Here is a 55,123-nt window from a genome sequence, read left to right as displayed (position 1 = left end):
GGCAAGGCGCTTGAGCGATTCCTGAAAGACTTCGTCCGCGCCTACAACGAGAACTGCGGTCCGTTCACCTGGACCAAAGGCCCGAAGAAGCTCAGCCGGATCATCCAACTAACCAAGCTCGCCCAAGACGCTGGCATCACCTGATATGCCTGCTACTTTTCGGACGATGCACTAGTGCCGCAGCAATCATGCCGAAACCAACCACGGCGGGATAGATGAATCGCGAGGGTAACTGGCGCGGTGCGGCTGCTGGCTGATATTCCTCTCCCTTAGCTTTCGCCTTCGCCGCATCGATAATCCGTGAGGCAAGATCGACCGCTACCTCCTCGACAGGCGGTTTCGGTGGATCGATTGCCTCAGCGATCTGGGGCGACAAGAATGCTGCAGCCAATGCAACAAGGCCGACGATCATGCCGATCCCGGCAATGAGACGATTCTTGGTTCGTTCCGGTTTAGATTCGCCGCTCATTTCTTTGGCACAACGATCAGAGATTTCACAAAGTGAGGCTTCGACGCCTGCTCGCCAGGAGAACCAAGCCCGTCATCGGAAGCAGGGAAATACTTGGCTCAGGAACGACCCTGGTGATGACAGATCCAAAAACGGGATCCGTTTCAACATAGCTTCCTGGTTGGAAGCTCTCGAATCCAAGAGTCTCCAACACACCCGAACCCTCAATAAGCTCGAATTGATAGGTCCCCCCTGGACTCAGCGAAAAAAAACGTCTCCAAGGTCAGTCGAGCAACGAATTGGTTCTCCAGGGGATCATGATCGACCACCAAGCCCGTGATGGGGATGATGGGTCCGCCGCCACTCTCGGAAACTGAGCCTGCAGACACAGCAAAGGTTCCGGCTAGATCCGCTGCGGCTGGTGTCTGGTAAAGAGCCAGTGGCGAGAGCCGAAGCCCGGTCACAAATCCTCCCGTGACTTGATCAAGAGAGATCGAGGGATTCTCCGAATCCTGCGTGACTGTGAATCGAGAACCAGCCCCATCCGGTTCCACCAGGATAGTGATGGCTGCATCCAGCGATCGACTCGTCAAAAGTAAAGCTGCCACGATTACCGAGAAATTCATATCGGATTTCAATCGTTTGAAGGGCACCGATTCAAGATGACAAATCGTCAACTCCCCTCCCGGATAATAACTCGCGGGATGGATCGATCTCGCCTTTCACGATGGTCGCTCGTTGGTCGCCTGATCCCCGTATCGACCTTTGGGGGAGACGCTCTCCATCGGCCCATCAGCCAGGTGTTCCAAATCGAAAACCAAAGGTCGACGATCCCAGGGCGAAGCCCCCCTCTCCCCTGCAGCTCGCTGTTCCCTTCTCAGACCGGGCATTACGCCATCGCGTAGGGTTCCCATCCACGAAAGCTGTTAGAGTGACGACTTCTCATCAGGCCGGCAACGGCATGAGAGGAGGCCGCCAGGGTCTCTGGGATCACCATGCACTTGGGGGAGTGCGGTCCCAGCAAGTCGACTGGTGTGTCGAGGGGCGCGGTGTGATCCAGGGGGAACCGCCGCGTCCCTCCACCCGCGAGGGGATCTTCCTAAGTTTCCTAGGGAGGTTACGAAGCTTGGCAAAGCCTCCTTGTCCGCAGGATCTAACAGGATAGGATTCTGCCGTCCTCCCCCGGTTCATTGAGTCATCCTCTCAATCATAACTCATTGATTCCCCCATATGTCCCGCTATTCGTTATTGGAAGGCCTCCTTCGTTCTTTCCGTTCCCTCTTCAAGCCGCGATGGCGGCGACAATATGAGCGCATGCAACGCCAAAAGCGTCGCTAGCATGCACTCTCCTCATCCCGTCTCCAATCGATCGATTCCCTCCCTCAAGGAAGCGCATGGGCGGCGATCACCGAGATCTCTTCTGCTCCATGCGAGCCGTCCGCCGATCGTGAGAGGGCCACAGAGCAAACACCCGTGGGTGGGTTCATGGCCGACGCCCTGCACCCTTCTCCTCTTCGTGTTATTTCGGTAGCTCCGAGTTTTCATCGAGCGGAACCGCAAATTCCGTTGCCGGGACGGAGTTCCTCGCATTTAACCCTCAGCGAGGACGATGAGACGTTCTCGTTTCCGCTGTGAAAAACTTTGAAGACGCTTTTTCGGATCAGCAGATGGCCCTCGACCGCACCGTCGAGGCCGGTCTTGCGCTTCAGCAATTCCGCTCGCGCCACGGCGACCAGCCATGGACTGCCGAGTTGGGGCAGGGTCTCCAAGTCCTTCTCGACGAGATGACCCAGGCCACCCGGGCTCTGGACGAGATCAATCAGGTGGTTTCGATGAGGCACCGAGAAAAGCTCGCCCTTGGCGGTTCTCCTCCCGGCATTTGAACTTTCAGATTCCCCGCCCCCGGTCATCGACACACACGGCGAATGACCGGGGACCGGGTCCCGATCCGACGCACGGGGGGTCAACGCGAATCGAGTCGATCCGAAACGGGGGAATTTCTGGATCTTCGGCTCAAGGCCGACAGCCCCAGCATCCTCACAGGAATTCTGCCTCCGACCACTACGCCTTCAGGGATCCCGTCATGACGGAAGCTCAGAGAGTTTCATCGCCCAAATCCGGTCAACTCCGCGGCCACATAAGGAGCAGGTAGGCCGCGTAAATGACCAGACATCCTGCGCCTTCCCCGCGACCTACCGTTCGCCCAGTCCAGGCAGCCCACCACAACCAAGCCGCCGTGAGCACAAAGAAAACGCTGTCCACTCCCCTTACGGCAACCCCTGTGATGGGGTGAATGCAGGCAGCAAGGCCCATCACGAAAAGGAGGTTGAAGATGTTGGAACCGATCACATTTCCCATCGCGATGTCCGATTGCCCCCGCCAGGCCCCCACCGCCGAAGTGGCCAACTCCGGCATCGAAGTCCCGGCGGCAATGATCGTAAGACCGATGATCGCCTCTGAAACCCCAAGTCCCCGGGCCACCACGACCGCATTCTCGACCAGCACCCGGGAACCCAGCGCCAACACGATCAGCCCCAAAACGATCCATCCCAAAGCCTTGGGCACGGGAAGGGATTGCAGCGCCTCACCGCCTGAGTCCCCGGCACGCCGTGCGGCCCGGACGATCCACACGGTGTAGAGCAAGCTGGCCGTCACCAACATTCCCCCCCTCCATCCGAGTCACCGCGCCGTCCCATAGCACGGCCACGGCGGCCAAGGTCACCCCCATCATCACCGGGGCATCCCGCCGCAGGATATTCGATTCCACCCCCACGGGCCGAATCATCGCCGCGACTCCGAGAATCACCGCGATGTTGAAAATATTGGAGCCCACGACATTTCCCACCGCGATCCCCGACTGCCCTTGCAACGCCGCTTTGAGCGAAACCCATAGCTCCGGAGAGGACGTGCCGTAGGCAACCACGGTGAGGCCCACCACCAGTGCCGTCACTCCCCATCGCGTCGCCAATCCGACTCCTCCTTTGACCAACCAATCCGCCCCTAAAAAGAGCAGCCCGAAGCTCACCAAGGTCCACAACAACGGAAGAATCATCGCCACAGCATAGGGCCTCGGCGGTCGCCGACGATTGGGAACTCTCCTGGCGTTTCCACGCTCATCGGAAGGAAACTCAAACTGACCGACTTCTTCTGTGACGCCTCCCCTTCCCCATGCTATCGAATCCTCGCCCATGACTCCTCCCGATTGCCCTGATTGCCCCCAGCCTCAAGCCGAACACTCGATCGCTCCTGACGACATCAAAAAGGAGCAGCGTTTCCAGCTGGAACATCCCGACCGCACCTTGCTCGGAGGACCTCAGTCTCGGTGGCGTGAGCTCAGAACTCTCGCCCGCGTTTCCTGGGACTTCATCAAGGCTTTCCGCACGCTCCACTTCGCTGGCCCCTGTGTGACGATCTTTGGATCTGCCCGGACGCGTCCCGGCACCGCCTATTACGAAATGGCCCGTACCATGGGCGCCAAGTGCGCCGAACTTGGATTTACAGTGCTGACAGGAGGCGGTCCAGGCATCATGGAAGCGGGCAACCGAGGGGCATTTGAAGCCGGAGGCCGCTCCATCGGCGTCAATATCGAACTCCCCTTCGAACAAGCGGGGAACCCCTACGTCACGCGCTCGGTGGACATGCACTATTTCTTCACCCGGAAGACCATCTTGGTGAAATACTCCTATGCCTTCATCGTCCTTCCGGGTGGTGCTGGAACCATGGACGAGATGTTCGAAACCATGACTCTCATCCAAACCAAGAAGATCCGGAATTTTCCGATTGTTCTCATGGGAAAAGATTACTGGCAGCCGCTCATGGATTTCGTCTACCGCATGGCCGAAGCGGGCACGATCAGCCCGGACGACCCGGAGTTGATCTTCTTCACCGACGACCCCGAAGAGGCCATCGCCCACATTCATCGCCATGCCGTTCGTCAGTTTGGCTTGCGCCAGGACAAACTGCCGAAACCCAAGCCCATTCTCGGCGAAAAAGGGGTACCCAAAAGCGCGGCCTCCTGAAGCTTGCTTCCTCGGCTTCCGATGGGGGAGTGCATCCCCTTTTCGCCAATTCGAATTGACGGACGACTCCCCCTGGCCGACCACAGGCGCGACGTGAAGCGCCTCGGCCAGCTCCTCATTGCCCTCCTCGGCTGCCTGCACCTGTGTGGCGGCCACTGGGGAGTGCTGCAATGCGTGGCGTGGTCGAAGATGCTCGTCGACTACTCTGCCCAGGATGGCTTCTTTGAAGGTGCTCGGAAAACTTTCGACGGAGCCCACCCCTGCGCCATGTGCCAATCCATCGCCAAGGGCCGCCAATCGGAGCAAGGAACCGAGCTCCCCTCCAGTGCCAAGCGCGATCTCGCCCTGAAGGAGGTAACACTCCCCCAGCGCATCCTTCTCCACCGCCCGATGGTAAGAACTCCTGAAACACGAGAGTTCACCGTCCCTTCGCTCGCAGGCGACCTTTGGTCAGCCTCGCCCCCCTCGCCTCCTCCACGGCTTCTCGGCTGGTCTTGATTTCCTGACCGCCCACCACCGGTGCACTGATGTGCCCGGATCCAACCCTGGCACTCTCATCCTCGGCTTCTACAGCCGAAGGTTTCGGGAAATCAAAGACGCCACGCCGATGCCTCCTTTGAGAGCCCGGCACCGGGTGAATCCCCATGCACGTCCGCGCTTCGCGGGTGCGCCGCCATGAGGACACCTACCACCCTGCATGGCTGCGGCGGACCGCCGCGCCACCCTAACCTGTACTTTGATCAAAATTGGATGAAAACTTTCTTTCCCATACTTCTCTCGACCCTGTCCCTGAGCTCCGCAGCCACCATCGACACCAGTTACGTCAATCCTGGTACCGATGGCACCGCCTTTCCCTACGAACTTCTCGTCACTCTCGACGTCAATGACTCCTGGTCCAGCGTGACCAGCGTGGGAGGATGGAGCTATGTCAATCTCGACCCCTCCAAGGATCCCAGCCGGGGCTGGGGCCACGCTTCGACCTGGTATCTCATCGAAATCACCGAGGCCACACGACTGGAGGTCACCATCTCCCTGGACGTGGTACAAACCATGACCAGCACTGGATTTGACGAGACCACGGCCCTGTCTTCTGCCCATCCCGGATTCGTCATTTATGCAGGAGAGTCGGTCGAGGACGCCCCGAGTTCCCTCCACTCCTATTCGAATGACGGGGGCAACTTGATCGCCCTCAATGACGCCTGGGACAACAATGGCACGGATGGTAGCCCCGGCTTGATCTATGTATTCCACGCCTTCTCGGCAGAAGACAACACCGTCACGGGCTGGGTCGATCTCGAACCCGGTCGTTACACCATCGCCGTCGGCAACGGTGCTGATGCCAACTTGGCACCCTCCGACAAGGTGTACCAGATCGCATTCGCCACCGTTCCCGAGCCATCGGCCTTGCTCCTAGGCGCATTGACCGGCTTGGCGCTGCTGCGTCGCCAACGCTGAATCCCCAACACCCCTGGTTCAGCGCCCCATGGAAGCAATCCGCTTCCGTGGGGCCTCGCCCTCCAAGGCCATGCTCCTCCGTCAGATTCTCTTTTGCCTCGTCCTCTCCCTTGCCGCACGGGGGTTCACCCAGTTTGAAGCCCGGCAACAGCACCCCGTCGAACTCACTCCTAATGGTCGGCGACTGCTCGCCTTGAACTCCACCACTCACACTCTCTCCGTCTTCGACGTCGGGTCTCCTCCTCGCGCGACCCCCCTTTTGATCGCGGAAATTCCGGTCTCGACCGCGCCAGTCACCGTCCGCGCCCGCACCGATGATGAAGCATGGGTGATCCATGAACTCTCCGACTCGATTTCCGTCATCTCTCTAAGCCAAGGCATCATCATCGACACCTTGCGCGTGCCGGACGAACCCGCAGACCTCGTCTTCGCCGGGGGGAAAGCTTTCGTCTCCTGCTCTCGCAACGCCCGTGTGGTGGCTTTCGACGCCACCACACGGGTCCCCATCGGTGAGTTGCCCGTGGATGGATTGCTTCCCCGAGCCCTCGCCGTGAGCGCTGATGGCAGCCAGCTCTACGTCGCGTCTCTGCTTTCAGGAAACCGCACCACCATCCTTGCCCCATCGCTTGCGCCTGCGCCACCCGCGCCGACCGATCCCGAACTTCCAGCCGCACCTCAGACCGGCTTGATTGTTTCCGCTGACGACTCGCGCGTCTCGTGGACCGTGCTCGATCACGACATCGCCGTCGTCGACACCAGCACTCTGACTCTCCAACGCTGGATCTCTGGAGTGGGCACCCACCTGTTCAGTCTTGCAGTTCATCCCGATGGATCCCTGTGGTGCGCCAACACCGAAGCCCTCAACCTGACCCGCTTTGAACCCGAGCTGAATGGAGAGTTTGCCCGACACCGGCTCAGTCGAATCGACCTCACGAACGACATCGTCACTTCCTACGATCTCAACCCCGGTCTCGTCCGGCGCACCTCCCCGGATCCCACCAGCATTGCCCTAGCCCTCGCCCAACCGACCGATCTCGTCTTCAATTCCGATGGGTCTCGTTGTTGGCTCGCCGCCTTCAACTCTGACCGGGTTGCGGAGTTCGAAACCGCAACCGGCAGCATCCTTCGACGCATCGATGTGCGCCCAGCCGGCCTCGGCGCGGAAGGGATGCGAGGGCCGCGAGGCCTCGCCCTCGGAGAAGGACGCCTGTACGTGCTGAACAAAATCTCCGACACTCTCGTCACCGTCGATACCCTCAGCGGGGATCTCCTATCGGAAACCGGGATCGGCACCTACGACCCGATGCCCCCAGACCTGCGGAGAGGCCGAGGAGTTCTCTACGATGCCCGCCTTTCCGGCAATGGCACCATTTCCTGCGCCACCTGCCATCTCGATGCGGACCGCGATGGCCTCGCTTGGGACCTTGGAGACCCCGGAGGCAGCATGGTTGAAGTGATCGGAGGCGACCTCTCTGCCCACGATTTCACCCTCGTGAATCGTCAACTCCATCCCATGAAAGGCCCCCTCCTCACTCAAACCCTTCGCGGCCTTTCCCTCAATGACGCCAAATCTACGGATCCTACCGATGGCTCCACCCGGCCTGCAGCAGCGATCACCACCAAATTCCATTGGCGTGGAGACAAGCCCTCCATCCAATCCTTCAATCCCACGTTTCCTCATCTCATGGGAGGAGTGCTCCAGTCGGACGAAACGATGGACGATCTGGCCTCCTACCTGATGTCAATTCTCCTCCATCCTAATCCTCATCGCAATCTGGATAGGAGCCTGCGCAGCGATCTCCCCGCAGGGGACGCCACCAAAGGCCTCACGGTCTTCAATGACCATCTGCTCAGCCACTGCATTGTCTGCCACGACTACAACGCTGGCACCGATCAGAATCTCGATTTTGCACCCAGCGTCGGGCGCCTGCAGCCGATCAAGAATCCTCCTCTGCGCTTGGTTCACCAGCGAGCGGGCCAATTCGATCCCACAGCGGGAGCCCAATCCCTTGCCGGATTTGGCCTAGGTCCCGACGGCTCGGGATCGGTCCTCCCTATTGTGCACCCCTACTCACTTGATCAACTCGACAAGCCCCCGATGACGGCTGCCAAGCGCGCCAACCTTGCCAACCTCAAGGCTTTTATTTTGTCCTACGATACAGGTACGGCTCCCGTCGTTGGATACGACCTTACCCTTAACTCCCAGCGAAGAAGCAGTGCGGATCTTTTGACCCAGCTCGCCCTTCTTGAAACGCAAGCAGGCTACGAATGGAATGGACTCGTCGCCTGGGGCCGCGTCGGCGGAATCAAACAGAGCTTCCGCTGGGATCCAGACAGCTCCACTTACGTCAGTCCGGGCCATCCCCTCGACCGCGCGGCTCTCCTTGATCTTCTTCAACCTGGAGATGCCCTCACATTTTCAGGGATTCCCCTCGAAGAACTCCATCGCCGCAGCGACGACCGCAACGGAAATGGCGTGGTCGATTCCGACGAAAAAGCACCCGTACCCTTCCTCCTCCGCGATGCGGGAAATCTGTCTCTGAAATGGACCGGAATCGATTGGTTTCCGGAGAGTTCGGGATCCCTCGACGGGCCGTGGTTGCCGGCTCCCGGAGAAGCCACTCAGCAAAACTTAGAGTCCATCCTTCCCATTGATCGAACCGGAAGCCGACGGCATTTCTACCGCCTCCGTCGTACTTGGTAAGACGCCATGAAATTCATTCCTCTATTTCTATCCCTCCCTGCCGTCGCGCTTGCCCACCACGGGCAGGATTTCTTTCTGAATCTGGATGCCCGCGTCCCCAGCTCTGGAGGAGCTACCGTCTACGCGACCAGTTCGATCGCCGAGCAGGACTTCTCCCTCGAATCAGGATTCCTTGCAGGATTAGGAAGTGGCTTCGCCGCTGGATGCGGCATCGATTGGACGGATCAGGGTTCTTTTCACACCCAGGGACTCACCCCAATGCTTCAATGGTCGGCTCCGTTGGCTCACCGCTCCTGGCGGCTGGGAGCATCGGTCTCCTACCACTTCGATGATGGCTCGCGCCAACCTTCATCGTCTTTCACGAGCAACTCTCAGCATGGGGGCCACCACCACTCCCACCGCTCAATGAAAACTTTCAATCCTGACGCCCCACCCGATCCCGTCGTCACCCCCACGCAAATCTCGTGGCCCTCCGCCTCCTCATCGACCATCCACCTTCATGACGAGGACTATTTCCAATCGCGCATCATCTTGGAATGGTCCGTCTCGGAATCCACCCGAGCGGTCGCCAACTTTGTGGTAGCCGGCACTTCATCGAGTGAAATGGGCTTGGGATATGCCGTGGGACTTCGCCACGAATTTCATCATCATTGGGGCGTCGGCCTCGAATGCATGGGCGACTTCAATGTTCATGGAGATCACCAGGTCGTTGCCAGTTGGATCTATATGCCCCGCCACGATCTTGGCTTGCGCCTTGGATATGGCCATGGCCTAGGATCGGCCGGCGAGGGCGGCAGCCTCCATGCCGGCATCACCTGGCGATTCGAATAATGCTGAAAGCCATCCGGATCACGCCAACTCCTCCACCACAGCTTCCACGGGCTTTCCATCGATGACCATCCGCATGGCTTTTCTCGATCCGGAGGCCGCCACCGGAATCGTCGCCACTGGGGACGGGACGGGACGCGGTGCGCGCACCGGTGCGGACGCCGCCGGCGCATTCTTGCGTTGGTAGTACTTTTTCAACTCCTGCGGAAACATGGCGTGAATCACGCAATGCTCATCGTCATCAGGAAGACCGGCTGCCTTGAGTTCTTCCCGGAGACGTTCCATGCGCGGTTCCTGAAGGTCTGCAGGGCGCACATCGATCGGGTCTTTTCCTGATTTTTCCGCAGCCAGCTTTTGAACCTCTGGATCCACTTCTGCGGGAGGGGTTCCATAATAGCCCAGGGCAATATCCATGGCCTGTGGTGTGAAGTTTTTCCAACGCCCAAACTTCACATTAAGCATCGCCTGCACACCGACGATCTGAGACGTTGGCGTGACCAAAGGAATCCATCCAAGGGCTTCCCTCACCACGGGAATCTCTGCGAAAACCTCCTCGAATCGATCCTCCATTTTTTGCTCCCGAAGCTGATTCCGGAAGTTTGAAAGCATCCCACCTGGCACCTGGAAGGTCAATGCATCGCTATCCACCACCTCGTTGCGGTGTTGCGTGTACTCGCCCAGTTCCGCGTAAATCTTTTCGAAGTGGCCGCGCAATCGAACGAGGCGCTCGAGATCGTAATCCGGCTTCCTCGGATGACTGTCCAGAACACTGAGCATTCGCACGGTGTCCGGCTGGGAGGTTCCATTGGCAAAAGGAACAATCGAGCAGTCCACGGCATCCGCCCCAGCTTCGATCCCTGCGAAGTAGGCTGCCGCACCAAGTCCCGCCGTCTCGTGGGTATGCAGCCAGATCGGAAGCTTCACCTTCTGTTTGAGACCCTCCACGATCTGCCGCACCCGATGAGGCGGAATCAATCCTGCCATATCCTTCACACAAATTGAGTCGCATCCTATGCGCTCCAATTCTTCGCCCAACTTCACAAAGTTCTCAACCGTGTGAACCGGGCTGGTCGTGTAACAAATGGTCCCCTGGGCGTGCTTCCCGACCTTTTTGACGGCCCTGACCGCTGCTCGCAGATTTCGGACATCGTTCAAAGCATCGAAGATTCGAAACACATCCATGCCATGGGCTGCGGAACGCGCCACAAAGGCTTCGACCACATCATCCGGAAAATGGGCATACTGAACGATGTTCTGCCCCCGCAGCAACATCATGTGGGGCGTCTTGGGCGTTCCCTCCTTGAGCCGGTCCAGACGGTCAAAGGGGAACTCGTCGAGAAAACGCAATCCGGCATCAATCGTAGCACCTCCCCACGTTTCGAGGGCCCCGAATCCGACCGCATCGAGGTCGTCCAGGGCAGGCAGCATTTGCTCCGTCCGCATCCGCGTAGCCGCGAGACTTTGGTGACCGTCACGCAGGACGGTATTGTTGAAAACGACGCTCCCTTGCATGGCGTTCCCACACTAAAACCTTCGGAGTCCTCCTCAATCCGATTTGCTTCACCGGACTTGCCCGATGCTGCGCATTTCCCATCACCGGTCTCGATCCTGAGTCACGCCCCCTGCCACAAGGCTTCGCTAAACTCCGCAAGGCGTTCGGCAAGAGCAATTCCCGCATCCGTCGGCGGAATCGCATCCAGCGACTCCAGATACCACCGGAAGATCACCTTGTAGCCATCCCACTCAGCTTCAGCCCCCGTATCCCTCATCCAACGGATGGCCGACACATTCTCAGGCATCGTATAGCCAATGAACCGGCGAATGCCTACCTTTCTCGCCTCCAGCCAAAGGACCGCCAGAAGCAAGGTGCCGACACCCCGCCGCTGATCAGCATCGAGCACCGTACAGGAAAACTCGGCCTCTTCGGGATCTTCGGACGATCTCCAAAAGCTCGCAGCGCCGACCCCCGGATATTCCCTCGCCCCATCCATCACCGCCCACAACGCATGATTTCCAGGATCTTGCATCAATAGGCGATTCAACATTCGATCGCCAATGATTTCCCCGGTCCGCACCCAAAACCGCTGATATCGAGACTCGGGCGAAAGCCTTCGATATCCCTCTGCCAAGGCGCCACGGTCCGCCAAACCCAGCGGGCGGACCACTACCGCTTCTCCGTCAGCCAGCACCGTCTCAATCATGCCCAACCCTACGCGAGACCTCCACCCTCGCGCAACGGCGGCTTGGCGGGTCGAATCCCACCCGTCATGCTCTCGCCGAATTCCCGGGGCGTTCATCATTCCTTCACCCACCTCCGGCCTGCTTTTGTCGATTCACTCCCTGCCGCCATGCCCCGAATCCTCCTTGTTGAAGACGAACCCTCCATCGCCGACACCCTTGTCTATGCCTTGCGAACCGAATGTCTCGAAGTTGCCCATTCCCTCACGGGGAAAGGAGCTCTCGACCTTCACGCGGAAAAGCCATTCGACTTCATCATCCTCGATATTGGCCTCCCCGACATGACCGGCCTCGAAGTGTGCAAGAAGCTCCGCGAGGACTCCTCAGTGCCGATCCTCTTCCTTACTGCCCGCGATGGCGAAATTGACCGCATCCTCGGCCTTGAACTCGGTGGCGATGACTACGTCACCAAACCCTTTTCGCCGCGGGAAGTCGTCGCAAGGGTCCGCGCCATCCTCCGCCGTACTGAAAGCCATGGCCGCGAGGAGCGACCCACTGCGCTCAAACTTGAGCCACTCCATTCTCCGACCACACCACTGGCTCACGATGAAGCGACCATGCGAGTCCTCCTTCATGGTGATGCCCTCGACCTCACGGCCCACGAATACAAGTTACTGCTCGTGTTTCTGAAACGCCCTCATCGCGTCTTTACCCGCGATCAGCTTCTTGATCTGGCCTGGGATGATCCGGGAGCCGTCACCGATCGGACCATCGATGCCCATATCAAAACCATCCGGGCGAAGCTCCGCGATGCGTCCCCCGGAGCCGAATCTCTCATCGAGACCCGCCGCGGTCTCGGCTATGCCTACCAGCCCTGACTCGGGTGCCTTGAATTCCTCTCCCAACCTCCGATGCGCCTGACCCGCCTCATTCTTGTCGCCATCATTCTGGTCATCATTTCCGGGTTCCATTTTCTCCTGCGAACTCAACTCGACGAAGTCGCACCCCGCACCTTTCAGGCCACGGAGGAGAGCATGATCGACACCGCTCAGATCCTTGCCGCGATGATTGGCCAGGATCTCGACCCCGGCCCGCTCCCTGACGCCTTCGACGCCGCCCACCAACGGCAATTCCGGGCTAAGATCTACGAACATCTCAAGACCGAAGTCGGCCTTGGATGCCTCATCACCGATGCCGAAGGCATCGTCGTCTTCGACTCCCACGACGGCCGTGATGTTGGCAAAGATTACTCCACCTTCAACGATGTCGCTCGCACCCTCAAAGGCGAATACGGGGCACGCAGTAGCCGCATCGACGAAGAAGATTCCAGTTCCTCCGTGCTCTTTGTCGCAGCCCCCATTGGAGATCCTCTCCATCCCAGTGGCGTTCTCAGCCTCAGCAAACCTCAGGCCGACGTTCTTCCTATCGTCAACCGTCGCCGCATCGAGATTTTCTGGGGGACGGGACTCATTGGCATTGGCATTCTCTGCTTCGTCACCGCCGTCTTTGTTTGGCAGTACCGGCCGGTCGGGCTGCTCACCGACTACGCTCGGGCCATCGAAGAAGGGAAGCGTCCTGCCCTTCCTCAACTCGGCGCGGGCCGAGAAGTGAACACCCTCGCCCGCGCACTCGAATCGATGCGCGAAGCCCTTGAAGGTCGCCAATATGCCGAACGATACGTCCAGACCCTCACCCACGAGATGAAGAGCCCGCTGGCGGCGATCCGTGGTGCCGCCGAGCTCCTCGACGAAGACATGCCCGCCGTCGATCGGGAACGCTTTCTGGGGAACATCCGCGCTGAAGCTCTGCGCGCCGACCGACTCCTGAACCGCCTCCTTGAACTCTCCGCTTTGGAGGGGAGAAGCGGACTCGACGCCAGCACCGAAGTGGATCTTCGAGAAATCACCCTCCGGGCCATCGATCATGCTCGCCCTATCGCCGAGCTGGCAGGAGTGGAACTCGACCTCCAACTGCCCAAAATCCCCGTCCCCCTGCGAGGAGATGCCTTCATCCTGCGCTCTGCGATTACCAATCTCCTGGAAAACGCGATCGACTTCTCTCCTGAGGGCGAAACCGTTCGCGTTCGTCTTGAGCGAGCCGAGGCCCTAACCCTCATCATTGAAGACCGCGGCCCAGGTATCCCTGATTATGCCCGCGAGCGTATCTTCGAACGTTTCTTTTCGCTTCGACAGCTCAATCACGCGCGCAAGGGCACCGGCCTCGGTCTCACTCTGGTCAAAGAAGCCGCCGAACTTCACGGTGGCAGCATCACCCTCTCTCCTGCTACTCCTCACGGCACCCGTGCTGTGTTGATGCTCCCTGCCTGACGCCCCGAAAACGCTCGCCGAGGCTTTCGACTCCCATCTTCATCAGACTTTCTAACGGAGTTCCTCCCCGCTTCATCTGACTCTCACCGTCCTTCCCTTTCCTGCACGCATCCGATGCGTGCGCTGCTGAATCCTCCCACCACCACCCTGACCCGGGCGTCGACGAGCGACCTCGCCCGCAGCATTCAGGTCACGGTCGGAGGATTTGCCCTCTATGGATATTCCGTCGGCTTCTGGCGATCTCCGATGATGGGCGCCTATGTGGCGATCAAAATGCCCCTGCTCATCGCCTGCACCCTCGGCTGCAACGGCCTGCTCAATGGACTCCTTGGCAGCTTGCTTGGCAGCCAACTGAACTTTCGCCAGTCCCTCCACGCCTTGCTCAGTGCCTTCGCCATCTCTGCCCTCATTCTCGGGTCGATCGCTCCCATCACCTTCTTCCTGGCGCTCAATGCTCCCCCGCCTGACTCCGCCGTGGCCCTTTCCGCCCATGCGGGATACCTGCTTTTTCACACCATCATGATCGCCTTGGCTGGCCTCATTGGAGTGACCCGTCTCGGCAAACTCCTGGAAACATTCAGCCCCTCCCGAGCTGCTGCCCGTGCCACCCTCGGAGCATGGATCGCCGGCAATGCATTTCTCGGAGCGCAATTCTCATGGATCTTTCGTCCGTTCTTCGGCTCCCCCGACCTTAAGGTCGCCTTCCTTCGACCCGACCCGATGCACGGTAGCTTCTACGAATCGGTGTGGCGCTCGAGCGGCCGCATTCTTGCGACTTTCGATGCCTACGCGGTGCTTCCTTCGGCCCTGTTTCTCCTCCTCTTGGCTGGCCTCTTCGTCGGCATCCGAAAGCTCTTCCGAACTCCAAATCTGCAACCACCATGACACCCACCCCACCTCCACCCACTGAACCGGAATCACCGCCCATCGGAAACTCCTTCCGCGACCTCTTTGAAGCCCTGCTACGGCGTCCACGCGAATTGGCTCAAGACCCGATGATCGATCGACCCGCCACACTTCTGCGTCTCTTCCTGCTCGCCCTCGTGGCACTCCTCATCTTCGGTTTCGTGCTCGGCACATTTGCCTGGCACCAGCAAATCTGGGCCGCGCCCCTCAAACTCGGAGGAGGCATGCTTTTTGCCGCCATCATCTGCTATCCAAGCCTCTATATCTTCTCCTGCCTCGCGGGGTCCTCAGCCTCGGCAGGGCGGCTCGCTGGCATCCTCGGTGGAGTGCTTGGACTTTCGGGCCTGCTTCTTCTCGGATTTGCACCCGCCGTTTGGATCTTCACTCAGGGCACACGTTCTTTCGGCTTCATGGGCTGTTTGGCCGTGGGCTCGTGGCTGATCGGCTTCATTTTCGCCGGCCGCTTTCTTGACCAGGCATTGCATGCCCACGGTGCCAGCCAGAAAGGCCCCATGGCCATCTGGTCGATCATCTTCCTTCTCGTCACCCTGCAATTGACCACCTCACTGCGGCCCATTCTCGGCACCTCGGACCGCTTCATCACCCCGGAAAAGAAATTCTTCCTTCAGCATTGGTCCGAGACCTTCGATCTCAAGCTCCCGCCGGAAACCCCTTCAGAAGAGCGTTCATGAAAACTCAACTCGACCTTCCCCGGCCTTTGCTCCTCCAAGCCGCCTCTCTGGCGGCTCGCAGGAAGATCTCACTCTCCCGGTTCGTTGCGGAAACTCTGGCCCAACTCATCCGGGCCGATCCCCCTATCGAAATCGAGCCACCCCCGGATCTCCTTTTCGATGAGTTCCGCGACGAACTCGGGCTCTAAGATCAGGCGGGCCTCCATTGGGGCCCGCTTCCCTTATTTCCAGTCATTCAGCATTCCGCTTCGTCGACTTTCCATCGCACTTCGAAGCGGGTGCCCGATCCCGGTTTGCTCGATACCATGATCGAGCCCCCGTCAGCCTCCATGGCGGCTTTGCAGATCGCCAGGCCAAGCCCGAAGCGGCCTTCACTTCGCGAGCGAACCTTATCGGCTCGGTAGAAGCGTTCAAAAATATGTGGGAGATCCTCGGCGGCAATCCCTGATCCAGTATCTTCCACCACCAACACCACAAAGACATCGTCGCGCTCCATCGAGAGCACAACACGCCCACCGGGAGGGGTGTGATGCACGGCATTGCCTAGCAAGTTCGCCACCACTCGACCGGCACGGATCGCGTCTCCAAGGCACACGACCTCGAGCAAATCAGTGTCCACACGCACCCCTGAACTCTCAATGCGTGGCCCGAGAGCTTCGATTTCTGTGCGCACACAGGCCCTCAACTCAAAGGTCGATGCCTCTCCTAATTCTCCTTCAATCCGTGCGAGCTGGAGTAAGGACGCCGTGAGGTCACGCATCCGCACTGCCGCCTCCAGACATTGCTCCACCGCTTCTCGGTAGTCCGCTGCAGCGCGGTCTCGGGAAAGCACCGTTTGCGCCTCGGAGATCATCAAGGTCAATGGCGTGCGCAACTCATGGGAAGCATCTGCCGTGAATTGGCGTTGCCGGTCAAACGCCGACTCCAAACGGTCAAACGTCGTGTTCATGACCGTGGCGAGACGCCCCAACTCGCTGTCCGGGGATCCCACAGGCACCCGCTCCGAGAGCCGCCCCTCGGAAATCCTGCGTGCTGTCCTGCTCATTTCATCGATCGGCTGCAGCGATCGCGTCGCCAACCACCATCCTCCTCCGAGACCGATCGCCAAGACACCCACCCCGGCAAGACCCAGTCGAATCCCAGCTCGATGAAGCTCTGCAATCTCCTCAGATCCATCCCGCCCCACCAGCACGCACTCGCCAATCTCGGTAAAATGATAGGCCTCACGCCAATGTCCGCGGTGACGAAACCGCACCAAGGTATCGTGGCCAGCGCGGGATGGGTAGTTCGGCACCGGAATCAAATTGCTTCCCCTCAATGTTCCCCCTCGGCGCCACACGGCGAACCCCGCTTCCTGGCCATCGCCGAGTCGTTTCATCAACTCGCTCGAAATCTTCAATTCTCGATCATCCGGTGACCGATCCTCAAAATCCGGTGGCGGACCCGGCGGTCCGAATGGCTCGTCAAAACCTCCAAATCCATCCCGATCCGGCCCCTCTCGATCCCGAGGCATTCGCTCCCCGGGCCCCCCACCCCCAAATCCAGGCTCGCGACCTTCCCGCCCGCCACTCGGAGGGGTTCCACGTGCTTCCTGGCTCAATTGGGAAACCAATTCCGCCAATTCCTCATCCATCCCCGCAAAAAGCTGGGTCCGCTGCAACTGATAGGCCGCCATGCCGAACCCACTCAGCACCGCTGCCAACAACAGTCCCAGCCACAACAACAGGCGGCCGCGTATGGAATCCGTCCACTTCATTCGATGCAGTAACCTTGGCCTCGCCGCGTCACGATCAAATCAGGGCGCAGCTTCTTCCGAATCGCAAACACATGCACATCGATCACATTGGAAAGCGTGTCGGCATTTTCATCAAACACCCGCTCATACAACTCCGTCCGGGTCACCAATCGACCGCGATGCATCGCGAGAAACTCGACAATCGCATACTCCCGTGCCGTCAACGAAACGCCTTCCCCATCACGCAGGACCTGCCGACGCTTCAAATCAACCACCGTATCCCCCAGCTCGATCACCGACGATCCCTTCCCCGCATGACGCCGAATGACGGCCCGTAACCGAGCCAAGAGCTCCGGCAAATCAAACGGCTTCACCAAATAATCATCGGCTCCGGCATCCAATCCACGCACCCGATCCGGAAGCGCATCCCGCGCTGTCAGCATCAGCACCGGAGTTTCCTTCTTCCGGCGCAACCTTTCCAACACCTCCCAGCCATCCAAGCCCGGGAGCATCACGTCGAGAACGATGGCATCAAAATCCTGCTCCATGGCCTGGTGCAGACCTTCGTCCCCTCTCGGAACACCCTCCACAACATACCCCTCCTCCCTCAGAGCCCGCGAAAGGTTGTAAAGCAGGCGCGGTTCATCCTCGACGACCAATATCTTCATCTTGCTAGGGCGGATTCGCCCGCCCCAGCCATTAAGCCAAGCTCACGCCTAGGGAAATCCGCGATTTGCCAAATCGAGAGTCGATTAACCGAATCTTCATCATCGGTCCGCTAGCTTTGCGGGGACCTTGGGATGCCCTTTTCCCTTAAGCTCCCTCCCCGCCTTCCCATGAAAACCCCGCTGCCGCCCCTTCTCTGCTTGCTCACGACGACCGTGATTCAAGCTGCCGACCGCGACTTTCCGGAAATCTCCGATTTTCCTCGCACGGTTACCATCACTCTCGATGGCACCTCTGCCACCATCGAAGATCCGGTCGGAATTACCATCGATGAAGGGGCCACTGCCAGCGAACTCTCCATCACTTCCGAGGTCGAGGGAGTCCGCTTCATTCTCAGAGGAAACTCGGAAAACGGCTTTGTCGAAATCACCAGCCCCTATCGGGTGATGGTGACTCTCGACGGTCTTGATCTTACCAGCAGCGACGGGCCTGCGCTCTCGGTTTTCACCGAAAAACGAACCTTCATCGACGCCGTCACCGGCACCACCAACCACCTCTCCGATACCGCCGAGTACACCCGATCCGGCTCTGGAACGCTCTTTTCCGGCGGTAGCATGATTTTCTCCGGCGAGGGCCAACTTGAGGTGGAGAGCCAAGTCGCTCACGCGATCTACGCCACCAAGTCGGTTCGTGTCCTTCGTGGAGATCTTCTCGTCCCCAGCGCCGCCAAAGATGCCATTCATCCCAAGTCGAGATTCGATATGGATGGTGGCCATGTTTCCCTCGCTGCCACTGGTGACGGCATCGATGCCGACAAGGGCATCACGATCGCTGGCGGACGCCTGGATGTGAGCGGCACCTCTGATGACACCAAGGGACTTGCCAGCGGCGACACGCTGGAAATCACCGGCGGACTCGTCAGCATCGATTTCTCGGGCGACCAGTCCAAGGCCATCGCCGCCGACGCCGATATCACTTTTCTGGGTGGCACCATCCTCCTCGACCTTTCAGGCGATGTCGTTCTGGAAACGGTCGAGGAGGAGACCCTCTCCTATGTCGACCCCGCCTATTGCACCGGAATCAAATCCGATTCGAACTTTGTGATGCAGGGAGGCAACCTCTCCATCACCCACCGTGGTCTGGCCGGTAAGGCGATATCGGTCGATGGTGATGTCTCCATTTCGGCAGGCACCCTCGATCTCGCTACCTTGTCAGGAAGTTCCAGTCGCTACACCAATAGCGAAGGCGAAACGGACACCGCTTCACCGGATGGCATCAAGGCCGATGGCGCCATCACCATCACTGGAGGCATCTTTGCCCTCCGTGCAGATGGTTCAGGAGCCGACGCCATTTCGGCCGATCTCGCACTCACCATTGAGGGAGGGACCTTTGACATCCGATCGCGAGGTGATCAGTCCAAAGGCCTCAAATCCAAGACCGCCATCGACCTCGCGGGAGGAGTGTTCGACTTCAACCTCTCCGGAGATGTCGCGCTCGAATCGGTGGCCACCGGCCGCTACGATCCTTCCTATTGCACCGCGATCAAAAGCAGCGGTGATCTCACTGTGGAAGGGGGCACGGTCAGCATCCTCCATCAAGGTGTCGCCGGCAAGGGGGTCTCCATTGATGGCAACATCGTCATGAGCGGCGGCACTTTCGACATCACCACCACGGGCGACGCCTCCGCCACCTTCACCAATGCCTCCGGGGTCACTGACTGGGCAGGCGCAGATGCCTTCAAAGCGGACGGCACCCTTACTGTCACCGGAGGCACACTCAACACCCTCGCCAGTGGCTCCGGTGGCGACGCCATCTCCTGCGATGGTGATGCCCTGATTGGGATTCTCGGTATCGACGACACCCCGGTCATCACCGCCTCCACCACTGGCTCACGAGTGACCGTCTCGGGATCCGACTACATGAACACCAAGGCCTTCAAAGCCGCAGGGAACTTCACCATGAATGGGGGAACTTACACCGGATCCACCACCTCCAATGGTGCCGAGGGACTCGAAAGCAAGGCCACGCTCACCATCAACGGAGGAACGATCGCCATCCAAGCCTACGATGATGGCATCAACGCCACCACCAACATCACCATCAATGGGGGAGCCATCTACAGCTACGCATCCAACAACGATGGCATCGATTCCAACGGCACCCTGCGCATCACCGGAGGATTGATCGTCTCCTCAGGCGCCAACTCCCCAGAAGAAGGCTTCGACTGCGACCAGAATAACTTCACCATCACCGGGGGCATCCTCGTGGGATCAGGAGGAGCCACCAGCACGCCCACCAGCTCGACCAGCACCCAGCGATCTGTCATCTACAAAGGATCGGGAACCGCCGACGTGATCCTTCGAGTCACTTCATCGAGCGGCGACCATCTGGTCTACAAGATTCCCCGTACTTACTCCGGAGGAGGCGGCGGCGGAGGTGGCTTCCCTGGAGGGGGCGGTAGCTCCAGCACGGCCATGACTCTACTTTTCAGCAATCCCGATTTGGCGTCAGGCACCACCTACTCAATCATCTCCGGAGCCACCGTTTCCGGCGGCACCGAGTTTCATGGACTTTACACCGACGCCACGGTCAGCGGTGGCACGACACTCAAAACCTTCAATCCGACCAGCATGGTCACCACGGTCCAATGAACCCCGCGAAATCGATCCTCGCCCTCTCCCTCGGACTTATTTTGCCCTCGGCAGCGGATACCACCTACACCTACCTCCTTGATGACAGCGAAGCCACACTGACAGGCTTCACGGAATCGGCCGAGCCTTCTGGAGCCCTCACCATTCCTGCCACCGTTGACGGCTACACCGTCGTCGCCGTGGACCGCGGTGCCTTTCGCGACCGCGATGAGATCACGAGCATCACCTTCGCCAGCGGCAGCAGTGTGACCTCCCTTGGGCCCTCTGCGTTCGCCGGTTGCACTGGACTCACCGCGCTCACTCTTCCTGCGGGGGTCACTGATCTTCCCATGGGCGTCTGCGAAGGCTGCACCGCCCTCGCAAGCGTCAGCTTGCCCAGCACGACCGTCACGATCGGAGCGGCGGCCTTTGCCCATTGCAGCAGCTTGGCAACCCTCGAACTTCCTTCATCGCTTGCCTCTCTCGGGGAATCAGCATTTCTCGACTGTTCCGCTCTCACCTCTCTCACGGTTCCCTCCGGTGTCACTTCATTGCCGGACCAGGTATTCGATGGCTGTCGATCGTTGGCATCCCTCTCCCTTCCCGCCCAGCTCGAGACCATCGGCGAACGCGCTTTTCATGACAACGACTCTCTCATCACCTTCATCGTTCCAGAAAACGTCACCAGCATCTCAAACGGGGCGTTGGGTGACTGTTCGGCCCTTGAGTCCGTCCAGCTCAATGCCTCTCTGAACCACCTCGGTGATCAGGTTTTTCTTGGCTGCCATGCTCTGACGGCGTTGGAGGTGGATGCCTCCAATACGGAGTTTTCCAGCCAAGGCGGGGTGCTCTTCAATGCATCGGGGTCCCTCCTCCGGCTTGCCCCTCCAGGCATCTCCGGTCGCTTTTCCATCCCCTCGACCGTCGCTCAATTGTCTCCAGGCGCCTTTGCTCACTGCTCGCAGCTTGAAGAAATCGAACTTCCGGAGTCGCTCGTCGAACTCCCCGAAGACGCCTTCTACTATGCGTCGGCTCTATCCCAGCTGGAAATCCCGTCCACAGTGAGCATCTTGGGCTCCTGGTGCCTTGCCGGCACTGGCCTCACTGGCATCACCTTGCCAAGCGCGGTGAACACCATAGGCGATGATGCCTTCCACTTTGCCCGCTCGCTCGCATGGGCATTCTTTGAGGGCGACGCTCCTGAGGAAATGGGCGAGACGGTCTTCGACGATACCGCCAGTGGGTTCACCGTCTTCTTCCCGGCAAACGCAACGGGCTTCACCACTCCCACTTGGCTCGGCTATCCTGCGCAGTCCCTGGAGATTGCCACTGCACTCGCTCACTGGCTCGTCGAGCAAGGGTATTCTCCCGGGGCCGATCCAGAAGGAGACGAAAATGGCGATGGCATCTCGTTGCTGACTGCCTATGCCCTTGGTCTGGACCCATCGCTCGATCTTGCTGCCAGCATGCCACAGCCTGTTTGGACGGAAAATGGGCTCAGTTTGACCTTCACTGGCAACCGGGAGGGCGTGACTTACTCGGCTCAATCGAGTGCCGACCTCCAAAGCTGGACCGCAGATGACGTCACTCTTTCCGACCCGGACGAGAGCGGCCAGAGAACCGCGACTCTCACGAGCGGAGAGACCTCCCGCTTCTTGCGCCTCGTCTTCTCTCCCTGATTTCCCGAAGCCCCCCCAAACATGGCATGGCCGCCGGTCTCATGGGTCCCCCACCCTGAGCCCGGCGGTCTTTTTTTCTTCAAGGACTTCTGGCTTTTTCCCGCTGGCTCCCTACCCATCCGCTCTGCTTAGTTCCGTTCCATGTTTCTCGGGCTCGATTCTTCCACCCAATCCCTCTCTGCCCTCATCATTGACCCAACCTTAGGGACCATCGTTCACGAGCAGTCGGTCAATTTCGGCAAGGACCTCCCCTCCTACCAAAGTCCCAGCGGATTCTTGCCCGGGGGGAAAAATGGCGAAGTTCATGCCGATCCCCGCATGTGGATGGAAGCCCTTGATCTCCTTCTTTCCCGCGTCGCCGAAACCTTTGACCTCTCTCAAGTCTCGGCCATCGCTTCGTCCGGGCAGCAACATGGCTCCGTCTATCTCGACGAAACGTTCTACGAACGCCTCGCTCAGCTCGACCCCGCCCGGTCGCTTCCTGAGCAAATCGCTCCAGCGCTCACGCGCGCCACCTCGCCGATTTGGATGGACACATCCACTTCCGCCCAATGTCAGCAAATCGCCCTCGCCCTCGGTGGGAACGACGAGGTTTGCCGCCGTTCCGGCTCCGTCGCCATCGAGCGTTTCACCGGACCTCAAATCCGCCGATTTTATCAAAACGACCCAGCTGCCTACGACCGCACGGCCATCATCCACCTCGTGTCGTCATTCATCGGCTCCCTCCTCGCAGGCAAGGATATCCCCATTGACCATGGCGACGGGGCCGGGATGAACCTTCTCAACCTCCATCGCTTGGACTGGGACGACGATCTCCTCGAAGCCACCGCCCCGGGCCTGCGGTCGAAATTGCCACTTCCCGCAGCATCGGCAACTCTTGCCGGCCCCATCAGTCCCTATTTTGCCGCTAAATTCGGTTTCCCTGAGTTTTGTGAGATCGTGCTCTCGACGGGAGACAATCCGTCATCCCTCGTCGGCATGGGCGCGACTCAGCCCGGCACTTTTGTGATCTCCTTGGGCACCAGTGATACCTTTTTCGCTGCCATGGCAGAGCCCGTCACAGATCCCCAAGGCTTCGGCCATGTTTTCGGCAATCCAGCCGGTGGATTCATGTCCCTGATCTGTTTCCGAAATGGCTCCCTTGCACGGGAGGCCTTACGCGACCAACTGGGCCTCGATTGGGCCGATTTCGATTCCGCGGGCCTCGCCCAAACTCCTGCCGGCAATCACGGCCAGGTTCTCCTCCCATTCTTTGGTCCGGAAATCACACCCCGACGGGATTTCGAGGGACCCGTTCGGAATTTCTCTGCCGACGCCCCTGCCCCGGTGCAGGTCCGCGCCCTCCTCGAAGGGCAATTCCTGAACATGCGCCTCCACTCCCAATGGCTCGGCGAATCACCCTCTCTCATTCGATTGACTGGAGGAGCATCCCAGAATGACGGGATCGCCCAGCTCATTGCCAACATCTTTCAGGCACCGGTCGAACGCTTTGCCGTCGCCAACGGAGCCGCGTTGGGAGCCGCCCTCCGAGCGGCCTCGGCCTGTGGAGAAGATCTCGCGGAACTCACCGCCACTTTCTGTCAACCGGCCACAGGCTCCCAACTTCAGCCCGACCCCGCCCTCGCTCCTGTCTATCAAGATGCCCTTCGTCGGTATCAGGATCTCCTGCAACTCGGAGTCGAAGCGAGGCCGTAGGTGGGCGCCCGTGAACCTTCCCGGTCTGGGGCCCCTCCCGGCAAAACCTTATCGGCCGTTCTCTCCGATTTCCTCGCCCCGCCCCTTCCGCCACGGAGTCTTGAGCGGCAGCAGAGATTTCTGCAGCGCGGATCAAAAACAAGCGAAAACTATCCACTTCACGGGACATCAAGCAGTTGATAAACCCCCAACCCGAATCGTCGAAAATGGCGGTTCCAGCCCCTTCACCCCAACCCAAAACCCCAAACCCATCCGTCCTTTGGACCAACTGGAACGCATCTTGAGGACCTCTAGCGGCAGCGGAAGCATTCCCCCAGAGGAGTTGCTTCCTCTGGTCTACGATGAGCTACGGAACTTCGCCCGAAAAATCATGTCGAAGCGAGCGCTGCAGGGGACGCTCCAGGCAACCGCTCTGGTCCACGAAGCTTGGATCAAACTCAGCACCGGAAACGAACGCATCTGGTGCGATCGCTCTCAGTTCTTCTGCACTGCGGCCAAGGCAATGCGCCACATTTTGGTCGATAGGGCTCGCGCCAAAATGGCCACCAAACGCGGCTCCGATCTTGAGCGAATCTCTCTCGATACTCACGATTTCGAAATCGCAGAAGCCTCCCCGGACGAGCGGGTATTGATGGTCGACGAACTCCTCCATCGGTTGGAAGTCGAAGATCCTGAGAGCGCACGCGTGATCACCCTGAAGTTTTTTGGAGGTCTGACGAATCACGAGCTCGCATCGATGGACGGCGTCACCGAACGAACGATCGAAAGGCAGTGGGCGTTTGCGAAAGCCCGTCTTTTCCGACTCATCCGTGAGGAAATGAAATCGGTGTGAGCCCTTCCATTGAGAGACTTCTTTTCGCCGCCGCCTGCGGCCTCGAAGACGAAGACGAAAGGCGCGCCTTCCTCGATCACGCCTGCAAGGACGACCCCGCATTGCGCCGATTGCTGGAAGAAATGTTGGAGGTAAGGGACGAAGCCGAGTCATTTTTCCAACGCCCCGAGGCTTCCCTAAACCCCCGCCCACCCTCAAGTCGAGAGGAAGAAAGACTCGGCACCGACATCGGTCGCTATCGCCTCATCGAGCGCATCGGGGAAGGCGGTTGCGGTGTCGTGTACCTTGCCGAACAACGCGAGCCGGTGTGCCGCCAAGTGGCCCTCAAAATCATCCGTCTCGGAATGGATACTGAGAGCGTGATTGCACGCTTCGAGATCGAGAGACAGACGCTTGCGCTGATGGACCACCCGAACATCGCCCGCGTTTTCGACGCAGGAGCCACAGCGAGCGGCCGCCCTTACTTCGTGATGGAACTCGCAGACGGCGAGAAAATCACGGACTACTGTGACCGCCGGAAACTCGACCTCGATCAGCGCCTTTCTCTTTTCATTCTAGTCTGCGAAGCGATTCAGCACGCCCACCAAAAAGGGGTCATCCACCGCGACATCAAACCTTCGAACATCTTGGTGCGAGAACACGAGGGTCGCTCGGTTCCCAAGGTCATCGACTTCGGTATCGCCAAAGTGGGTGAAGGTCGCCGCGCCCACGACGGCACCGCGACCCTGTCCGGTCGAATCGTGGGAACACCCGCCTACATGAGCCCCGAGCAGGCCGAAGGCAGTCCGGATATCGATACACGGAGCGACATCTACAGCCTTGGCATTCTCCTCTACGAACTGCTCACCGGCAGCCCTCCCCTGCGGATCGACTCAAGCGATGAACTCGGCGATTTGAAGATCCGCGAGATGCTCGCGACGGGACAAATCGAACCTCCTTCGACACGATTGAAAGCGGTACCGGGAAGCGACCTCTCGTGCATTGCCTCAAGGCGTTCGGCAGATCCACAAAGACTTCCCTCGCTCCTCGCCCGGGATCTTGACTGGATTGTGATGAGGGCCCTCGAAAAGGACCGCCAGCGAAGATACGGCACCGCCCATGGTCTGGCACTGGATGTCGAACGATACTTGCACGGCCAACCGGTGATCGCCCGGCCACCCAGTCGCTGGTATTTGTGGAACAAGATGATCCGCAGGAATCGCGGGGGCTTCATCGCAGCTGGCATCTCCCTTTTTGCACTCGTAGGCGGTTTCGGAACGTCGACGTGGATGCTGATCCGGGAACGGAATGCCCGACACGAGCAGGCCCGATTGCGAGTCATGGCCGAGAAAGCCACGGCCAACGAAATCCGACTTCGCGAGGACGCCCGGGTGGCTGACCTGGTCCGGCAGGCAGCCGTGCTCCTCCGCTACGGGGAAAAGGGAGAGGCGGATCGCTTACTTGATGACCTGCCGACCGAGCGAATCCCCCATTCGCTGGAGGCCGCTCACACCTTCATGACGGTGGCCAACTGGAATCTCACAGAGGGAAATTGGCAGCCCGCCGCCGAGCGCTTTCAGGCGCTGGGGAAAGTCCTGACCAACGTCGACAAGTCAGACTCCCAAGCCATCTCCTTCGACTTCCTGTCCGTCGCCACAGCTGTTTGCGAATGGGGTGAAACCGGAAAATACGATGAGCTCCGACGCCAAGCCATCGACCGCTTCGCCGACTCTGCCAATCCCGTTGTTGCCGAACACATTCTCAAAGCAACGCTCCTTCGACCTGCCGATCTCCCGACTCTTGAGCGCTTGGCCCCTCTTTCCGAAGTCATTCGAGACTCCCTGGCACGTGAGGAGAAAAGCGCCCATCTCAGGGCGTGGCAGCAATTCTCCCTCGCCTTGTTCGACTACCGGATGGGACGATACGAGTCCACAGCAGAACGCGCAAAAATCAGTCTTGAGCTGGCCTCCAATAGCGACCCCCGCAAAGTTTCCAATCAACTCCTCATCGCCATGGCCGGGCTCCGATCTGGCGCTCAAAGAGAGATTGTCGAACCTCTCGCGGAGCTTCGCCACGAAGTGGATGGCTGGATAGGACAGCCCTTTCAATTGCTGAATTCTGACGGCACCCTGTGGTACAATCAACATGCGGTATTGATCCTCTTGGAGGAGGCTGAGCGGCTATCCGCAAACTCAGGAAGCTGAGGGATTTCCCGCGGAAATCCGAAGAACTCAAAAAAGTACGTCGGGGTCTGGTGAAGGAATCCGTCTTCCCCTTTGCGGGCGGATGGACGTCCCGCTCAAACCAGAAAAGACCCCAACCCATGAACTTGAGAACTCTCGCCGCATCCAGTCTCCTCGCCTTCTCCCTGTCGGGCCACGCGGCCCTGATCGCCCACTATACCTTTGACGAAAGTGCAGGGGCCACCACGGCAACCAACGAAGTGGACGGCTCCACCGCTGGATCCGTGGGAACCTTGGTGACCACCGGAGAGGCCGGGATCTCAGGGAATGCCTACCGATTCACCGGAGGAACGGCGCAGGACAACATTGTTGATATGGGGAGCGCCTCATTCCTTCCCGCCATCACCACAAGTGGACAATACACTCTCTCCACCTGGATCAACTCCTCCGAAGCCGCAGGAGGGAGAAACGTTGTGGTCTTCATCGGCGACAACACCGACAGCAACAGTTACATCGACTTAGGAACTGCCATCGATGGGCTTACTCCACCCGGACAAGCTTACATGCGCCACCGCGTGGACACCAATGGAACCGGAGCCAATAGCTTCTTCGGAGGCTCCGACGGGGTGGTCGTCGATGGAAGTTGGCATCACCTTGCGATGACCGCAGATACCACGACGCTGACGATCAGCCTCTACGTCGACGGAATCTTCCGAGCTAGCGGTCCGATCGTTCCGGGTTCTTCCGGCGATTTTCCGGTCCTCAACAACTTTGAGATCGGACGCCTCGGACGTTCCTCTCCGACAGACGGATACGAGGGACTCGTGGACGATGTCCAAATCTATGACGAAGCCCTTTCAGCGGGTGACATTGCCTTTCTATTCGCGAATCCGGGCCAAGCCGTTCCCGAGCCAAGTGCCCTGGCCCTCATTGGACTTGGAGCCTTCGGGCTGATTCGCCGCCAGCGTGCCTGATCGATCCCACTGGAGTCCCGCGCATCCATCGACCTACCTCGTAGCCCTTTGCTCCGAGCGTGGGTGCAGGCGCGGGGTCTCGAGGGCCTCATTTTACTTTGAAACCCATTCCATGAACTCAACCCATTTTTTTTGGATCACCGCCGCTCTCTGCACGGCACTCGAATGCCACGCCTCCCTGATCGCCCATTATCAATTCGATGAGGATTCCGGGGCCACCACCGCCGTGAATGCGGTAGCCGGAAATACCGATGGCCTGATCGGGACCAACGTGACCACCGGAGTCCCCGGCATCTCAGGAAACGCCTATCAGTTCACCGGGGCGGTCACGCAGGCAGACATCGTGGACATGGACGATGCCAGCTTCCTTCCGGCCATCACCACCAGCGGCCAATACACCCTATCCGTTTGGGTCAACAGCAATGAAGTCGCAGGCGGACGCAACGTGGTCGTGTTTGCTGGAGACAGCACGGATAGCAATAGCTACATCGATCTCGGGACCGCCATCGACGCGACGACTCCACCCGGCCAGGCCTACATGCGGCACCGCGTCGATACCAACACCGCCGGTGCCACCAGCTATCTGGGCGGTGCTGAGGGCGTCGTGGTGGACGGCACATGGCACCATATCGCGATGACGGCAAACGCGAGCACCCAGACGCTCACCCTCTACGTCGATGGCATCGAACGAGCCACCGGCACTCTCGTCCCCGGCTCGTCGGGAGATTTCCCCATCCTCAACCGTTTTGAAATTGGCCGCCTCGGACGGTCTTCCCCCGTCGATGGCTATGAGGGCCTCGTGGACGATGTGCAGGTGTACGACAATGCCCTGTCCGCAGAGCAAATAGCCTTTCTCTTTGCCCACCCTGGTTCGAGCTTTTCTGCTGACGACACGGATGGAGATGGCCTCTCCGACGCATGGGAGATCCTCTACTTCGGAGATATCAACGCCTACTCCGGCAATGACATTGGCCCGGATGCAGATGGTGCGACCAACCTCCAGGAGCAAGCGGCCGGAACCCATCCCGTCCTCGCCGATACTGACAACGACGGCAGAACCGATGGCGAGGAACTTAACCTCGCCCCTCTGACAAATCCTCTCGATCCCGACTCCGACGACGACGGACTGAGCGACGGCGATGAGGTTCAATCCTATGGAACCAATCCGAATGAAGCCGATAGCGATTCAGACATGTTGCCGGATCTGTGGGAAATCCAAAACAGCCTGAATCCCATCAGCGACATCGGGGACGACGGGGGCTTTGGAGATCCCGACGATGACGAGCTTCTCAATTGGGAAGAATACAACGATGGGAATGACAGCACCGATCCTCATGATCCGGACTCCGATGATGACGGATACACGGACGCTCAGGAGGACCGCATTGGAACCTGGGGCGGAGTGGAATTCACCGGAACTCAGCCCAACAATCCAGACTCGGACGGAGATGGTATCCTCGATGGCGACGAGAACCCGGACCTCAACTACTCCCCTAATGAGACTCCCGGCACCGACCCCAACCTCGCCGACAGCGACTCCGATGGCTTTGGTGATTTCTCCGAGTTCAGGTTCGGATCCGATCCCACAGATCCAAGCTCATTTCCCGTGGTCGCTCGGGGACTCATCGCTCACTTCAAGTTTGATGAAGGCGTGGGTGACCAAACGGCAATGAATGAACTCGGCGACAGTCATGGCCGGGTCGGCTCCAACGTGGTGACCGGAATGCAAGGCGTGGCCGGAAATGCCTACCAGTTCAACAACGATGCGAGTTCTACCGGCATCGTCGACATGGGGAACGCCACTTTCCTAACCGATCTCACTGCTTCCCAGGCACTCACCATCACCGCCTGGATCAAATCCAGCGACACCTCAAGCGGCAGAAATGTCGCCATCTCCGCCTCGAATTCCGCACTGGCCAACAGCTACGTGGACATGAGCATCGTCGGTGAAGGCGTGAATTTCGGAAGCCTCAATGGCCGACTTCGTCCTAACGGCAACATCAACAATTCCGAGTTATTCAGTACTTCATCGACCGACCCAGTTCTCGTCAATGACGACGCATGGCACCACGTCGCGCTGACGATCGACCTCGCGACCACCACGCAGCGCCTGTTTGTCGATGGCTCACCTGTTGCGGAGAATCAGGCAATCGCCGCCACGATTCTCCCGATGTTCAACAGCTTTGAAGTCGGAAGACTAGGTCGGGCGGTCCCGACAGACGCCTTCGCCGGCTTGATGGATGACATTCAAATCTACAATGAAGCTCTATCGGAAGAGAGGATCGCCTCGCTTCACGCCACGCCAGGGATCTCTGCGGACGAGGATCATGACCGTCTCGATGACCAGTGGGAGATCACCTACTTTGGCAGCATCGCGGCGCAGGATGGGGATGGAGATCCCGATGGTGACAACATCTCCAATGAAGACGAGGAAACGGCGGGAACTCCTCCGATCGTGATCACCACGCTCGAGGTCCTCTCATCGAACTTCAACGAACAGGGTGAATTTGTGATCGAGTTCAAAGGAGCCCCCGCCACGACTTACCAAGTCACCCACTCACCCACTCTGGAGGCCTTTGAGCCCCTTGACCCGGCGCTCTCCATCACCACGGATGCCCAAGGATACGGCACCGCGCTGGTGCCCCTGCTGGAGGCATCCGCGTCGGAAGGATTCTTCCGGATCGAAAGCGAATAATTCCACAGGGCCCCGCCGGATCGACCGGCGGGGCATTTCTTTCCTCTCTCCACCCCAGCTCGGACCTCCGTGGATCCTCCGTGGATTCGCTCCAACCTTCCGGTTTCCTCTCCTCCTTTGTGAAACGCATCGTCGCTCTTTTCGCCTTTTTCGGAGCTTTTCACTGCCTGCAGGCTTCGCCTCCTATCCGCGAGGGCATTGCCCTTCACTTCGATGCATCGAACATCGACGCCTCGGGCAATCGCAGCCTGCTCGACGGCCAGACCGTCAAGAGATGGCACGACCTATCAGGGCGAGCGCAGCACCTCGAGGTGAGTGCAGGGGCTCCCACCTATATTCAGCCAGGTCCAGGCTTCGGCGGGCTTCCCGTCGTCGACTTCGAACCTTCCGACTTCAATGGGGCCGACCACCTCGCCCTCAGTTCCAAGTCGATCGCTCATTATCCTTTCACGCTTTTCGCTGTGGTTCGCTCCGACACCACCCACAATGCGGTGATCTTCTCATGGGTGAATGCGCAAAGCCGCGACAAGATGGCGGGCATCCGCTTCGTGGCCGAAGGCAAGGGAGGACCAGGGCGAATCAGTCTTTTCCGAAGGAATCCGACATGGGTCGAAACGGCTTCGAAAGCGAGCTTTCATGACAACACTTTCCACGTGGTCTGCGCCCGTTTCATCAGCCCCACACTCGCCGAGTTGTTTGTCGACGGAGAGCTGCAGGCAAGTTCGACCGAGGCAGTGCCACTGCCCGCCTTCAACCGATTCGATCTTGCCAACAACGGACGTGAAAAGGGAACGACAGATCCTTTCCAAGGGCAGATCGCAGAGCTCCTTGTCTACGAAACGGACCTTGCTGAGGCATCGCAACAGAGCACGGAAAACTACCTTCAGCAGAAGTGGATCACCGGACGTTCAGGAATCGCCATCTCAGATCGCGAGGTCGATTTCGGTTCTGTTGCTCGAGGCGAACCACAGTTTCGCGAAGTCATTTTGACTCATGTTGGGGCGGACGAGAGTGACCTTACCATTCAGTCCGTCCGCCTTGCCCATCTCGCACCCTTTACCCTGGATGCGAGCTTCAACGGAGTCGCTCTTGATCTCGCGGACCCAGCGAGCTATCCCATCCAGCTCTCGCGAGCTCGGAAAGACGAGCTTCACCTGCGAATTGGCATCCATGGATCGCCCGCACGCCTCGATTATCTCGGAAACCTGGTGATCGTGAGCGATGCCGAGAACGAACCAGAGCTGGAGATTCCTCTGAAGGCTCAGCTCCGAGATCGATCAGGAGTGCCGGATTACCGATCCCACTCTGTGAGGGGAAACGTCATCGACTTCGAACTCGAGCATCGCGCCCAACTCCGGCTCACCCTCAACACGGATTCCATGGTTCGTGTCCAGTATGCACCGAATGGGGATTTCCGCCCCGACGATGAGCCCGATCACTTCATGGTGCAAAAGCATGACTGGCCGACGGTGGATCACCAGATCATCGATCATGGCGCGTATTGGGGCATTCACACCCCTGCAATGACCATCCGGGCGCAAAAAAGCCCCTTTCGGCTGCAAATGTTCGATGCCTCGAACCGGACTCTGATCGTCAAAGATGCCGATGCAGAGGGCATGTACTCCGAGCGAAATCTTCGTGGCGTCCACCGCATGGAACGGGAAGGCCATCATGCGCGATTCGGCTTTGGTTCGGGAGACCATGGGCACTCGCGCCCTCTCAACAAAAGCGCTGGTTACGATGAATTCACCGTCACCCACGGCCGTACCTGCGTGCCCTTTTTCATGAGCACAGCCGGCTACGGGATCTTTCTGAATACGATTGATCCCGTCACTTCGTTCGATGGAGCGGGCGGCTTTCAGACACAGGGGCACCTCGACTACTGGTACATGGCTGGGGACATGAAAAGAGTGCTTGGTCTCTACAGTGAACTCACTGGGCACATGGATCTATTTCCCAAGTGGGCATTCGGATTCATGCTTTCCAAATATGGGAACGACCACGCGACGCAGTCCGAGTTTCTCGAATGGATTCAGAGACTCCGAAAGGAGGACTATCCGACCGATGCCTACGTCTTTGACTTTGGTTGGCGTGGCGGAAAGTTCAGTTCGCACCGGTGGGATGCGGACCGCTTCCCAGACCTGCCCTCCATGTTTTCCAAAGCAAGGAAGCTCGGTTTTCACGTCGGCCTCCACAACAACCAAGGCACCCCAGAAGCCGGTGATGGAAATTTCTCCGATCCCAAAGTGGCAGAAGCCTGGTGGCAGGCGCACTGGACGAACGTCATCCAACCCGGCTATGGCGATTGGTTCTGGCCCGATGAGTTCGACGTCTCTGGAGACAACCTGATGGCCAACCTCTCCGCGAAGATCGTTCATGAACGATGGCTTCAGGAAACGACTGAACAACGCCCGATGTTCATGACTCGCGGTGGATTCGCCAACCAACATTTTGCCGCCACTTGGTCCGGTGACATCGCCAATACCATCGCCGAGATGAGCGAACAAATCACCGGGAGCCTCGCCCTCGGGATGTCAGGCTATCCATGGTGCTCCCACGACCTTGGCGGGTTTTTCACCCAACCTTCCGACGAACTCTACATCCGCTGGGTGGCCCAGCTCGGAGCCTTCAGTCCGATCATGCGCGCCCACGGTCACGACGGCCGCGAACCCTGGCTCTATGGCCAACGGGCTCAGGAGAACCTCCGTCGTTACCTCAAAATCCGCTACCGACTCTTCCCCTATATCTACTCCACCGCGTGGCAAGGGGCCTCGGAAGGCATCCCCATGATGCGCGCCATGGCTCTTGAGCACCCTCAGGACCCGGAATCGTGGTCCAAGGAAACCCAATACTACTTCGGTGACTGGCTTCTGGTAGCTCCTGCTCTGTCCACTCACGACACTCAGGTTTCGATATGGCTTCCGGAGGGCCAATGGTACGACTTCTTCAACCCCTCAATCCGCTACGAGGGAGGGAAAACCTTGTCCATGCATGCGACGCTCGATGAGATTCCCGTGCTCGTGAAGGAAGGCGCCATCATTCCAACAGGTCCCGACATCGCTTACGCCGACGAGAAGCCTCTGAACCCACTCACGCTTGAGCTCTTTCCCGGCTCCTCGCCAAGCCACTTTTGTCTCTACGAGGATGACGGAATCACTCGAAACCACCTCATCCACGGCGCCGATAGTCGAACCCATTTCAGCGCGTCGTGGGCCGGAGACACGGCGCTGCAATTCACCAAGCACGCCACGCAACTTGGAAATCCCGCACTCTATTCGCCGAATTTTCCCCGCGACACAATCCTCCACGCGCACCACTGGACCCTCCACCCCGAGAAGGTTCTGATTTCCGGTTCACCCCTCCAGGAAGCCCGGAGCCTGGCTGAACTCCATCAAAAGACCCAGGGCTGGTTCTGGGATCGCGATGATCAAACCCTAAGCATCCGCTTCGTGGACAACGGTGCCAAAGTCCAGATCACTGCCAGCAGCCAGGAGCTTCCTACGAAGGGAGATCGCTTGGAGAAGCTTCGCGAGGCAGAAAATGCCACCGAGCTCGATGCGGCTGAGTCCCACTCCCATGGAGAAAGCCGCTTCGAGAAGCCATCGTTCTGATCCACCCGACGACGCTCTCCGACAGATCCACCGCCCTGAGTGGATGGCCCTCAAACACGACCCGCGGGCATGAAAAAGGCGGGGCCGAGGCCCCGCCTTTGAAAAAGTGTTTCAGAATGATCGGACTTGAGTCCGATCTCCCGATTACTTGCCAGCCTTGAACTTGCAGGTGCCGTAAATCGCGTCGTCACCCAGTTCCTCCTCGATGCGAAGAAGCTGGTTGTACTTTGCGATCCGGTCCGAGCGGCTCATCGAGCCGGTCTTGATTTGGCCGCAGTTGGTGGCCACGGCAAGGTCAGCGATGGTAGCGTCTTCCGTTTCGCCCGAGCGGTGGCTCATGACGGCCGTGTAGCTGTTCTCCTTGGCCAGCTCAACCGCATCGAAGGTTTCGGTCAACGAACCGATTTGGTTGACTTTGACCAAGATGGCATTGGCCACACCGAGGTCGATGCCCTTCTGGAGGAACTCGACATTGGTCACGAAAAGGTCGTCACCGACGAGTTGAACCTTGTCGCCGATCTTGTCCGTGAGAGCTTTCCAGCCATCCCAGTCATCTTCCGCGCAGCCGTCTTCGATCGAGTCGATCGGATACTTCGCGCACAGCTCGGCGAGGTAAGCCGCTTGCTCGTCGGAATTGCGCTTGGCGCCTTGGTCTCCTTCGAACTTGGCGTAGTTGTAGATGCCATCGGCAAAAAACTCTGAAGAAGCACAGTCGAGGGCGAACTTGATGTCATCACCCACCTTGTAGCCCGCCTTCTCAACGGCCAAAGAGATGGTATCGAGAGCGTCTTCCGTTCCCTTGAAGGTCGGAGCGAAGCCCCCTTCGTCACCCACTGCGGTGCTGAGGCCACGATCGTGGAGCACCTTCTTGAGGCTGTGGAAGACTTCAGCGCCCATGCGCAGACCTTCGGAGAAGGTCGGAGCGCCCACCGGACGAATCATGAATTCCTGGAAGGCAATCGGGGCGTCGGAGTGGGATCCGCCATTGATGATGTTCATCATCGGAACAGGCAGAACCTTGGCATTCGGGCCGCCGAGATACTTGTAGAGCGGAAGACCGAGCTGGATCGCAGCGGCTTTCGCAACCGCCATCGACACGCCAAGGATGGCGTTGGCTCCGATTTCACCTTTGGTCTTGGTGCCGTCGATGGCGATCATCGCCGCGTCGATCGACGCTTGATCGGTGGCATACATGCCGCAAAGCGCCGGAGCCAACTTACCATTGACGTTGTCGACGGCCTTAAGGACGCCCTTGCCGAGGTATTTCGACTTGTCGCCATCACGCAGCTCGTGGGCTTCGTGGGCACCGGTGGAGGCACCGCTCGGCACAGCGGCGCGGCCGATCGCGCCACCTTCCAGGTGGACATCGACTTCAACGGTCGGATTGCCCCGCGAATCGATGATCTGGCGGGCGCGGACTTCTACGATGGTGGTGTCAAACATGATTGGGATGCGGTTTCAGGACACGTAGGGAGCGATCGAGGCGATATTCCAAGCCTTCATCAGGTCGGTCTCGTGATCGCGGATTTCGACGCGGTCGCCAACCTTCTTGTGGAAAAGGGCGGCACCCGCTTCGGAAAGATAGGAAACGATATGCTTTTCTGGATCGGAATCCCACGCACCAAGCACGGTAAACTGGGCGTCTTCTCCTTCCTCGCTCTTGAGGGTGACGATGGTGCCAATGTTCACGGCGCTAGGATCCGCGCCCTTGAAGTCGGTGCCACGAGCCCGGTCGAGTTCGCGTTGAAGCTCGGTTTTCCGGCGCATGAGGACTTTCTGCATGTCCTTGGCCGATTTGTATTCGAAGTTCTCGCGAAGGTCCCCGTAAGAGCGAGCGATGGCGATGTCCTTGGTGTTTTGCGGAATGCGGTTGCGGAGCAGGTCATCCATTTCAGCCTGCTTGCGCTCCAAGCTCGCCCAGGAAACCACCAGCGGTTCTTCGCGACGGTTGCGATCTCCACTGACTAGTTCTCCGGTTTCCGGTTTGGCCTTGATGATCCGCGCCATCAGCGACTTCCGGTCGAGGTCGGCAAACACCGGGCATTCGAGCAATCGACGCGCGAAGTTACGTGCCTCGGTGACGCCCATTTCCGCCACGATATCGGCGAGGAGGCCCTTGTCATCGCTGAGCAAGCTCTGCAGGCGGGTGGTTTTCCGCGGGCCATCGGAAAGGTGGTCGGTCTCAAGCAGGTTGAGAATGGCCGCCCCGATTTCCGGGCTGAAGACATCGCTGGCGACGCCTCGGCGTTCGCGCACGATCCAAATCAAGGGGTCCGGACCCAGTGACCGGCGAGCCAAGGAGCCGCGGAGGTGTTCGGAAAGCTCCTTGGACTTGCCCTTATCATCAATGATGCGGGCAATTTCCGCCACCCCACGCGTGCCCACGGAATCGAAGATGTTGAGGAGAGCATCAACCCAGCGTTCGCCGAACGCTTCAGGGAAGACCTCATAAATGGCGCGCTGACGAGCGGTCGAAAGACTACCAAGCTCTTCGCCCAGACGAGCTTCTTCTGCCAAAAGCAGGTTGGCGAGGCGGAGCGAATCGTCACCCATGACCAGCGCATCCATGCTTCCGATCAGTTCATCGCGCAGAGAAAGCAGCTCAAGCGTCAGTCCCAGCTGCATGCGGGTGCCCTTTTTCGCGGCGTCATCAACGACCGTGAGCACTGGGCGGAGCGAGTCGACTTCTGCCTTGAACAGCGAAAGGTCGGCGACGATGGCCTCAAGGGCCTTCGACATCGACTTCAGATCGCGGGATTCTTCGAAATCCCCAATCAGCGCCTTGGCGGGAGTCAGGTCAGCATTGCGCAAGTTCAATTGCTCGGTACGGCGGGCGGGCACAATCACCCGCTTGCTGTCGCGGAGTGCCCGCTTGGTCGCGTCCCACCACTTCTTGAAAGCGGCTTCTTCCACCACAGAGCCAGACAGCTCCTTCTCCATCGCGTCCACCGTCATGGAGCCCTCATGACTTTCCAGCAGGAAAACAACGAGCGCCACCGGGTCGTTTTGAGCGAGTTCCCGGAGATGCTCGATGTTTTCAACTTTCTTTGAGCGAAAGTCATCATCGGCCAAGGGCAGAGTCTTCTGAATGGCGAACTGCAGATCCATCTGCTGTCCGCGCTGGTGTTCAAAATCAATTGTCAGTTTCTTGGCAGGTAGGTCCCAAGCAATCACCTTGCCAGCTCCCCAAGCATTGTGGAGCAGGAACTTCCCGGGCGCTACCTGATCAAGTCGCTCGGCGATGGCAGGTTGGAGTCTTCCGGCGTCGACGAGTTTTTCCAGATCGGGATGCATCGCGGGAGAAACTGAGAAGCCCGCTCGGAATATGCAAGGCCCATCCCTTGCAAACAGGTGCGGTCGTGTCAGTTCCGGTCCTCATTCAGCGAGGGGACCACCCGTGGCCGGGGCCGACGGCGGCTCCAATCCCGATCCTCCGAACGCTGAAGGCCGCGGATCAAAGCTTCCACCGAGCGGGTCCATTCTTCCGGAACCGAGGCACCTTCTCCAGCCACAGGACCTTCATAAATCACCGATTGGCGGGCATCGCGAATGACGACATGATAGCCATCTTCCTCTTTCGAGAGTCGGGCCGTACTGCCATCTTCCCGGGAAACTTCCGCCATGCTGGATTGAGGATAAACCACGGTCTTCGGCATGCCCCGAACCCCAGGGGGCGCCAAAGTCACTTCCATCGGTGAAATCGGCCGCTCCAACCCCACTTCAGGCATCGCCGCCAATGTCAGATCGAGCACCTCATGTTGCCCGGACCGCACGACGGAGATTTGCACCGCTTCGCCGGGCTGATGAAGCCTCAACAAAGTGGCCAACTGAGCCTCATTGACCAGAAGTTGATCCCCCAACTTCCAAACGATGTCGTACGGATGCACTCCCGCCAGCCGGGCAGGGCCATCATCATACACCTTCTCCACCAAGAACCCGATTCCCTCAGGAACACCCGGGGCGTGTGCACGCATCTCCGGTGCCAAGGCCCGCACCGAGAAGCCCACCCAAACGGGCCGCGTTGGCATTTCGACACCCTGTGGCGTCGGCTCCGACACCTCCTGCGCCGGCAGCACGACGGCCAGGGCCAGAAGAAAGATGGAGGTCAAAAGTTTCATGGAATTCCCGCGCCTCAAAATGTGCTCACCGGCATCATCACCCATTCGTCCCGGGGGTGGAGAACCCGCACGGTTTGGCCGGTCGCCTCGTCGTGGAATCTCTCCTCGTTGACCACCCGGACGTGCCACCCCTCCAACAATGAACCATCCTCCTCCGCCAACCAATCGCCTGCACGCTCGGCGGAAACAACCCCTTCGCTGGTCGAAACCAACTGGATTCCAGGCTGAGGAGCCGTGCGAACCACCAACGGCACCGGACGTGCCGGCATCGCATTCCAGGCCAGACCGGCAGCACCGACCACCGCGGCCGCCATGCCAGTGACCCAGATCCACCGTCGTGAAGAGGTGCTCTCTTCTTCGCCAGCCAAGCCGTCAATCAGCGCATTCAGCTCCTGAACTCCTCGGTCCGTGAAACCGCGCGGAACCAAAGATTCCCGCAAGCGACGTTCGATATGGTCGAGATCATCCATGATCCACCTCCTTCGTCCGGTTCAATTTTTGCGCCAATTGCTCCAGCGCATATCGATACCGGGAAGCTGCCGTATTCGGCGAAATCGCGAGCGCCTCTGAGATCTCCGCAAAGGTCAAGCCACCCCAAATCTTCATCGTCACCACTTCCCGCAGTTTCTCACTCAGTTGCGCCACCTCCTCGCGCAACTGCCGCGCGTCCTCGTCGTCCTCCATCGTCGGATCGAGCCAGACATCGTCAAAATCATTCAAATACAGGACCGATTCTTCCCGCTTTTTGCGCCGGGTCTCCGAACGGTGCCGATTCAAGCCCGCAAAACGAATTGTCGAAAAAGCCAACGGAAGATCCGGTGGATGCCCGCCTTTCTCCTCCTGAACCGTCCACAGCCGCATCACCGCTTCTTGGACCAAATCCTCGGCATCCGCCTGACAAGGCGCCCATGTGCGAGCGAAGGCCAACAGCCGATGACCGTTCTCGGCCATCCACAGTTTCCACTCCTTGGCGCGGCGCTTCCTCATTCACGGTGAAAATGCCGATGAAGGGTCGGTTTGTCTGCAAAAAGTTCCGATCCGCCCACGGCCTCCTTCCCCCTTCGGAATCAACCTTCCCACTCCATCCCCATCGGGATTTGCCCCACCCCCTCAGTCCAGCCCACGACCTCCCCGCCTCCCGCCCACTCGTCGGAGCCCGACAGGTGACAAATCCGAAACCATTCAATGCTCTCTTCAAGAGGGGATTACGCTGATCGAGCGGGCGTCACATGAACCGACTGATCCTTCCTCTGATCCTTCCTTCTCTCGTTGCGGGTGCTTACGCCGAACTATCGCTGGAGCCCCTCGGCACCGCTCGCAATGGCGATCCTGCCAGCCTGTTCGATGCTTCTGCTGCGGAAATTGTGAAATTCGATTCCGCCACCAACCAAATGTATGTCGTCAACGGCAGCGCAGACGCCCTCGATATCTTCGACGTCTCCACCCCCACCGCTCCGAGCTTGGTTCGCTCCGTCGATCTTTCCGAACTCGGCAACCCTAACAGCGTCGACGTCTTCTCTCGCGGGCACCGCACACGGGTCGCAGTGGCTGTCGGAGCTCCCTCCAAAGCCGATCGCGGCCACGTCGTGTTTCTCAATGGAGAGGGAGACCTCCTCGACACCGTCGAAGTCGGATATCTCCCCGACATGCTCACCTTCAACGAAAACGGCACCATGGTCGTGGTCGCCAATGAGGGTGAACCCACCGATGACTACGCCGTCGACCCCGAAGGCTCCATCTCGATCATCCGCATTCGCGGAAACCGCTATCATCATCGCGAAATCACCTTTGGAGGTCTCACGGCCGACGATGTCGAAGGGGTGCGCATCAGTGGACCCGAAGGCACGACCATTGCCCAAGATCTCGAACCTGAATACGTCGCCATCTCCGGCCAACACGCCTTCGTCACCTGCCAGGAAAACAATGCGGTCATCAAGATCAACCTGACCGAGCGGCGCATCGCCGCGGTGCTGCCACTCGGCACCATCGATCACTCAAAACTCGGACATGCTCTCGATGTCTCCGACAAAGACGATGCGATCCGCATCGCCAACTGGCCCATTCAAGGTTTGTTCATGCCCGATGGCATCGCCGCCTACCGGGCACGCGACGGCCGCCGCACCCAAACCTACTTCGTCACTGCCAATGAGGGAGATGCCCGGGAATGGGGCGACTACACCGACGAAGCCCGCATCAAGAGCCTCAACCTCGACCCCAGCGCTTTCCCCTTGGCGGAAACCCTCCAGCTCGATGCCCACCTCGGTCGCCTCGCCGCCATCACCACCGAAGGCGACATTGATGGCGATGGGGATTACGATGAACTCTACAGCTTTGGCACCCGCTCCTTCTCGATTTTTGATGAGAACGGCACCCTGGTGTTCGACAGCGGAGACCTCCTGGAAACTTACATCGCCACTCACTACCCAGAGGACTTCAACGGCGCCCATGACGAAAGCGACAGCTTCGATAGCCGCTCCGATGCCAAAGGCCCTGAGCCCGAAACGGTGACCCTCGGAGAAATCGATGGCCACACCTACGCCTTTATCGCCCTTGAGCGCTTCAGCGGCATCGCCGTCTTCGACATCACAAATCCGCACTCCGTCACCATGTCCGGCTTCGGCCTCAACCGGGATTTCTCCGTGAGCTTCGATGAGGACCACCTCGAAAACTTCGGCGCCGCTGGAGACCTCGGTCCGGAAGGACTCGACTTCGTTTCCGCAAAGGACAGCCCGACGGGGCAGCCTCTCTTGATCGTTGCCAATGAGGTCAGCGGGACGACCACCCTCTATCAGATCTCTGTGACCGAATAATCTCGGAACACCTCCGATCCTCCGACCGGCCTTCTCTCTTGAGTGGGCCGGTTTTTTTGTCGTCATCCTTCACCCGGATTCGCACTTTCCTGTTTTCCAGCGCAGATTGCGCTCATGCTTCTGGCCTCCCTTGCCGCCGTGCTGATGGCTCCCCTGGCCGCCTGCTGGTCACGCTTCAGGGAACATCAATTGCTGAAAGTCGGGTCTCCCTTACCTCCTGAGGCCCTAACGTTTGCTCGCCAGCTTGGCATCCACGCTCCCGAAAACTTGAGGGTCCAATTCGTCCACGAAGTGCCCCTTCCCCTTCCCTCTGCGATGGCCCATGCCTTCAGCAGGCTAGGATTTCCGATCCTGAGCGCCGCCGGAATGAGCTTGGGGAGAGGCATCTGCGCGGTGTCACCGGATTCGCGTCTGCTTCGTCACGAACTGGTTCACACCCTTCAATACCAACGACTCGGTGGCCACCTACCATTCATGCGGCGCTATCTTCGCGAATGCATCCACCACGGCTATGCGACGGCCCCCATGGAAATCGAGGCCCGGGACCGAGCCCAGGAAGAAGACAGGATCCCCGATGGAATTTCCCCGCAATCCGGGTGAAACTACCCCATGAAACCCTCGCTCGAACACGCTATTGATCGCCTCGCCACGCCCCTCCCCGATTCCTGCCTGACGGGCCTCCAGGATCGCACGGCCGCGCTCCGGGCCATCGCCGACCAATTGGTGGCCGAGGCCGATTCTCTCGCTCAACTGATGGCTCAGGAAATGGGCAAGCCCGTTTCCCAAGGACGTTCGGAAGCCGAAAAATGCGCCTGGGTCTGTCGCTACTATGCCGACCATGCCGAAGCATTTCTGGCCGATGAAACTCTAGAAACCGGCCGCGCCGAGTCCTTTGTCACCCATGCCCCCATGGGCATCGTTCTCGCGGTGATGCCATGGAATTTCCCCTTCTGGCAGGTCTTTCGCTTTGCCGCTCCCGCCCTCGCTGCCGGCAACCGCATCCTCCTCAAACACGCCTCAAATGTGCCCGGCTGTGCCGCCGCCATCGAGCGAATCATCACCCAGGCCACGGGCCGAGATGATTTGCTGGTCCACGTCACCCTTCCCGGCAAGGAGGTCGCCGAGCTCATTGCCGACCCCCGCACGGCAGCAGTCACCTTCACCGGTAGCACCCAGGCCGGTCGCCAGCTCGCAGCAGCTTGCGGCCAGCACCTGAAAAAGTGCGTTCTCGAACTTGGTGGCAGCGATCCCTACCTCATTCTCGAAGACGCCGATATCGCCCACGCCGCGGCCACCTGCGCCAAGGCCCGCATGATCAACAACGGGCAAAGCTGCATCGCCGCCAAACGCCTCATCGTCGCCGCACCCGTCCACGACGCATTTGTGGAACTCCTCCGCCATGAACTCTCGCAATACGAAATGGCGGACCCTCTCGATCCCAACACCCGACTCGGACCGCTCGCTCGCACCGACTTGCGGGATACCCTTCACGATCAGGTCCAGCGCGGACTCGCCACCTCCGCCCGCCTCATTCTCGGCGGGAAAATCCCTCAGCAGCCCGGGCCCTGGTATCCCGCCACCTTGGTCGCAGGAGTTCGCCGCGGCACGCCGCTCTTCGACGAGGAAACTTTCGGGCCGGTGGCAGCCATTTCCCGCGTTCATGGGGCGTCCGACGGTATCGAACTCGCCAACGCCACCCACTTCGGTCTCGGCGCTGCGGTTTTCACCGAGGATCTCGACCTCGCCCATCGCGTCGCCCGCCAACTCAAGGCCGGCACCGTCGGCATCAACGCCCAAGTGGTTTCCGATCCCCGCCTTCCCTTTGGAGGGACCCGCGAAAGCGGCTGGGGACGCGAGTTGGGCCGCGCCGGAATCCTCGAATTCGTCGATTCCAAAACCATCTTGCGTGAAATCCCTAAGCCCGATGCGACCTGAAAAAGAATTTACCTTGCGCATACACTGAGAATACGCAATGTATTTACCGCGTTAATTGCATGGAACCGTCATCGCGCCGGCTCGTTCCATACCGCCAAGGGAAACTTCCCCCTCATCGGGGACTCCCATGCAAACCCAGGATCAGGGCGGTGAGGAAGAGCCGGGCGATGGCCCGGTCTCCGGAATTCGGTTGCTTGATTCCCGTCCCGCCGCGGCAGAAATCCTCGGCGGGACGCTTGCGTACTGGCGAGCAGACCCTTATGAGCGGCTCGCCATGGCTAACTTTCGCGTGCTCGTTTCAGATCCGATCTCGGACAAGGGGGTTGAAGCCCTTGCCGCCGCTCCCGGCATCGAGGTCGACGTCCATACCGGTCTCCCTCCCGAGGAGTTCCTCAAAATCATCGGCGACTACGACGCCCTCGTGGTCCGCTCCCAAACCAAAGTCACCGCCGAGGTCTTGGCCGCGGCGACGAAACTGAAGGCTGTCGGCCGCGCCGGCGTCGGCGTCGACAACATCGACCGTCAGGCCGCCACCGACCACGGAGTGATCGTGATGAACACCCCCACGGGGAACACGATCTCCACCGCAGAACACGCCTTCACTCTGATGCTTTCCTGCGCCCGCAACATTGGCCCGGCTCACGCCGGCGTGCTTGCCGGGGACTTCAAGGCCGCCCGCAAGGCCTTCCAGGGCATCGAACTCAACGGCAAACGCCTCGCCGTGATCGGCATGGGTCGCATCGGTTCCGAATTCGCCAAGCGCGCTCAAGCCTTCAACATGGAAGTCGTCGCCTACGACCCATTCCTCACAGAAAGCCGCGCCCGGGAGTTGAAGGTCACCCTTGCCGAATCCCCTGACGCCGCTCTCAACGGCGCCGACGTGGTCACCCTCCACGTGCCCTTGACCGAGTCCACCCAGCATCTCCTCAACGAGCAACGCCTCGCCCTAATGAATCCAGGAGCCATCGTCGTGAACTGCGCCCGCGGCGGACTCATCGATGAAGCCGCCCTTAAGGCCGCCATCGACTCTGGCCACATCGCCGGCTGCGCGCTCGACGTGTTCGAAGTCGAGCCCCCGCCTGCGGATCACCCGCTGTTTTCTCTCGGCAAACACGTCACCTTCACGCCCCACCTCGGTGCCTCCACCAACGAGGCCCAAGAGAACGTAGGCATCGAAGTGGCCATTCAAATTCGCGACTTCCTCGCCACTGGCGAGATTCGCAATGCGATCAACATGCCCTCGCTCGATGCGACAGCCTTGCGCGAGCTGGGACCCTACCTCGATCTGGCCGCAGCCCTCGGGGCCCTTCTCGCGAAGCTCGGTCCGGACAATGCCGACTCCCTGCGGGTCTCCTACCACGGGGACCTCGCCGGCAAGGACACCGGCTTGGTTTCCCGCACCGCCCTCTACCGACTCCTGGAGCAGTCACGCCAGGACGGCCAAGTCAATCTGGTCAACGCCCCCGCCGTCGCCAAGGCCATGGGCCTCGATCTCGTCGAGTCGACCATCAACGCCCAGACCGAATTCAACGACTTGCTGGTCGTCGAACTTCGCAAGGGCGATCAGAAATTCCGGATTGCCGGTACGATCATCGGCCGCAGCCCGCGCATCGTCGAAATCGACCGCCTGTTCGTCGACGTCCCCATCACCGGCCATCTGCTCATCGTGCGCAACGACGACCGCCCCGGCATCGTGGGTGCCGTCGGCACCTTGCTCGGCCAGCACGGACAAAACATCGCAAACCTGTCCCTCGGACGCGACAAGTCCGGCGGCAACGCCCTCTCGGTCATCGAACTGGATGCTCCGGCCGATGGCGACCTCATGTCCGCCATTCGCGCCATCCCCGGCGTGACCTTGGCGACCGGAGTTTCGCTCTAAATTCTCCTCCACGATTCCTCACACGGGATCTTGCGATCTTCGCCGCCGCCGCTTCCTTCGAGAGGCGGCGGCATTTTTGCATTCAGGAAGTTCCTCGGAGGATTTGCACCCACGCAAGCCACGTCCCGACTCTCAGGCCTAGATTCCCCTCCGCTTCTCGACTGGGAGATTGCCACACCGCGTGGCGGTCCTCCAGCATGCCCGACGTCGTCTTCACCCAGGACGAAAGTGCTTCAATGTTTGACCCTTCCACCCTCCCTGATGTCCCTCCCGCAACCTGCGGAGAAACCTGGTCGCGACTCCTGATCCGGCGCGCCGCAACCGTTCCGGACGTCCCCGCTACCTGCCATTTGACCGATGGCGAAAGTGCAGAATCTCTCGTCTCCTGGAAGGACCTCGCGCGCCGTGCCATGAGCATGGCAGCGGCACTCACCGAACGACGCCTCTCCGGTCAGCCGGTCCTCATCACCGCCCCTCCTGGACCCGATTTCCTCAGCTCATTGCTGGGCAGTTGGATGGCCGGTGCCATTGCCGTCCCCGCCTATCCACCTCAAGGCAGCCGCCACCGGGCACGATTGGAGGCCGTCCGGCACGATTGCCAAGCCACCCTCGCCCTCGGCGAGATCCCCCTCCGCACGGTCGACGGACTCGAATTCCTTTCCCCCTCCTCAGTCGTCGATTCTCACTTCGACCCGGTCTCTTCCACTGGCCCCTGCTTGCTGCAATACACCTCCGGCTCCACCTCCGCACCCAAGGGAGTAATCCTCACCGCTGAGGCCCTTCAGGAACAGCTTGCCGCCTTTCACCGCCACGCCGGGGACGTTCGCTTTCGCTCGGTCCTCAGCTGGCTTCCGCCCTACCACGACATGGGCCTCGTGCTCAAATTGCTCTATGCCCTCCACGCCGGCATCCCATTGATCACCTTTTCGCCGGACGCCTTTGTCCAGCGTCCCGCTCGCTGGCTTCGAGCCATCCACCGATACCGGGCTGAAATGAGCGGAGGGCCCAATTTTGCCTTCGATTGGTGCGTGCGAGCGGTCACCGATGACGAACTCGCTCAACTCGATCTTTCCTCCTGGAAATTTGCGCCCACAGGCGCCGAACGCATCCGCCGCGAAACCCTCCAACGCTTTGCCCGACGATTCGAACCCTGCGGCTTCGATTCCCGAGCCTTCTGCCCGGGCTACGGGCTGGCCGAGGCCACCCTGGTCGTCACTTCCCGACCAGTCGTGTCGCCCGGCTCGTGGAAATGTTCCAGCCGTGATCCGCAACAGATCTCCTGTGGGGCGCCCCTTCCCGGGACCCAGGTCCGGGTTGTCGACCCCACGACCCACCTCCCATTGAACGAAGGAACCACCGGAGAAATCGAAGTCTCTTCCCCCTCGCTGGCGGGCGGCTACTGGCAGCAGCCCGAACTGACCTCACACACCTGGGTCGACGGATGGCTGCGCACCGGCGACCTCGGGTTCCTCGAAGAGGGCGAGCTTTTCGTCGTCGGCCGCCTCAAGGATCTCATCATCCGGGAAGGCCGCAACATTGCCCCGGAGGACCTTGAAGACGCTGCGGCCACCCTCAATCCACGCATCACCGCTGCCGCCGCTTTCGGGCAGGATTCCGGTGAGGGCGAAAGGGTCATCCTTGCCGTCGAAGGTCGTGAACTTGACCCCCATGCCCTCGCCGGACAAGTCACCCATCACACCGGGGTCTCCATCGATCGCGTGCTCATCGTCCGCCCAGGACTTCTCCCCCGCACCACCAGTGGAAAAATCCGACGCCAAGCGACCCGCGATGCCTTTCTCGAAGGGTCCCTGCCACTGCTGCATGACAGTGCCACCGATCCACTCCCTACCATTCCTGACGATCAGCGAGACCGGCTTGAACAAGTGCTGCAGGCCCTCCGGCAGGCCACCCATCGAGACGATGCCCGACCCCACGACGACCTCTCGAGCCTGGCGGTCAGCTCCATCGAAGCAACGCGATTCGCCGCCCTACTCCATCGGCAAACCGGAGTCTCGTTCGATCTCGCCGCCCTATTCCGAGCCCCAAGTCTCATCGCCCTCGCCGAACAACTCCCCCTTCATCCCCACCTCACGGAGCTCCCCATCGAGATCGGTTCAGGACTCGCCAGCGGAAACATCAGCCACTCCCAAGAGCGCATGGCCTTCCTCCATCGGCTGGAGCCAGAAAGCCCTGCCTACCACGTTTTTGGGGCCATCGACCTCCATGGGCCCATCGACCTGGAAGCGATGGAGAAATCTTGGCAACGGCTGCTCTCCGATCACCCCATTCTTCGAACCCGGCACACGGACTCGGGCATGCATCTCGGTCCTCCCTCTCCGTTGGAAATCCTCGACGGAGACCCTGACGTGCTCCTACCCAGCTGGGCCCGCCAACCCTTCCACTTGGACCGCGAACCTCCTGCACGCGCCGGCATCATTGCTTGCCGGCACGACCACCATGTCCTCGCCTTTTGCGGCCATCACATCGTGGTCGATGGCTGGTCGATGCGCGTGATCGCCCAGCAACTCGCCCACTTCTACGAAGCCTACCGTAGGGGGATCGATCCTCCTGCCAAACCCCTTGGGCCCGACTTCATCGACTACGCGGCTTGGCAACGCCAACGCCTCGATAGCGGCACCATCGACCACCAGATTGACTATTGGAAACGCTCCCTATCCGGTCATTCCGGGAAGCTCGAACTTGCCACCGACTTCCCCCGCCCAACCAAGCCATCTTGGCAGGGCGATGTCGTTTCCGCCCCCCTTCCTGCAACCCTCGAATCCGCCGTCGCTGCCGTGGCCCGCGCCCACGGTGCGACTCCCTTCATGGTCCGGCTCGCGGCATGGATGCTCACCCTGCGCGCCCATGGAGCCGGCAACGATCTGGTGACGGCCGTGCCCGTCGCCAATCGCCACCACGCCGTGGCGGGAGAACTCATCGGCACCCTCGTCAACACCCTGCCGCTGCGCATCACCTTGGCCGACAACGATCGCTTCTGCGACCTGCTGCTTCGGGTCCGGGAAGCCACCTTCGCCATGCAGGCCCATCAGGAGGCCCCTTTCGAAAAGATCATCGAAGCGGTCCAGCCCGAACGCAGTCGGGACCGCGCTCCGATCGCACAGATTCTTTTCGACCATCAGGAATATCCACTCCCGCTTTCCTGGACTCCCGAACTCACAGCCAGCCCCCGCCCTCTCCACCGCGGTGCCGTCCAGTTCGACCTCGCCATGGTGAGCCTGCAGTGGCCCGACTGCACCCAGCTGTTTCTTGAGTTTCGACAAGATCTCTTCCGCCGCCAAACCGCGCAGGCCCTGTTGGATCGCTATCTCGTGTTACTCGAAGCCGCATGCGAATCTCCCAACGCTCCGGCCCAGCCATTCGCAGCGCTCACCTCCGCCGATCGCCAGCAACTCGAAATCCTCTCCCATGGGCCCCAACGTCCGCATTTCACCCACACTCACGCGCTGGAACTCATCGGTGCCACGATCGCTCGGCAGCCTGATGCCATTGCCATCACCACGCCGGGGGCACATCGACTCTACCGTCAAATCGGAGCCCGCTCAGCTTCCCTTGCGACCCACCTGCACCGGCATGGCGTGCAGGCAGGAGACCGCGTCGCCCTCCTGATAGAACGCACTTCGGACCTCCCCTGCGTGCTCCTTGCAGTATGGAAGTGCGGAGCCGCCTACGTCCCCCTCGATCCCTCCAATCCGCCAGAACGACTCCGCCTCATCCTCGAAGATCAGGCCCCCCTTCTCACCCTCGTCTCCCCCGGGCTTGAATCCTATCTTCCCCTAGGCACCCAAGCTTTCCCTCTGCTTCCAGCCCACTTCGAAACTCCTCCAGACCCTGCCGAGTCTTTCCCAAAGCTTTCCCCTGAAGATCCCGCCTATCTCCTCTACACCTCCGGATCCACCGGCCGGCCCAAAGGCGTCGTCATCCCTCATCGTGCTCTCGCCAACTTCCTCCTCTCCATGGCGGAAACTCCTGGCATGACCTCTGGGGAAACGCTCCTCGCCGTCACCACCGTCTCCTTCGATATCTCCGGCCTCGAACTTTTTCTGCCCCTCGTCGCCGGGGGCACCATCGACCTCGTCGACAGCACCACAGCCCGCAACCCCAGCGCCCTGCGCCAGCGTTTCCAAGCCGCCGATCCCGATCTCATGCAGGCCACGCCTGCCACTTGGCGAATGCTCCTCGATGACGGCTGGTCCGGATCCCCGAAACTTCGTCTGCTCTGCGGAGGAGAGGCCCTGGACCGCCCCCTTGCCGACCGCCTACGCCCGCGAGTCGCAGCAATGTGGAATCTCTACGGCCCGACCGAAACCACCATCTGGTCGACCCTCTGGGCGGTGCCCCCCATCTCCCATCCGGCACCGATTCGCATCGGCACCCCCATCGCCAATACCACCCTACGGATCGTTTCCACCGACCACCAAGTTTGCCCCCCCGGAGTTCCTGGCGAGTTGCTCATCGGCGGCGCCGGACTGGCCATCGGCTATTGGCAGCGCCCGGAACTCACGGCCGAACGATTCATCACCCTGGACCACCAGCGTTTTTACCGCACCGGCGACCTTGCCCGATGGACTCACAACGGCAGCCTCGAATGCCTCGGCCGCACCGATGCCCAAATCAAAATCCGTGGCTTCCGCGTGGAGCTGGGGGAAATCGATGCCGCCCTTCTCGATCATCCCAATGTCCAAGAAGCCGCAACCGTCTGGACCGACGACCGCCTGATCGCTTGGTTTCGGTCTTCCTCCCCCATTGCCGACCTTCACGATCACCTCCGCCGGCGCCTTCCCGACTACATGGTGCCTTCCCGGCTTCTTCCTCTGGAGAACTTCCCTCTCACTCCCAGTGGCAAAATCGACCGAAACCGGCTCGCCACCCTTCCCATTCCAGCTGCCGACGCCGCCCCCGACCGGCGAGGGACTGCCGATCCCCTCCTCCAGGAACTCACCCGCCTTTGGGCCGAGACACTCGGCGTCCCAGAGGTCGGCCCTGACGATGACTTCTTCGCGCTCGGCGGACACTCTCTCCTCGCTGCCCGTCTCGCCACCGTCACCGCCGAACGCACCGGACTCTCCGTCCCGCTCGATTGGCTTTTCGACCAGCCCACCCCCGCCGGCATGGCGGCCCGATGGCGCAGCCATTCCGCCCCTGACCTGGAGCGCCCGCGACCCATCCCCCTCGCCCGCGGACGCGGAGGACCCCCTCTCTTCTGGATTCATACTCTGGTCGATGGGGGCATGGGCCTCCTCCCCTACCGCGAGGCCGCCCTGCAACTGGCCGACCTCACCGATTCCTATGGCATGGCCGAAGGCTCCGCCTCTTTCTCCTCGCTACGCGATCTCGCCGCGGCCCACGTGGAAAGCCTCCGCTCCCTTCAACCCAAGGGCCCCTACCGCCTCGCCGGGTTTTGTTTTGGCGGCAACCTCGCAGCAGAAATCGCCTGCCAACTTGAGGATCAAGGCGAATCCATCGAACTCCTCCTGCTCCTTGAAGCCAGCCCACCTCAAAGCTCATGGCACCGCGATTGGTGGCGAAATCCCACTCACTGGACCCGGCTTCTCCAACGCTTCCCCCGTCGCTTGTGGAGTCTCGCCCAGCGGGACCTCGATACCGTCGGTCGCCGCATAAAAATGAAACAGCGCGCCGCTTCCTCAAAGGTCGATAGCCTCGTCCATCGGACTCAAGACATCCCCGACCTACGAGGCGTCCTCGACCTCGATCTCCTCGACGAGCCCTCCCGCCAACGAGCCCTCCGCCATTGGGAAGCGCTCCATCGTCACCCTCATCGCCTCCCCTCGCACGGACGCCTGGTGCTCATCCGTGCTCTCGACGAAGGGTGGCTCCCCCGCGACCCCCAACTGGGCTGGACCGCCACCATGCCCCTTGAAATTCATCAGGTTTCCGGACGCCACGAAGAGTTCCTCCGCCATCAATCCGCGGGAGAAGTCGCCGCGGTGCTCAGAAAAATCCTCTCCACCCCCCCGAAATCCGGGGCTCAATAGCGAACTTTCCCGTTGCCAACCCACGATCCGCTATTTCAAACTTCCCTCAGCAGATGAAAAAACTCCTTGTCCTTGCCACCGCTGCCCTTGCCTTCACCGGCATGGCCTCCGCCGACATCCAAGCGCCTCCTGGATCGCAGTACACCGCTACCCGCAAGCTGGGTCGTGCCGTGAGCAACATCCTCTACGGCTTCGTCGAGATTCCTGAGCAGATCGTTCGCAAGACCGATACCTACGGCCGCAAGGCAGGCTGGTCCTACGGAGCCGTCGATGGCGGCCATCGTGCCCTTCGTCGCCTGGGCTATGGCTTCTACGAACTCTTCACCTTCACCTGCCCCACCTACCGTGGCACCTTCAAGCCCCCGTACGAAAAGTGCGGCACCGACAACCGCATCGAGATGAACGTCCATGACGGTCTCTCCGAGTTCCCGCCGGACCTTGGCTTTGAAGTCTACTACAGCCACAGCCGCACCCAGCGCTTCTAAAGTACCGATTGGCTGAACTTTTCGATCCCGGCAGTGTTGCACTGCCGGGATTTTTTTTGCCCCAAAACAGGCAAATCGGAATTTCCGTGGCGTTCTTTCCTGCATCAACGTATTTTCACGCATTCATGACCACCCTGCGCTCCTTGCTCCTCCTTTCCGTCCTCGTCCCGGTGCTGAAGGCGGAACCCCGGATCTGGAAAAATACTGACGCCTCGTCGTCCTTCGAAGGGGAGTGGGTGGCAGAAACCGCGGCCACCGTCACCATCCGGCGGTCCGACGGCAAAGAATTCGAGCTCAGTAAGTCCAAATTGCACACCGACGATCTCACCTGGTTGGCGCAAAAAGACGCCCCACCTGAAGAGGCGGTCTTCGATACCCTTTGCTTCGGTGACACCCGAGCCGACGTCGAAGCCAAGCTGCTGAAAAGCAAAGTGGTCGAACCCATCGTCGATCCCAAATTTCTCGGCCGCATGGGCCTCAATGGCAGCTTCCGCACCCGTCAGAAAATCGGAGGCCAACCGTGCCTGCTCTTCTTCACCTGGAACCAGGATACCCTCTCCGAGATCCTCCTCCGCACCGACGGCGGCCCCGCAAGCACCTATGACAGTTCCCTCCGCGCCACGTGGGAAGGACTCATCGGACTCCTCACGGAACTCCACGGAAAACCTGTCCAGAACGCCTCCTACCCGAAAAAAGAGGCTTTGCCCGACGGGGGCTTCCTCGGCTCTCACCTCTGGCATCTTCCCCATGGCGGCAGTGCCCTTCTTGGAACCAGCCGGGAAGGCGATGCTTACCAGACCGCCATCCGATTTACCGCTGAGAAAGTTCAGCCAGTCGTCACCCATTGAGCCTCAACTCAGCTCTTCGAGCGAGGCCACCATCGCCGCGAAAACCTCAGGCTCTGCCCCACGGTCCGGTCGGCCCTTGAGGCAGCTGGTGAACCATTTCTGCAGCACCGCCCGACGCTCTCGCGGAAACTCGCGCACCCGGCCCTCACCCTCCGCGTCCTCTAAGGTCGTCCGATCCCGCCGCCCGTGCGCCCGCTGCAGAATCCCGGCATACCGTACCAGCATCGAATCCAAAAGGACCCAAGGAAAGTTCGGGCTGCTCGGCGGCCCAACCACCAAGGTCCTCCCTTCCCCGGACTTTAAGCCGATCCGCCCCAAACCGCTGACTTTCAGCTCCGGCAGCGCCCCTCCTTTCAAGAACGCAGCCGCCCCTCCACCCAAAGCTCCAATCACCGTCCCTGCCCCAAGACTGTGAACTCCCACTCCCAAGTCAAACGCAGCACCCGCCGCAGCCCCAAGTCCCGCACCCGCCGCAGCCAGCTGCCAACGATTTAGACCAAACTTCCGCCACGTTTCCTCCTGCTCCAAATCCAACCCCCGGTGATGGCGAGGATCACCCTCGGCTTGCAACAAATGGTGCCGATACGTCCTCAGCCAAGCTTCCAGGCACTCCGCCTCCAATTTCGCCAACCTGGCAAAATAGTCTTCGACCAACGCCGCCAGCTTCCGCTCACGCCGCGCCGGCACGCCGAGATCCCGCTCATCGAGCCCATCTCGCGCCCGTAGCGTCAGCGCCTTCTCCATCAAGTCCACCAAGGCCTCCGCCGCATCCTCGCGCCGCTGGTCCCATTCGGCATCCATCGCCTCCAGCACCCGCTCGATTCTCTCCGCATGCCGCTCTTCAATCTGCAGCAGGGCGAGCATCAACTTCCTTCGCTCATCGAACCGGGCCGCATGGGCGTCAAATGTCCGCGTCAAATTGAAGGCAGTCCCCAACCGTTCGCGCCATTCCGTTTCATAGCCCGTCTCCTCTCCCTGCGGATTCAACAGCGCCAACCGGGGGCGACCACTCCACCGCAAAATCTCGATCTCTGCCAGAAACGAATCCCGCAGAGGTTTGCTAGGATCCACCACATACAGAATGCCAGCTCCCCGGATGATCGGTTCTAACAAGCGCACCTCGTCTGGAAACCGGTCTCCACAGGTCTCCACGAATTGTCGCAGCTCATCCGGGCCAGGAACCCGCTCACCCGCGAATCCTTGGATCACCCGCATCGCTTCCACGGGTTGCTGAAAACCCGGAGTATCCAGGAAGCGGATCCATTCTTCGCCGTCGTACCTCACCGGCAATGGCAGCACTCCCGTCGTCTCCCCAGGCGTCGCGGAAATGCGCAACACCGCATCGTCATCCACCTCCAGCAACGTCGCCAAAGTCGAAGTCTTCCCTGCATTCACGCGGCCCACCACCACGAACGACGGGATTTCTGGCTGCCACCAATCCTCACTCATGCCGACTCAAAAAACCAAAGTTCCGTGCTGCCACTCTCCTCCCGTCGATCCATGAAACGCTCCCACTCCCGACGTTCCTCCTCGGTGGGGCTGCTCATCCCGCTCGAGCTTGGATTTCCCACCACCACCGCCACTCTCCTCCCCTCGGAAACCTTCAGAATCTCCGCCAACGCGCGCTCCACTTGGCGCGGCGCCAACGACCATCCTTCTCCGACCAGAACCACCCCCGCGGGCGCTTTCGCCAAGGCCGTGCGCGCCGCCTCCTCCCGCCCTGTATCCATCACCCCCATCGTCTCCCAAGCAGTTGGATTCAGGCGCAATCTCTGAAGGAGAAACGGCCGCAAGGCTTCCGGATGGGCCTCAGCTCCCAATGAAATCACCAACGCTCCGTCGACAGGTCCCTTCGGCTCTTCGCCTCGCTTCACCTCCGTCATTGCCCGCCACAACTTGCGATGCGCCGGCGCCTGAAAGGTCAGATTTCTCAAAGCCCGGGTTTCGTTCACCCGCGCCCAGGTCGAAAGCAACCATCGCGGGGCCACCCCCCACACCAAAAGCACCATCAACGAAAACGGCCACCAGCCGACACCATTCGCCATCCAATTCCGAGTGACTTCCGAGGCTGCCACATCCGGAACCATCCGCGGTAACGCCCAGGACCATGGCAACGCCAACACCCGCACCGCCTCTTCCAAGAAATGCCGCATCGCTCCTTGAGTCGTGGACTCCCAGAAAAATCCGACCCGCTTCACCAACACCATCGTCGCCAATCCCACCAAGGCTCCCGCATGAAACGAGGCCGCCACCATCTGGGTGAGCGCTGCCATGCGCCACCCGATCACCCGTGCCAACTCCCCACTTCGGCGGACCCGCTCGATCGCCTCTCTCGTTTCCTCACCCAAAAACCGCAACGAAACCCGCTCCGCAACCCATGCCACCATTCCGCCTCCGGGAATCCTCCCCCGCATCCACCATAGCAACACCGCCAACAGCATCAGTCCCCACGGCATCACCCATACCACCCCCAGCATCCACACCACATTCATGCCCTTGGTTTCCAGATCCAACACTCCCCACACGGCACCCACCCCGGAGCACGCCATCACGACCATCAAAAGAAACCCAATGCCCCCCAAAGCCGCCAACCAGCGGCGACCGATCCCTCCCCGCTCCTCCGCCTCAAGCCACGCTTTCATCGCCGCCATTCGAGACATTCCCGCCACCCGCTCGGGTCGCGAACCATCCCACGACGACAAGGCCGCCTCGAAGTCAATCAACTCCGCCAGCGTCCATCGTTCCTCGGGTGCATCCGCCACAGCCCCAATCTCGCCAACCTCGCTCCGCTGGCAAGT

41 protein-coding genes (1 of these 41 cut by a window edge) are annotated in these 55,123 nt (G+C 60.0%); 26 read left to right on the top strand and 15 right to left on the bottom strand.

Annotated elements, in window-relative coordinates:
- Positions 1-136 precede the first annotated feature (136 nt).
- Together HNR46_RS09960 and HNR46_RS09955 are read right to left on the bottom strand one after the other, a co-directional pair.
- Positions 137-469, bottom strand: a complete 333-nt coding sequence (locus HNR46_RS09960) for a hypothetical protein (RefSeq protein ID WP_184018328.1) — start codon at positions 467-469, stop codon at positions 137-139.
- Between the two features lie 203 nt (positions 470-672).
- On the bottom strand, positions 673-1,074 hold the full coding sequence (locus tag HNR46_RS09955; RefSeq protein ID WP_221285109.1) for a hypothetical protein: 402 nt from the start codon (positions 1,072-1,074) through the stop codon (positions 673-675).
- A gap of 1,005 nt (positions 1,075-2,079) precedes the next feature.
- On the opposite strand from HNR46_RS09955, the gene HNR46_RS09950 reads away from it, so the two are divergent.
- Positions 2,080-2,331 (top strand): hypothetical protein, encoded by a 252-nt coding sequence (locus tag HNR46_RS09950; RefSeq protein WP_184018325.1) that lies wholly within the window; start codon positions 2,080-2,082, stop codon positions 2,329-2,331.
- 238 nt (positions 2,332-2,569) lie between these two features.
- Here HNR46_RS09950 and HNR46_RS09945 read toward each other — a convergent pair whose 3' ends face one another.
- Together HNR46_RS09945 and HNR46_RS09940 are read right to left on the bottom strand one after the other, a co-directional pair.
- The gene (locus tag HNR46_RS09945; RefSeq protein ID WP_221285108.1) at positions 2,570-3,079 is read right to left on the bottom strand and encodes a hypothetical protein; all 510 of its coding nucleotides are present in this window, start codon (positions 3,077-3,079) and stop codon (positions 2,570-2,572) included.
- Positions 3,033-3,500 carry a sodium:calcium antiporter gene (locus tag HNR46_RS09940; protein WP_184018320.1) on the bottom strand — a complete coding sequence of 156 codons (468 nt, stop codon included), beginning with the start codon at positions 3,498-3,500 and terminating at the stop codon, positions 3,033-3,035. The genes HNR46_RS09945 and HNR46_RS09940 overlap by 47 nt, the downstream gene beginning before the upstream one ends.
- 136 nt (positions 3,501-3,636) lie before the next feature.
- Between HNR46_RS09940 and HNR46_RS09935 the strand changes: the two genes are divergently transcribed.
- The 5 genes from HNR46_RS09935 to HNR46_RS09915 all read left to right on the top strand — a co-directional run bounded on the left by HNR46_RS09935 (position 3,637) and on the right by HNR46_RS09915 (position 9,457).
- Positions 3,637-4,467, top strand: a complete 831-nt coding sequence (locus tag HNR46_RS09935; RefSeq protein ID WP_184018318.1) for an LOG family protein — start codon at positions 3,637-3,639, stop codon at positions 4,465-4,467.
- Positions 4,468-4,560: 93 nt separating this feature from the next.
- On the top strand, positions 4,561-4,965 hold the full coding sequence (locus tag HNR46_RS09930) for a hypothetical protein (protein WP_184018316.1): 405 nt from the start codon (positions 4,561-4,563) through the stop codon (positions 4,963-4,965).
- Positions 4,966-5,217: 252 nt separating this feature from the next.
- Positions 5,218-5,922 (top strand): hypothetical protein, encoded by a 705-nt coding sequence (locus HNR46_RS09925; protein ID WP_184018314.1) that lies wholly within the window; start codon positions 5,218-5,220, stop codon positions 5,920-5,922.
- 28 nt (positions 5,923-5,950) lie between these two features.
- Positions 5,951-8,626: a YncE family protein gene (locus tag HNR46_RS09920; protein WP_184018312.1), complete on the top strand. Its 2,676-nt coding sequence runs from the start codon at positions 5,951-5,953 to the stop codon at positions 8,624-8,626.
- Between the two features lie 6 nt (positions 8,627-8,632).
- Complete coding sequence (locus tag HNR46_RS09915; RefSeq protein ID WP_184018310.1) at positions 8,633-9,457, top strand: hypothetical protein; 825 nt, start codon at positions 8,633-8,635, stop codon at positions 9,455-9,457.
- 18 nt (positions 9,458-9,475) lie between these two features.
- On the opposite strand, the gene HNR46_RS09910 is transcribed toward HNR46_RS09915, so the two are convergent.
- Positions 9,476-10,966 (bottom strand): pyruvate carboxylase subunit B, encoded by a 1,491-nt coding sequence (locus tag HNR46_RS09910; protein WP_184018295.1) that lies wholly within the window; start codon positions 10,964-10,966, stop codon positions 9,476-9,478.
- Positions 10,967-11,067: 101 nt separating this feature from the next.
- Positions 11,068-11,655: a GNAT family N-acetyltransferase gene (locus HNR46_RS09905; protein ID WP_184018293.1), complete on the bottom strand. Its 588-nt coding sequence runs from the start codon at positions 11,653-11,655 to the stop codon at positions 11,068-11,070.
- Positions 11,656-11,802: 147 nt separating this feature from the next.
- On the opposite strand from HNR46_RS09905, the gene creB reads away from it, so the two are divergent.
- From creB to HNR46_RS09880, 5 genes are all read left to right on the top strand, one after another.
- Positions 11,803-12,510 (top strand): two-component system response regulator CreB, encoded by a 708-nt coding sequence (gene creB, locus HNR46_RS09900; protein WP_184018291.1) that lies wholly within the window; start codon positions 11,803-11,805, stop codon positions 12,508-12,510.
- Between the two features lie 33 nt (positions 12,511-12,543).
- Positions 12,544-13,959, top strand: coding sequence for a two-component system sensor histidine kinase CreC (gene creC, locus HNR46_RS09895; protein WP_184018289.1), 1,416 nt, complete (start codon positions 12,544-12,546; stop codon positions 13,957-13,959).
- Between the two features lie 114 nt (positions 13,960-14,073).
- Positions 14,074-14,844 (top strand): hypothetical protein, encoded by a 771-nt coding sequence (locus HNR46_RS09890; protein ID WP_184018288.1) that lies wholly within the window; start codon positions 14,074-14,076, stop codon positions 14,842-14,844.
- Positions 14,841-15,557 (top strand): hypothetical protein, encoded by a 717-nt coding sequence (locus tag HNR46_RS09885; RefSeq protein WP_184018286.1) that lies wholly within the window; start codon positions 14,841-14,843, stop codon positions 15,555-15,557. Before HNR46_RS09890 ends, HNR46_RS09885 begins: the two co-directional genes overlap by 4 nt.
- Positions 15,554-15,745 (top strand): hypothetical protein, encoded by a 192-nt coding sequence (locus HNR46_RS09880; protein WP_184018284.1) that lies wholly within the window; start codon positions 15,554-15,556, stop codon positions 15,743-15,745. The genes HNR46_RS09885 and HNR46_RS09880 overlap by 4 nt, the downstream gene beginning before the upstream one ends.
- A 47-nt stretch (positions 15,746-15,792) precedes the next feature.
- Here the strand turns inward: HNR46_RS09880 and HNR46_RS09875 are convergent, their stop codons facing one another.
- Positions 15,793-17,313: a sensor histidine kinase gene (locus HNR46_RS09875; protein ID WP_184018282.1), complete on the bottom strand. Its 1,521-nt coding sequence runs from the start codon at positions 17,311-17,313 to the stop codon at positions 15,793-15,795.
- The gene (locus HNR46_RS09870; RefSeq protein WP_184018280.1) at positions 17,310-17,960 is read right to left on the bottom strand and encodes a response regulator transcription factor; all 651 of its coding nucleotides are present in this window, start codon (positions 17,958-17,960) and stop codon (positions 17,310-17,312) included. The genes HNR46_RS09875 and HNR46_RS09870 overlap by 4 nt, the downstream gene beginning before the upstream one ends.
- 168 nt (positions 17,961-18,128) lie before the next feature.
- Between HNR46_RS09870 and HNR46_RS09865 the strand changes: the two genes are divergently transcribed.
- The 8 genes from HNR46_RS09865 (at position 18,129) to HNR46_RS09830 (ending at position 34,236) form a co-directional block, all read left to right on the top strand.
- Positions 18,129-20,609 carry a carbohydrate-binding domain-containing protein gene (locus HNR46_RS09865; RefSeq protein WP_184018278.1) on the top strand — a complete coding sequence of 827 codons (2,481 nt, stop codon included), beginning with the start codon at positions 18,129-18,131 and terminating at the stop codon, positions 20,607-20,609.
- Positions 20,606-22,267, top strand: coding sequence for a leucine-rich repeat domain-containing protein (locus tag HNR46_RS09860; RefSeq protein WP_184018277.1), 1,662 nt, complete (start codon positions 20,606-20,608; stop codon positions 22,265-22,267). Before HNR46_RS09865 ends, HNR46_RS09860 begins: the two co-directional genes overlap by 4 nt.
- 141 nt (positions 22,268-22,408) lie before the next feature.
- Positions 22,409-23,962, top strand: coding sequence for a xylulokinase (locus HNR46_RS09855; RefSeq protein WP_184018275.1), 1,554 nt, complete (start codon positions 22,409-22,411; stop codon positions 23,960-23,962).
- Positions 23,963-24,242: 280 nt separating this feature from the next.
- Positions 24,243-24,794, top strand: a complete 552-nt coding sequence (locus HNR46_RS20895) for an ECF-type sigma factor (protein ID WP_246418017.1) — start codon at positions 24,243-24,245, stop codon at positions 24,792-24,794.
- A complete protein-coding gene (locus HNR46_RS09845; RefSeq protein ID WP_184018271.1) occupies positions 24,791-26,977 on the top strand; it encodes a protein kinase domain-containing protein in 2,187 nt (728 codons plus the stop codon). Before HNR46_RS20895 ends, HNR46_RS09845 begins: the two co-directional genes overlap by 4 nt.
- A gap of 119 nt (positions 26,978-27,096) precedes the next feature.
- Positions 27,097-27,930 carry a LamG-like jellyroll fold domain-containing protein gene (locus HNR46_RS09840; protein ID WP_184018269.1) on the top strand — a complete coding sequence of 278 codons (834 nt, stop codon included), beginning with the start codon at positions 27,097-27,099 and terminating at the stop codon, positions 27,928-27,930.
- A gap of 112 nt (positions 27,931-28,042) precedes the next feature.
- Positions 28,043-30,625, top strand: a complete 2,583-nt coding sequence (locus tag HNR46_RS09835; RefSeq protein ID WP_184018267.1) for a LamG domain-containing protein — start codon at positions 28,043-28,045, stop codon at positions 30,623-30,625.
- Positions 30,626-30,705: 80 nt separating this feature from the next.
- Positions 30,706-34,236 (top strand): TIM-barrel domain-containing protein, encoded by a 3,531-nt coding sequence (locus tag HNR46_RS09830; protein ID WP_184018265.1) that lies wholly within the window; start codon positions 30,706-30,708, stop codon positions 34,234-34,236.
- Between the two features lie 144 nt (positions 34,237-34,380).
- Here the strand turns inward: HNR46_RS09830 and eno are convergent, their stop codons facing one another.
- From eno to HNR46_RS09805, 5 genes are all read right to left on the bottom strand, one after another.
- Positions 34,381-35,679 (bottom strand): phosphopyruvate hydratase, encoded by a 1,299-nt coding sequence (gene eno / locus HNR46_RS09825; RefSeq protein ID WP_184018263.1) that lies wholly within the window; start codon positions 35,677-35,679, stop codon positions 34,381-34,383.
- Positions 35,680-35,694: 15 nt separating this feature from the next.
- Entirely contained in the window at positions 35,695-37,530 is a 1,836-nt protein-coding gene (locus HNR46_RS09820) for a GreA/GreB family elongation factor (protein ID WP_184018262.1), read from the bottom strand.
- Between the two features lie 68 nt (positions 37,531-37,598).
- Positions 37,599-38,354, bottom strand: coding sequence for a PDZ domain-containing protein (locus tag HNR46_RS09815; protein WP_184018260.1), 756 nt, complete (start codon positions 38,352-38,354; stop codon positions 37,599-37,601).
- Positions 38,355-38,368: 14 nt separating this feature from the next.
- Positions 38,369-38,824 carry a hypothetical protein gene (locus HNR46_RS09810; protein WP_184018258.1) on the bottom strand — a complete coding sequence of 152 codons (456 nt, stop codon included), beginning with the start codon at positions 38,822-38,824 and terminating at the stop codon, positions 38,369-38,371.
- The gene (locus HNR46_RS09805; RefSeq protein ID WP_184018256.1) at positions 38,817-39,341 is read right to left on the bottom strand and encodes an RNA polymerase sigma factor; all 525 of its coding nucleotides are present in this window, start codon (positions 39,339-39,341) and stop codon (positions 38,817-38,819) included. Before HNR46_RS09805 ends, HNR46_RS09810 begins: the two co-directional genes overlap by 8 nt.
- A gap of 242 nt (positions 39,342-39,583) precedes the next feature.
- On the opposite strand from HNR46_RS09805, the gene HNR46_RS09800 reads away from it, so the two are divergent.
- The 7 genes from HNR46_RS09800 to HNR46_RS09770 all read left to right on the top strand — a co-directional run bounded on the left by HNR46_RS09800 (position 39,584) and on the right by HNR46_RS09770 (position 52,325).
- Positions 39,584-41,164 (top strand): choice-of-anchor I family protein, encoded by a 1,581-nt coding sequence (locus HNR46_RS09800; protein WP_184018255.1) that lies wholly within the window; start codon positions 39,584-39,586, stop codon positions 41,162-41,164.
- Between the two features lie 114 nt (positions 41,165-41,278).
- Positions 41,279-41,764: a hypothetical protein gene (locus HNR46_RS09795; RefSeq protein WP_184018253.1), complete on the top strand. Its 486-nt coding sequence runs from the start codon at positions 41,279-41,281 to the stop codon at positions 41,762-41,764.
- Positions 41,765-41,773: 9 nt separating this feature from the next.
- Positions 41,774-43,099 (top strand): NAD-dependent succinate-semialdehyde dehydrogenase, encoded by a 1,326-nt coding sequence (locus HNR46_RS09790; RefSeq protein ID WP_184018252.1) that lies wholly within the window; start codon positions 41,774-41,776, stop codon positions 43,097-43,099.
- A gap of 127 nt (positions 43,100-43,226) precedes the next feature.
- Positions 43,227-44,978: a phosphoglycerate dehydrogenase gene (serA, locus tag HNR46_RS09785; protein WP_246418016.1), complete on the top strand. Its 1,752-nt coding sequence runs from the start codon at positions 43,227-43,229 to the stop codon at positions 44,976-44,978.
- 197 nt (positions 44,979-45,175) lie between these two features.
- A complete protein-coding gene (locus HNR46_RS09780; RefSeq protein ID WP_184018250.1) occupies positions 45,176-50,992 on the top strand; it encodes a non-ribosomal peptide synthetase in 5,817 nt (1,938 codons plus the stop codon).
- A 53-nt stretch (positions 50,993-51,045) separates the two neighbouring features.
- On the top strand, positions 51,046-51,477 hold the full coding sequence (locus tag HNR46_RS09775; protein ID WP_184018248.1) for an exosortase system-associated protein, TIGR04073 family: 432 nt from the start codon (positions 51,046-51,048) through the stop codon (positions 51,475-51,477).
- 125 nt (positions 51,478-51,602) lie between these two features.
- The gene (locus HNR46_RS09770) at positions 51,603-52,325 is read left to right on the top strand and encodes a hypothetical protein (RefSeq protein ID WP_184018246.1); all 723 of its coding nucleotides are present in this window, start codon (positions 51,603-51,605) and stop codon (positions 52,323-52,325) included.
- A 3-nt stretch (positions 52,326-52,328) separates the two neighbouring features.
- Here HNR46_RS09770 and HNR46_RS09765 read toward each other — a convergent pair whose 3' ends face one another.
- Together HNR46_RS09765 and HNR46_RS09760 are read right to left on the bottom strand one after the other, a co-directional pair.
- On the bottom strand, positions 52,329-53,774 hold the full coding sequence (locus tag HNR46_RS09765; protein WP_184018244.1) for a GTPase/DUF3482 domain-containing protein: 1,446 nt from the start codon (positions 53,772-53,774) through the stop codon (positions 52,329-52,331).
- Positions 53,771-55,123 carry the 3' portion of a DUF2868 domain-containing protein gene (locus HNR46_RS09760; protein ID WP_221285107.1) on the bottom strand. The gene runs 42 nt beyond the window's last position, so only the last 1,353 of its 1,395 coding nucleotides appear in the window; its start codon lies off the right edge, out of view — the gene reads right to left on this strand; its stop codon occupies positions 53,771-53,773. Before HNR46_RS09760 ends, HNR46_RS09765 begins: the two co-directional genes overlap by 4 nt.

Source organism: Haloferula luteola (assembly GCF_014201715.1).
Lineage (GTDB): Bacteria > Verrucomicrobiota > Verrucomicrobiia > Verrucomicrobiales > Akkermansiaceae > Haloferula > Haloferula luteola.
The sequence above is the reverse complement of the archived record's forward strand: the minus strand, read 5'-3'. Positions and strand labels throughout refer to the sequence as shown.

Coding starts and splice junctions, on each gene's coding strand:
- HNR46_RS09805 (WP_184018256.1), bottom strand. CDS start 39,341: ATGAGGAAGCGCCGCGCCAAGGAGTGGAAACTGTGGATGGCCGAGAAC.
- HNR46_RS09875 (WP_184018282.1), bottom strand. CDS start 17,313: ATGAAGTGGACGGATTCCATACGCGGCCGCCTGTTGTTGTGGCTGGGA.
- HNR46_RS09815 (WP_184018260.1), bottom strand. CDS start 38,354: ATGAAACTTTTGACCTCCATCTTTCTTCTGGCCCTGGCCGTCGTGCTG.
- HNR46_RS09880 (WP_184018284.1), top strand. CDS start 15,554: ATGAAAACTCAACTCGACCTTCCCCGGCCTTTGCTCCTCCAAGCCGCC.
- HNR46_RS09920 (WP_184018312.1), top strand. CDS start 5,951: ATGGAAGCAATCCGCTTCCGTGGGGCCTCGCCCTCCAAGGCCATGCTC.
- creB (WP_184018291.1), top strand. CDS start 11,803: ATGCCCCGAATCCTCCTTGTTGAAGACGAACCCTCCATCGCCGACACC.
- creC (WP_184018289.1), top strand. CDS start 12,544: ATGCGCCTGACCCGCCTCATTCTTGTCGCCATCATTCTGGTCATCATT.
- serA (WP_246418016.1), top strand. CDS start 43,227: ATGCAAACCCAGGATCAGGGCGGTGAGGAAGAGCCGGGCGATGGCCCG.
- HNR46_RS09810 (WP_184018258.1), bottom strand. CDS start 38,824: ATGGATGATCTCGACCATATCGAACGTCGCTTGCGGGAATCTTTGGTT.
- HNR46_RS09790 (WP_184018252.1), top strand. CDS start 41,774: ATGAAACCCTCGCTCGAACACGCTATTGATCGCCTCGCCACGCCCCTC.
- HNR46_RS09885 (WP_184018286.1), top strand. CDS start 14,841: ATGACACCCACCCCACCTCCACCCACTGAACCGGAATCACCGCCCATC.
- eno (WP_184018263.1), bottom strand. CDS start 35,679: ATGTTTGACACCACCATCGTAGAAGTCCGCGCCCGCCAGATCATCGAT.
- HNR46_RS09840 (WP_184018269.1), top strand. CDS start 27,097: ATGAACTTGAGAACTCTCGCCGCATCCAGTCTCCTCGCCTTCTCCCTG.
- HNR46_RS09925 (WP_184018314.1), top strand. CDS start 5,218: ATGAAAACTTTCTTTCCCATACTTCTCTCGACCCTGTCCCTGAGCTCC.
- HNR46_RS09800 (WP_184018255.1), top strand. CDS start 39,584: ATGAACCGACTGATCCTTCCTCTGATCCTTCCTTCTCTCGTTGCGGGT.
- HNR46_RS09905 (WP_184018293.1), bottom strand. CDS start 11,655: ATGATTGAGACGGTGCTGGCTGACGGAGAAGCGGTAGTGGTCCGCCCG.
- HNR46_RS09835 (WP_184018267.1), top strand. CDS start 28,043: ATGAACTCAACCCATTTTTTTTGGATCACCGCCGCTCTCTGCACGGCA.
- HNR46_RS09795 (WP_184018253.1), top strand. CDS start 41,279: ATGCTTCTGGCCTCCCTTGCCGCCGTGCTGATGGCTCCCCTGGCCGCC.
- HNR46_RS09940 (WP_184018320.1), bottom strand. CDS start 3,500: ATGATTCTTCCGTTGTTGTGGACCTTGGTGAGCTTCGGGCTGCTCTTT.
- HNR46_RS09910 (WP_184018295.1), bottom strand. CDS start 10,966: ATGCAAGGGAGCGTCGTTTTCAACAATACCGTCCTGCGTGACGGTCAC.
- HNR46_RS09860 (WP_184018277.1), top strand. CDS start 20,606: ATGAACCCCGCGAAATCGATCCTCGCCCTCTCCCTCGGACTTATTTTG.
- HNR46_RS09865 (WP_184018278.1), top strand. CDS start 18,129: ATGAAAACCCCGCTGCCGCCCCTTCTCTGCTTGCTCACGACGACCGTG.
- HNR46_RS09820 (WP_184018262.1), bottom strand. CDS start 37,530: ATGCATCCCGATCTGGAAAAACTCGTCGACGCCGGAAGACTCCAACCT.
- HNR46_RS09935 (WP_184018318.1), top strand. CDS start 3,637: ATGACTCCTCCCGATTGCCCTGATTGCCCCCAGCCTCAAGCCGAACAC.
- HNR46_RS09855 (WP_184018275.1), top strand. CDS start 22,409: ATGTTTCTCGGGCTCGATTCTTCCACCCAATCCCTCTCTGCCCTCATC.
- HNR46_RS09915 (WP_184018310.1), top strand. CDS start 8,633: ATGAAATTCATTCCTCTATTTCTATCCCTCCCTGCCGTCGCGCTTGCC.
- HNR46_RS09870 (WP_184018280.1), bottom strand. CDS start 17,960: ATGAAGATATTGGTCGTCGAGGATGAACCGCGCCTGCTTTACAACCTT.
- HNR46_RS09960 (WP_184018328.1), bottom strand. CDS start 469: ATGAGCGGCGAATCTAAACCGGAACGAACCAAGAATCGTCTCATTGCC.
- HNR46_RS09775 (WP_184018248.1), top strand. CDS start 51,046: ATGAAAAAACTCCTTGTCCTTGCCACCGCTGCCCTTGCCTTCACCGGC.
- HNR46_RS09765 (WP_184018244.1), bottom strand. CDS start 53,774: ATGAGTGAGGATTGGTGGCAGCCAGAAATCCCGTCGTTCGTGGTGGTG.
- HNR46_RS09890 (WP_184018288.1), top strand. CDS start 14,074: ATGCGTGCGCTGCTGAATCCTCCCACCACCACCCTGACCCGGGCGTCG.
- HNR46_RS09770 (WP_184018246.1), top strand. CDS start 51,603: ATGACCACCCTGCGCTCCTTGCTCCTCCTTTCCGTCCTCGTCCCGGTG.
- HNR46_RS09955 (WP_221285109.1), bottom strand. CDS start 1,074: ATGAATTTCTCGGTAATCGTGGCAGCTTTACTTTTGACGAGTCGATCG.
- HNR46_RS09780 (WP_184018250.1), top strand. CDS start 45,176: ATGCCCGACGTCGTCTTCACCCAGGACGAAAGTGCTTCAATGTTTGAC.